This window comes from Nonomuraea sp. NPDC052116 (assembly GCF_040680035.1).
Taxonomy (GTDB): domain Bacteria; phylum Actinomycetota; class Actinomycetes; order Streptosporangiales; family Streptosporangiaceae; genus Nonomuraea; species Nonomuraea angiospora_A.
In genome coordinates, this window is sequence record NZ_JBFAWA010000036.1 from 1 (window position 1) to 57,671 (window position 57,671).

The 57,671-nt window shown below is 71.1% G+C and carries 40 protein-coding genes and 1 pseudogene (1 of these 41 running past the window's edge); 26 read left to right on the forward strand and 15 right to left on the reverse strand.

Features of this window, described 5'->3' with window-relative positions; genetic code table 11:
• Both AB0L65_RS47775 and AB0L65_RS47780 read left to right on the forward strand, forming a co-directional pair.
• Nucleotides 1-168 (forward strand): annotated as a pseudogene (locus AB0L65_RS47775) (cytochrome P450); the annotation flags it as partial.
• 422 nt (nt 169-590) lie between these two features.
• A complete protein-coding gene (locus AB0L65_RS47780; protein WP_364260699.1) occupies nt 591-2,483 on the forward strand; it encodes a CocE/NonD family hydrolase in 1,893 nt (630 codons plus the stop codon).
• 265 nt (nt 2,484-2,748) lie between these two features.
• Here AB0L65_RS47780 and lysA read toward each other — a convergent pair whose 3' ends face one another.
• Both lysA and AB0L65_RS47790 read right to left on the reverse strand, forming a co-directional pair.
• Complete coding sequence (gene lysA / locus AB0L65_RS47785; RefSeq protein ID WP_364260702.1) at nt 2,749-4,092, reverse strand: diaminopimelate decarboxylase; 1,344 nt, start codon at nt 4,090-4,092, stop codon at nt 2,749-2,751.
• Nucleotides 4,093-4,438: 346 nt separating this feature from the next.
• Entirely contained in the window at nt 4,439-4,699 is a 261-nt protein-coding gene (locus tag AB0L65_RS47790; protein ID WP_364260705.1) for an SAV_915 family protein, read from the reverse strand.
• A 361-nt stretch (nt 4,700-5,060) separates the two neighbouring features.
• Here AB0L65_RS47790 and AB0L65_RS47795 point away from each other — a divergent pair, with 361 nt between their 5' ends.
• The 3 genes from AB0L65_RS47795 to AB0L65_RS47805 are packed head-to-tail and all read left to right on the forward strand — an operon-like array spanning nt 5,061 to nt 6,693.
• Nucleotides 5,061-5,390 (forward strand): hypothetical protein, encoded by a 330-nt coding sequence (locus tag AB0L65_RS47795; protein WP_364260708.1) that lies wholly within the window; start codon nt 5,061-5,063, stop codon nt 5,388-5,390.
• Nucleotides 5,387-6,268, forward strand: coding sequence for a hypothetical protein (locus AB0L65_RS47800; RefSeq protein WP_364260711.1), 882 nt, complete (start codon nt 5,387-5,389; stop codon nt 6,266-6,268). The genes AB0L65_RS47795 and AB0L65_RS47800 overlap by 4 nt, the downstream gene beginning before the upstream one ends.
• Nucleotides 6,265-6,693: a YbaB/EbfC family nucleoid-associated protein gene (locus tag AB0L65_RS47805; protein ID WP_364260714.1), complete on the forward strand. Its 429-nt coding sequence runs from the start codon at nt 6,265-6,267 to the stop codon at nt 6,691-6,693. Before AB0L65_RS47800 ends, AB0L65_RS47805 begins: the two co-directional genes overlap by 4 nt.
• 20 nt (nt 6,694-6,713) lie before the next feature.
• Here the strand turns inward: AB0L65_RS47805 and AB0L65_RS47810 are convergent, their stop codons facing one another.
• Both AB0L65_RS47810 and AB0L65_RS47815 read right to left on the reverse strand, forming a co-directional pair.
• Nucleotides 6,714-7,187, reverse strand: a complete 474-nt coding sequence (locus AB0L65_RS47810) for a hypothetical protein (RefSeq protein ID WP_364260717.1) — start codon at nt 7,185-7,187, stop codon at nt 6,714-6,716.
• Nucleotides 7,184-8,974 carry an APC family permease gene (locus AB0L65_RS47815; RefSeq protein WP_364260720.1) on the reverse strand — a complete coding sequence of 597 codons (1,791 nt, stop codon included), beginning with the start codon at nt 8,972-8,974 and terminating at the stop codon, nt 7,184-7,186. Before AB0L65_RS47815 ends, AB0L65_RS47810 begins: the two co-directional genes overlap by 4 nt.
• A gap of 409 nt (nt 8,975-9,383) precedes the next feature.
• On the opposite strand from AB0L65_RS47815, the gene kdpF reads away from it, so the two are divergent.
• The 10 genes from kdpF to AB0L65_RS47865 all read left to right on the forward strand — a co-directional run bounded on the left by kdpF (nt 9,384) and on the right by AB0L65_RS47865 (nt 24,273).
• Nucleotides 9,384-9,473, forward strand: a complete 90-nt coding sequence (gene kdpF / locus AB0L65_RS47820; RefSeq protein ID WP_350737184.1) for a K(+)-transporting ATPase subunit F — start codon at nt 9,384-9,386, stop codon at nt 9,471-9,473.
• Complete coding sequence (gene kdpA / locus AB0L65_RS47825; RefSeq protein WP_364260723.1) at nt 9,473-11,134, forward strand: potassium-transporting ATPase subunit KdpA; 1,662 nt, start codon at nt 9,473-9,475, stop codon at nt 11,132-11,134. Before kdpF ends, kdpA begins: the two co-directional genes overlap by 1 nt.
• 1 nt (nt 11,135) lies before the next feature.
• A complete protein-coding gene (gene kdpB, locus AB0L65_RS47830) occupies nt 11,136-13,232 on the forward strand; it encodes a potassium-transporting ATPase subunit KdpB (RefSeq protein WP_364260726.1) in 2,097 nt (698 codons plus the stop codon).
• Nucleotides 13,232-14,068, forward strand: coding sequence for a potassium-transporting ATPase subunit C (locus AB0L65_RS47835; protein ID WP_364260728.1), 837 nt, complete (start codon nt 13,232-13,234; stop codon nt 14,066-14,068). Before kdpB ends, AB0L65_RS47835 begins: the two co-directional genes overlap by 1 nt.
• Nucleotides 14,065-16,605, forward strand: coding sequence for a DUF4118 domain-containing protein (locus tag AB0L65_RS47840; RefSeq protein WP_364260731.1), 2,541 nt, complete (start codon nt 14,065-14,067; stop codon nt 16,603-16,605). The genes AB0L65_RS47835 and AB0L65_RS47840 overlap by 4 nt, the downstream gene beginning before the upstream one ends.
• Complete coding sequence (locus AB0L65_RS47845; RefSeq protein ID WP_363983670.1) at nt 16,602-17,270, forward strand: response regulator; 669 nt, start codon at nt 16,602-16,604, stop codon at nt 17,268-17,270. The genes AB0L65_RS47840 and AB0L65_RS47845 overlap by 4 nt, the downstream gene beginning before the upstream one ends.
• 73 nt (nt 17,271-17,343) lie before the next feature.
• Nucleotides 17,344-17,760, forward strand: a complete 417-nt coding sequence (locus AB0L65_RS47850; protein WP_364260734.1) for a GntR family transcriptional regulator — start codon at nt 17,344-17,346, stop codon at nt 17,758-17,760.
• Nucleotides 17,757-18,614, forward strand: a complete 858-nt coding sequence (locus tag AB0L65_RS47855; RefSeq protein WP_364260736.1) for an ABC transporter ATP-binding protein — start codon at nt 17,757-17,759, stop codon at nt 18,612-18,614. The genes AB0L65_RS47850 and AB0L65_RS47855 overlap by 4 nt, the downstream gene beginning before the upstream one ends.
• Nucleotides 18,615-18,685: 71 nt before the next feature.
• The gene (locus tag AB0L65_RS47860; RefSeq protein ID WP_364260739.1) at nt 18,686-21,949 is read left to right on the forward strand and encodes a condensation domain-containing protein; all 3,264 of its coding nucleotides are present in this window, start codon (nt 18,686-18,688) and stop codon (nt 21,947-21,949) included.
• Nucleotides 21,950-21,954: 5 nt separating this feature from the next.
• Nucleotides 21,955-24,273, forward strand: coding sequence for a lantibiotic dehydratase (locus AB0L65_RS47865; protein ID WP_364260741.1), 2,319 nt, complete (start codon nt 21,955-21,957; stop codon nt 24,271-24,273).
• Here the strand turns inward: AB0L65_RS47865 and AB0L65_RS47870 are convergent.
• The 3 genes from AB0L65_RS47870 to vioC are packed head-to-tail and all read right to left on the reverse strand — an operon-like array spanning nt 24,270 to nt 33,316.
• Nucleotides 24,270-25,721: an amino acid adenylation domain-containing protein gene (locus AB0L65_RS47870; protein WP_364260744.1), complete on the reverse strand. Its 1,452-nt coding sequence runs from the start codon at nt 25,719-25,721 to the stop codon at nt 24,270-24,272. The two genes, AB0L65_RS47865 and AB0L65_RS47870, sit on opposite strands and share 4 nt — an antisense overlap.
• Complete coding sequence (locus AB0L65_RS47875) at nt 25,718-32,260, reverse strand: amino acid adenylation domain-containing protein (protein ID WP_364260746.1); 6,543 nt, start codon at nt 32,258-32,260, stop codon at nt 25,718-25,720. Before AB0L65_RS47875 ends, AB0L65_RS47870 begins: the two co-directional genes overlap by 4 nt.
• Before the next feature lie 27 nt (nt 32,261-32,287).
• Nucleotides 32,288-33,316 (reverse strand): arginine beta-hydroxylase, Fe(II)/alpha-ketoglutarate-dependent, encoded by a 1,029-nt coding sequence (vioC, locus tag AB0L65_RS47880; protein ID WP_364260748.1) that lies wholly within the window; start codon nt 33,314-33,316, stop codon nt 32,288-32,290.
• A gap of 136 nt (nt 33,317-33,452) precedes the next feature.
• On the opposite strand from vioC, the gene AB0L65_RS47885 reads away from it, so the two are divergent.
• Genes AB0L65_RS47885 through AB0L65_RS47905 form a run of 5 tightly spaced genes read left to right on the forward strand, consistent with a single transcriptional unit; the run spans nt 33,453 to nt 38,274 of the window.
• Nucleotides 33,453-33,674 (forward strand): MbtH family protein, encoded by a 222-nt coding sequence (locus AB0L65_RS47885; RefSeq protein ID WP_364260751.1) that lies wholly within the window; start codon nt 33,453-33,455, stop codon nt 33,672-33,674.
• Nucleotides 33,675-33,682: 8 nt separating this feature from the next.
• Nucleotides 33,683-35,512 carry a non-ribosomal peptide synthetase gene (locus tag AB0L65_RS47890; RefSeq protein ID WP_364260754.1) on the forward strand — a complete coding sequence of 610 codons (1,830 nt, stop codon included), beginning with the start codon at nt 33,683-33,685 and terminating at the stop codon, nt 35,510-35,512.
• Nucleotides 35,496-36,752 (forward strand): cytochrome P450, encoded by a 1,257-nt coding sequence (locus tag AB0L65_RS47895; RefSeq protein ID WP_364260757.1) that lies wholly within the window; start codon nt 35,496-35,498, stop codon nt 36,750-36,752. Before AB0L65_RS47890 ends, AB0L65_RS47895 begins: the two co-directional genes overlap by 17 nt.
• Nucleotides 36,753-36,769: 17 nt before the next feature.
• Nucleotides 36,770-37,510 carry a thioesterase domain-containing protein gene (locus tag AB0L65_RS47900; protein WP_364260760.1) on the forward strand — a complete coding sequence of 247 codons (741 nt, stop codon included), beginning with the start codon at nt 36,770-36,772 and terminating at the stop codon, nt 37,508-37,510.
• Nucleotides 37,511-37,533: 23 nt separating this feature from the next.
• The gene (locus tag AB0L65_RS47905; protein WP_355205820.1) at nt 37,534-38,274 is read left to right on the forward strand and encodes a thioesterase domain-containing protein; all 741 of its coding nucleotides are present in this window, start codon (nt 37,534-37,536) and stop codon (nt 38,272-38,274) included.
• 34 nt (nt 38,275-38,308) lie between these two features.
• Here the strand turns inward: AB0L65_RS47905 and AB0L65_RS47910 are convergent, their stop codons facing one another.
• Entirely contained in the window at nt 38,309-39,487 is a 1,179-nt protein-coding gene (locus AB0L65_RS47910; RefSeq protein ID WP_364260763.1) for a cytochrome P450, read from the reverse strand.
• Between the two features lie 121 nt (nt 39,488-39,608).
• On the opposite strand from AB0L65_RS47910, the gene AB0L65_RS47915 reads away from it, so the two are divergent.
• A complete protein-coding gene (locus AB0L65_RS47915; protein ID WP_364260766.1) occupies nt 39,609-40,148 on the forward strand; it encodes a DinB family protein in 540 nt (179 codons plus the stop codon).
• A 7-nt stretch (nt 40,149-40,155) separates the two neighbouring features.
• Here AB0L65_RS47915 and AB0L65_RS47920 read toward each other — a convergent pair whose 3' ends face one another.
• Complete coding sequence (locus tag AB0L65_RS47920; RefSeq protein ID WP_364260769.1) at nt 40,156-41,289, reverse strand: aminotransferase class I/II-fold pyridoxal phosphate-dependent enzyme; 1,134 nt, start codon at nt 41,287-41,289, stop codon at nt 40,156-40,158.
• Between the two features lie 149 nt (nt 41,290-41,438).
• Here AB0L65_RS47920 and AB0L65_RS47925 point away from each other — a divergent pair, with 149 nt between their 5' ends.
• The 5 genes from AB0L65_RS47925 (at nt 41,439) to AB0L65_RS47945 (ending at nt 47,123) form a co-directional block, all read left to right on the forward strand.
• Nucleotides 41,439-42,575, forward strand: a complete 1,137-nt coding sequence (locus AB0L65_RS47925; RefSeq protein WP_364260772.1) for a winged helix DNA-binding domain-containing protein — start codon at nt 41,439-41,441, stop codon at nt 42,573-42,575.
• Nucleotides 42,576-42,627: 52 nt separating this feature from the next.
• Nucleotides 42,628-43,842, forward strand: a complete 1,215-nt coding sequence (locus AB0L65_RS47930) for a cytochrome P450 (RefSeq protein WP_364260775.1) — start codon at nt 42,628-42,630, stop codon at nt 43,840-43,842.
• Between the two features lie 10 nt (nt 43,843-43,852).
• Complete coding sequence (locus tag AB0L65_RS47935; protein ID WP_364260778.1) at nt 43,853-44,953, forward strand: branched-chain amino acid aminotransferase; 1,101 nt, start codon at nt 43,853-43,855, stop codon at nt 44,951-44,953.
• Nucleotides 44,954-45,040: 87 nt separating this feature from the next.
• On the forward strand, nt 45,041-46,222 hold the full coding sequence (locus tag AB0L65_RS47940) for an aminotransferase (RefSeq protein WP_364260780.1): 1,182 nt from the start codon (nt 45,041-45,043) through the stop codon (nt 46,220-46,222).
• A gap of 445 nt (nt 46,223-46,667) precedes the next feature.
• Nucleotides 46,668-47,123 (forward strand): response regulator transcription factor, encoded by a 456-nt coding sequence (locus AB0L65_RS47945; protein WP_364260783.1) that lies wholly within the window; start codon nt 46,668-46,670, stop codon nt 47,121-47,123.
• 95 nt (nt 47,124-47,218) lie between these two features.
• Here AB0L65_RS47945 and AB0L65_RS47950 read toward each other — a convergent pair whose 3' ends face one another.
• The 6 genes in view from AB0L65_RS47950 to AB0L65_RS47975 are tightly spaced (at most 22 nt apart) and all read right to left on the reverse strand, a layout consistent with a single transcriptional unit that may run on beyond the window.
• A complete protein-coding gene (locus AB0L65_RS47950) occupies nt 47,219-47,878 on the reverse strand; it encodes a 4'-phosphopantetheinyl transferase superfamily protein (RefSeq protein WP_364260786.1) in 660 nt (219 codons plus the stop codon).
• Nucleotides 47,875-48,723: a metallophosphoesterase gene (locus tag AB0L65_RS47955; protein ID WP_364260789.1), complete on the reverse strand. Its 849-nt coding sequence runs from the start codon at nt 48,721-48,723 to the stop codon at nt 47,875-47,877. Before AB0L65_RS47955 ends, AB0L65_RS47950 begins: the two co-directional genes overlap by 4 nt.
• The gene (gene vioD, locus AB0L65_RS47960; protein ID WP_364260792.1) at nt 48,720-49,856 is read right to left on the reverse strand and encodes a capreomycidine synthase; all 1,137 of its coding nucleotides are present in this window, start codon (nt 49,854-49,856) and stop codon (nt 48,720-48,722) included. The genes AB0L65_RS47955 and vioD overlap by 4 nt, the downstream gene beginning before the upstream one ends.
• Before the next feature lie 6 nt (nt 49,857-49,862).
• Nucleotides 49,863-52,511 carry a penicillin acylase family protein gene (locus AB0L65_RS47965; protein ID WP_364260794.1) on the reverse strand — a complete coding sequence of 883 codons (2,649 nt, stop codon included), beginning with the start codon at nt 52,509-52,511 and terminating at the stop codon, nt 49,863-49,865.
• A gap of 22 nt (nt 52,512-52,533) precedes the next feature.
• A complete protein-coding gene (locus AB0L65_RS47970) occupies nt 52,534-53,082 on the reverse strand; it encodes a phosphopantetheine-binding protein (protein ID WP_355205791.1) in 549 nt (182 codons plus the stop codon).
• A 19-nt stretch (nt 53,083-53,101) separates the two neighbouring features.
• Nucleotides 53,102-57,671: the 3' portion of an amino acid adenylation domain-containing protein gene (locus tag AB0L65_RS47975; RefSeq protein WP_364260797.1), read on the reverse strand. Its footprint extends 974 nt past the window's final position; only the last 4,570 of its 5,544 coding nucleotides appear in the window; its start codon lies beyond the right edge, outside the window; the stop codon is at nt 53,102-53,104.

A 57,671-nucleotide genomic window follows, 5' to 3' on the forward strand; every position in this document is an offset into this window, starting at 1 on the left:
TGCCTGGGCCAGCAGCTGGCCCGCGTCGAGCTGCGCGTCGCGCTCCCCGCGCTGCTCAACCGCTTCCCCACGCTGCGCCTGGCCGTACCGGCCGATGAGGTCGCCCTGCGCCCGGAGACCGCCGACATCTACGGCGTCAAGAGCCTCCCGGTCACCTGGGACGCGTGACCGCCGGCCGATCGCTTGACGGCACTGCGCAGCTCCCCTGGCCGACGCCCGCCGCCGGGCATCGCGCCTTGAGTAAACCCGCACCGCTGTGCCGGACCCGTACCCGGCAGGTTCGACCCCTCGATGCGTTCGCCATCGACACCGCTGACAGCACCGTGACCTGCCCGACTGGGCACCAGATCCCATTGTCGGCGCCGTCAGGCTGAAACCTGTAGCGCAAGGCGTGCTGCCCGATGCGCTCGCGCCGCACCAAAGCCGGTCGCACCCTCAACACCACAGGCTCGCTGCTACGCGCCAACGCACTACGCCGCCGCCGCCGATCCCACTGACCTGGCCGGCGCACCCGCACTGACAAGCGGAAACGCTTTCACGGTTCCAACCGGCGCGCCGTGACGATCCCACCGACAGCAGTAGGAAAGCACATGTCAAACTCCCGACGGCGAGGGTTCCTCGCCGTAGTCGCACTCGCGATCCCGCTCGTGGTCGCCGGTGCTCCCGCCGCATCCGCGACGGCGGAGCCGAAGATCAAAGTCTCCGGCGGGCTCACCCAGCCGGTCTTCTCCTACGAGGACGCCATCCGTGAGCACGTCCGGGTGCAGTCGCAGGTCGACAGCGACGGCGACGGCAAGAAGGACCTGGTCCGGGTGGACATCATCCGGCCGAAGGAGTCCGGTTCAGGGCTCAAGGTTCCGGTGATCATGCAGGAAAGCCCGTATTACGACGACCCTGGCGTCGGCTACGAGATTGAGAAGAAGAAATACGACGCGGACGGGAACGTGACGAAGTTCCCGATGTATTACGACAACTACTTCGTGCCGCGTGGGTATGCGTTCGTGTCCGTCGACATGATCGGCACCAGGTTGTCCGACGGCTGCCCGGCCTCCTACGGCGCCTCCGACGTGCTCGGCGGCAAGGCGGTCGTCGACTGGCTGAACGGCCGGGCGACCGCCTACGACGAGCAGGGCGATCCGGTCAAAGCCACCTGGACCACCGGCCGTACCGGGATGATCGGCCACTCGTACGAGGGAGCGCTCGGCGTCGGCGTCGCCGGCACCGGCGTGCAGGGGCTGGCGACGATCGTGAACATCTCGGGCTACACCAGCGGCTACGAGAACTCGCACGCCAACGGCACCCTCACCTGGTTCAAGGGCGGGGCGAGGTGGCAGTCCGAGCGGGTCGACAAGGATCCGGCGGAGAAGTGTGAGGCGGTGCGCCGGCGGATGGACGCCGAATCCGACGATGAGACCGGCAACTACAACGCCTACTGGGACGAACGCAACTACCGGACCGGCCCGATCTCCAAGGCGCGCAACGTCCACGCCAGTGTCTTCTCGGTGATGGGCATGCAGGACCGCAACGTGGTGGGCAGCCAGTTCTCCGAGTGGTGGACCAAGCTGCCCCGCACGGTGCAGCGCAAGGCGTGGGTGACGCAGTACGGGCACCTCGACCCGTTCTGGGCCCGCCGCGAGGTGTGGCTCACCACCCTCAACCAGTGGTTCGACCACGAACTGATGGGCGTCGCCAACGACATCCTGCGCCGGCCGCGCGTCGACGTGCAGCTCGGCCCGGACCGCTGGATCACCCAGGCCGACTGGCCGGCACCGACCCAGACGCTGACCCTGCGTCCGCAGCAGGACGGCTCCCTGGGCCGCACGCCCTCGACCGGCACCGGCAGCTACGTCGACACCGCCCAGACCGAGATCGCGATGGCCGCCGACCCCGCCACCGCCAACCCCAACCGGCTGGCCTACCTGACCCCGCCGCTGAAGAACGCGATCAGGGTGTCCGGAACGCCGTCGGCGAGCCTGCGCCTCAAGCTGGACAAGCCGACCGCCAACCTGGGCGTCCTGCTCGTCGACTACGGCCAGGACACCCGCATCAACTACCGCGAACGCTCCGCGACGGCTGCGGAGGGCCTGAAGTTCATCGGCGGCGAGGACTGCGTCGGCGAGAGCACGGCCGATGACGACGGCTGCTACCTCAGGGGCGGCGACAACACGGCGACCTCCGGCTTCAACGTGGTCACCCGCGGAATCCTGGACGCCCAGAACCACAAGTCGCTCAGCCGCTCGACACCGCTGACGCCGGGCAAGTCGTACCAGATCACCTGGAAGACGCTGCCGCAGGACTACGAGTTCAAGGCCGGGCACCGGCTGGGCCTGGTGCTGACCGGAGCCAACGACGACTTCAACCTCGACGAGAGCGGCACCGGAACCGGCACCGACGTCGAACCCGGCACCGGGGCCAAGGTCACCGTCGACCTGGCCGGCACCTCGATCTCGCTGCCGGTGGTCAACGGCACGCCCATCGAGTAGGAGCAAGGTCGACATGAGCGCACGGTCGCGGCCGGCGTGGTCGCGACCGTACGCACGGCGCCCCCACATCTGCCCGGCTCCGCGCATAACCGACATCCGGCGCACCAAAACTCCAGCGGGTAAGCCAAGGTTCTGCGGCCCCGACCTGCAGACCGGAAGCGTGGCCGGCGGCGTCAGGCCCCAGTCCGGATCAGTGTGAGTAGCGCGAGAAGAGCCATGAGCACGAGGCCCTCTGGTCGGACTCCCTGCCGTGGCCGGACGCGCATCACAGTCCCACGTCCCGGCGCAGCAGGTCGTCGATCTCCTCCCGGCGCACGACCACCCGCGCCGCGCCCTCGGCGACCGCGATGACGGGTGGGCGGCCGGTGAGGTTGTAGGTGGAGGCCATCGAGTGATGGTAGGCGCCCGTGGCCGGGACCGCGATGACGTCGCCGGGCCTGATGTCCGAGGGCAGCGGCACGCTCTCGGCTATGACGTCGCCCGCCTCGCAGTGGTGACCGACCAGGGTGACCTCGCGGGCGGCCATGGCGGAGCGGCGGCCGATCAGGCGGGCCGTGTAGCGCGCGCCGTACAGGGACGGGCGAGGGTTGTCGCTCATCCCGCCGTCGACGGCCACGAAGGTGCGGGTGAGGGTGCGCTTGACGGCGATGACGCGGTAGAGGGTGAGCCCGGCCGGGCCGCTGATCGCCCGGCCCGGTTCGACGGTCAGCCGGGGTACGGGCAGGTTCAGCGCCGCGCTTCGCTCCACTACGGCCTTGGTGACCGTCGTGGCGTAGTCGTCGGGGGTCAGGCCGTGCTCGGACTCCAGGTAGGCGATGCCCATGCCGCCGCCCAGGTCCAGCTCGGGCAGCACGATCCCGTACGTGTCGCGGATCGCGGCCAGTTGCTCGACCATGACCCTGGCGGCCTGCTCGTACGGCTCGGTCGTGTGGATCTGGGAGCCCAGGTGGCAGTGCAGGCCCGCCAGCCGCAACTCCGGCTGGCGCAGCACTCTGGCCACGGCTGCGGCGGCGTCCCCGGAGGCTATCGACAGGCCGAACTTCTGGCTCTCGCCACCGGTGCGGATCGCCGCGCAGGCGCCCGCCTCGATGTCCGGAATGACCCGCAACAACACCTTCTGCCGATGCCCGGGCGGGACCAGCATCGCGAGCCGGACGACCTCGGCGAGGTTGTCGACGACGATGCGACCGACCCCGTAGTCGACCGCCTCGGCCAGCTCGTGCGGGGTCTTGGCGTTGCCGTGGAAGACGATCCGCTCGGCGGGGAAGCCGACGGATCGGGCGATGGCCAGCTCGCCGCCGGAACAGACGTCCAGGCCGAGCCCTTCCTCCCGGATCCAGGTGGCCATCGCCCGGCACAGGAACGCCTTGGCCGCGTACCGGATGTCGGCGTCCGGCAGGGCGGCGCGGAAGGCCCGGCAGCGCCGGCGCACGTCGGCCTCGTCCACCACGTACGCGGGGGTGCCGAAGCGCTCGACGATGTCCATGAGCGGCACGCCTCCGGCGGTGGCGACCGGCCGGAACCTGGTGGTGGCCGACCAGGGCTCCGCGGCTTCGTCGAAGCGTTCGGGCTCACACGAGCCGGGGACGAGCAATCGGGGCTCTGACATCTGGTTCCTCCTGCGAGAAATGCTTCAATCTGGACGCTAAAGGCATCGCAGGATAAATCAGCAAACTTCTACGCAATATGGACGCATATCGCGAAAACTCTGACGCGGTTTTGACGGCGCCGCCTGTAGGCCCGGCTGGTCGCGATCACGCTGGCGGACCAGGCAGGCGCTGCGATCGACACCGCCGGCACCGGCCGACCCTGACGCCGGTCCCCGCCGCTTCAACAAAGAGGACGGTCTCCCTCCGCCGCCCGAGGGGAAGCACCCGGCGCCCCCTCAGCGTCCGCGACCTGCTGGAATCCGGAGCCGGACTCCTGCCCCGCCTGATCCTGCTGCAGGAGGCACATCAGGCCACCCGCTTCGCGGGCCCGGTCATCGTGCCCGCAGGGTCGATGACGATGCCGATGACGTCCAGATCGGCGATCATGCCACGCAGCGCCGGGGCGGTGAGCGGCACCCACCGCTGGTCGGCTCCGAGCACCTTGGCCAGCTTGAGCGGCGAGGAGAACGCGACCGCCGTCCGCTTGCCCGAGGCCGTGCGGAACAACCGAAGCGTCGAGGCGCACGTTCCCACCGTGACCGGGACGCACAATCGGGGCTCTGACATCTGCTTCCTTCCAGCGAACTGTCGTACACAGAAGACGCTAGAACCGGCGCCGGCCGCAATCCCCGATCGCTACGCAATTCTGACGCTGACCGCGTAAATACTGGCGCAACGTTGACGGCCTTTACCGGCTCGGGGACGCGCACGCCGGCGTTCCGAGCTGCCCGCCGCCAGGGCATGGCCGCCGCTGTCACGACGGCCCTGACCTTCCACGCTCGGGACCACGGCGGTTGACCCGGTGAGATCGGACGTCAAGATCGCGACGTGGTGCGCCAGGTTCGCGTAGAGGTTGCGTCAGTACCGGCTGCCCCCGAGTTTCCGCAGGACAAGCTGGGAAGACCACAAGACTCATCGAAAGCGACCCATGCCGACCAATCCCAGCCCCTGGACTCCTGACGACCCGCACGAGGTGGAGATTGAGCGGGCCCGGCTCCGCGAGATCAGGTCCCGCCTGCCCGAGGCCGCCAAGCCGCTCGAGACCGCGCCGCCGCGTCTCGTCTCGCTCACCGTGGCGGCGGACTCCTTCACGTCATTTACGTACTCGCTGGCGCTGGCGTACAACGAGGTCGAGGCGTTCACCATCGCGGAGCTGCGCCACCGGGCCGAGGACACGGTACGGATCCAGGACGGCATGACCGCGTCCCTCACGAACTGGCAGGACGCGGAGTACGCGAGTTCGATCAGATGGAGATGAACCTCGCCGACCTGTCCCGGCGAAGCCTTGAGATGGGCACATGCGCGGCGTTGACGCTGTCGGCGCTGGGCGTACCGGCCGGGTGGCCGTTCGTCGGCAAGATGTACATCCACCAGTACAAGCCGCAGAGCTTCTTCGACGGGGCGCAGACCTGGCTGGCGGTGCATGACGACGTGGTGGCCGCCCGGCTCGGCGTCGATGCTCTCGTCGCCGAGGTGGCCTCGACGAGCTGGCGCAGCGAGGACGGCCGGGCCTTCCAGCGCCGCATGGACGCTTATCTGGCCGACCTGCGCGGCGTCGAGATCCGGGCGGAGGTCACGGCCCTCACCCTGTACACGGCCGGGGCCGCGCTGGCGGCGTTCATCCTCTTCCAGTTCCTGGTCGCGATGGCGATGGCCGCGGTGGCGGCGTGGGTGCTGACCGCGGCCGTCACGCCGCTCAGCCTGGCAGGAGCGAGGGTCCTGGCCACGCAGTGCCTGATCAAGCTCTTCGAGGGCTACCGCGCGGTGGAGTCACTGCTGAACGCGTTGCTGCACGGGTGCGCCGCCGCACTCGGCGCGGTCGTGACAGCGGACGTGGGCATCGAGTCCGCCCGCGGCGACCACAGCGGCCTGAATGATCTGGCGGCGGCCACTTTCGCCCAGGGCCCCATGTTCATCTGGGGCACGGCCAACCGGGTCGAACGCGACCTGACCGCCCACGGCCTCACCGGCCGTGTCCCGGGCAAGGGCCCGTGGGCGAGCCCTCCGCAGGGCCTGCCCCACCTGGCGGGCGCCAAGGCGGTCAACGACATCTCGACGGGCAGCCAGACGGTGACCGGCCGGTACGTGCCGGAGCAGGCGGCCGACGGGTCCTACACGTTCCCCTGGGAGGGATGATGGACTTCGAACGGGAGCTCGGCCTGGACCCCGAGCGGCTGGCGGCCGACGCCGACCGTTTCTTCAGCCGGCTGGGCCACCTGCCGGACAGTGCCGCGACGGCCCGCGTCGAATCGCGTGACGGCTGGGTGAGCATCGAGTACAGCAGCGCGTCAGGCGTCACGGACCTGCGGCTCGACCCCCGGGCCATGCGCATGGAGTCGGCGCGGCTGGCCGAGACCATCCTCGGCCTGATCCACCAGGCCAGGGAGCACGCCGAGGCCGAACAGCGCAAGACAACCGAGGGGTTCCTGGGCGACAACGGGCTCGTCACCGACCGGCAGGTCATCGCCGACCAGCTCCGGCACGCCACCGGCGCGCTCCGGGAGAACCTGGAGCGCGCCGCCGCGACCATCGACCGGGTACGCGCCCTGCTCCGACCATGACAAGCCCGACCGAACCGGTGCTACGGCCCTGACGAGCCGTACTCGCGCCACTCCCGATCCACCCGCAGGACGGCCCGGCGAGCGGCCCACCACGGGAGCGCCGCCCCCACGACCAGCCACCCCAACGCCCCGGCGGGGACGGCGGCGATGAAGGCGCCGAAGACGACCTCGACCGCATCGAGAGGCCGCGGCGCCAGGCGGCCACGGGCGTCCAGCCAGATCCGGGCGGTCGTGGCCGAGACCCGGTCCAACGGCCCGCGGGCCCAGCCGCTGTGCCGCCCGCCGTCCCAGACCACGTGCGACACGATGGCCCGCTCCTCGACGATCCGCGCGACGACCTGCCGGTGCGCGGCATGGTAGGCGTCGATCTCGCGCATGAGCGAGCCCGCCGCCAGCAGCCCGGCGAGACAACCGGCCAGGAGCGCGACCAGCGCCGTCAGTCCATGCGGCCGATGCCCCCCGCCCGCCCACGTCCACTCGCCCGTGGGTCTCATGAGACGCGGAACCTCATCCGGCACACCACCGCGTCAGTGCGCCGCCGCAGCGCCCTGGCCAGCACCGCGCCGCGCTGGTTCTGCAGCATCCGCTGCCAGGCGTGCTCCGGCTCGACCTCGGCGATGAGCACGAACACGTGCGGTTCGGGCACCTCGGCCAGGTAGGTGAGCAGCGGCTCGTCGAGCCGCCGATGGGCGTCGAACAGCTGCACCAGCTCCACGCCCGGATCCCAACGATCCCAGTCCTCGACGAACGCCCGCGCCTGCCGCTCGTCCTCGGGGTGGGTGACGTTGACGGCCACGACCCGGTCCCCCAGCGACAGCGCCGCCGACAGGGCGTCGCGGGTCAGCCGGGTGACCGCGTGCACCGGCACCACCACCAGCGAACGGCGTGGCCGCGGCGGCGACGGCGTCCTGCCCAGCTCCAGCCGCCCGCCGATCCGCGCGTACGAGCGGTTGACCCACTCCATGCCGGCCACCATCAGCGGCAGCGCCACCACGATCAACCAGCCGCCCTCACCGAACTTCGAGCCCGTCACCACGATCGCGGCCACGAAGGTCAGCAGCGCGCCGAACCCGTTCAGCCCGGCCCGCCACCGCCACCCGGCGGGCCGCTCGCCCACCCAGTGCCGGACCATGCCGGCCTGCGACAGCGTGAACCCGACGAACACCCCGATCGCGAACAGCGGCACCAGCAGATTCATCTCGCCGCCCGCCACGATCAGCAGCAGGGCGCTGGTGACGGTCAGGAACGCGATGCCGTAGCGGTGCACCTGGCGGTCGGCGCGCAGGGCGAAGAAGTGCGGCAGGTTGTTGTCGCGGGCCAGCAGCTCGGCCAGCACCGGCAGGCCGCCGAAGGAGGTGTTGGCGGCCAGCGCCAGCAGCACCACGGTGGCGAACTGCACCACGTAGAACAGCGGCCCGTCCCCGAGCGAGGCCCGCGTGACCTGGGCGAGCACGGTCACCCCGTCCGCCGGGGCGATGGCGAACTTCTCGATCAGCGCGGCGATGCCCAGCAACATGACCGCCAGCAGGGCGCCCAGGGCCACCTCGGCCCGCTGCGCCCGCCGTACGCGGGGCCTCCTGAAGGACGGCACGGCGTTGGCGATGGCCTCCACGCCGGTCAGCGAGGCGCAGCCGTTCGCGAACGCCTTCAGCAACAGCAGCACCCCGACCGTCTGCAGGCCGCTCACCTGGTGGGAGACGTCCACGGCGGGTTCGCGGCGGATGAGCCCGGCCACGACGACGAGCAGGATCGCGCCCACGTAGATCACGGTCGGGGCGATGAACGCGCGGGCGCTGTGCGCGATCCCGCGCAGGTTGACCGCCGTCACCAGCGCCAGCACGGCCAGGCACAGCCACACCGTGTACGGCAGCAGCTCGGGGAAGGCCGAGGTGAGCGCGGCCACCCCGGCGGCGACCGAGACGGCGACGTTGAGCACGTAGTCGATGACCAGGGAGGCCCCCGCCACCAGGGAGGCCCGGCGGCCCAGGTACGTCCTGGCCACCCCGTACGCGCCGCCGCCCTCGGGGAAGGCGGCGATGACCTGCCGGTAGGAGAGGGTGAGCACGGCCAGCAGGCCCGCGATGGTCAGCGTGACCGGGATGGTGAACCCGAGCCCGGCGCCGCCCGCCAGGGCGAGCACCAGCACGATCGCCTCGGGCCCGTACGCCACCGACGCCATCGCGTCCAGGGACAGCGCGGCCAGACCGCCGACGACGGACAGGCGATGCCGTTCGCCGGTATCGGCAGGCTCCTTGGCGGTGGGAGTTTTCACGATGGACATGGAGAACATGCTGATCCCGCTGCACTCCCAGGGGCGTCCATATATACGCATTTAAGACGCGAAACGCCCCAATACCTATGTGAAACCTACGAGGCCGGTCTGCCGCAGCACCTCCCGGGCCAGCGGCGGGACGTCACCGCAGCATGGCCGCGACCGGGGAACTCCGAGGCGTGCTCGAAGCGGCGCGTAGAGATGCCGTCAAAAATCAGGCTCCGGCCGTATGGAACCCGTCAAGAAAGGAAAAACGCCCCAAATCTCGGGGTTTGCTTGCCTTGGCGCCGCCCGAGATGGGCGCGGCCCAACCAACATGTCCAGATTGAGGAGTGGGGATGGCTGACGTCATCTTCGTCGCCCTGACGATCGCGATCTTCGTGATCTTCGGGCTCGTGGTGAAGGCGGTGGAGCGGCTGTGAGTGCCGTCAACGCCGCCGGCCTGATCGTGGTCGCCGGTTTGGTGATCTTCATGGTCGTGGCCCTGCTGTTCCCGGAGCGCTTCTGATGAGCACGACCCTCGCAGGGATGATCTTCATCGTCTCCCTGATCGCCGCTCTGGCCCTGGTGCACAAGCCGTTCGGCGACTACATGCACCGGGTCTACACCAGCGCCAAGCACAACGCCGTCGAGCGCGTGATCTACCGGCTGCTCGGGGTGCGCGCGGACGCCGAGCAGAGCTGGGGCGTCTACGCCCGCAGCCTGCTGGCGTTCTCGCTGGTCTCGATCCTGTTCGTGTACGCGATCCAGCGGCTGCAGGACAAGCTGCCGCTCAGCGTCGGGATGAAGCCGGTCACCGACCACATCGCCTGGAACACCGCGGTCAGCTTCGTCACCAACACCAACTGGCAGGCCTACTCCGGCGAGTCCACGATGGGCCACCTGACCCAGATGGCCGCGCTGGCGGTGCAGAACTTCGTGTCGGCGTCGGTCGGCATGGCCGTGGCCATCGCCCTGGTGCGCGGGTTCGCCCGCCGCACCTCCGGCACGATCGGCAACTTCTGGGTGGACCTGGTGCGCGGCTCGGTGCGGATCCTGCTGCCGATCGCCTTCGTCGGCGCTCTCGTCCTGGTCGCGGGCGGGCTGATCCAGAACTTCTCCGGCCTGCACGAGATCACCACGCTGACCGGCGGCACCCAGTCCATCACCGGCGGCCCGGTGGCCTCGCAGGAGGTGATCAAGGAGCTGGGCACCAACGGCGGCGGCTTCTACAACGCCAACTCCTCCCATCCGTTCGAGAACGCCACCACCTGGACGAACTGGTTCGAGATCTTCCTGATCCTGGTGATCCCGTTCTCGTTGACCCGCACCTTCGGCAAGGTGGTCGGGCAGGTGCGGCAGGGGTATGCGATCCTCGCGGTGATGGGCGTGATCGCGCTGGCCAGCGTGCTGCTCACCAACGTCTTCGAGCTGGGCGGGCACGCGACCGTGCCGCAGGCGGTCGGGGCGGCGATGGAGGGCAAGGAGGTCCGCTTCGGCCTGTCCAACTCCGCCACCTTCGCCGCGTCGACGACGTTGACATCGACGGGTGCGGTGAACTCGTTCCACGACTCCTTCACGCCGTTCGGCGGCATGATGACGCTGTTCAACATGATGCTGGGCGAGGTCGCGCCGGGCGGGGTCGGCTCCGGCCTGTACGGCATGCTGATCCTGGCCGTGATCACGGTGTTCGTGGCCGGGCTGATGGTCGGCCGCACCCCCGAATACCTGGGCAAGAAGATCAGCTCGCGCGAGATCAAGCTGGCCTCGATGTACTTCCTGGTCACGCCGGTGCTGGTGCTGGTCGGCACCGCAGCCGCGATGGGCTCGGCGGAGCAGCGGGCGAGCATGCTGAACTCGGGCCCGCACGGCCTGTCCGAAGTGCTGTACGCGTTCACCAGCGCCTCCAACAACAACGGCTCCGCCTTCGCCGGGATCACCGTCAACACACCCTGGTACGACGTGGCGCTCGGCCTGTGCATGGCGTTCGGCCGGTTCCTGCCGATCATCCTGGTGCTGGCGCTGGCCGGATCGCTGGCCGCGCAGTCGCCGGTCCCCGAGAGCGCCGGCACGCTGCCGACACACCGGCCGCAGTTCGTCGGCATGGTCGTCGGCGTGACGATCATCCTGGTCGCCCTCACCTTCCTCCCGGCGCTCGCGCTCGGCCCCATCGCAGAAGGACTGTCCTGACATGTCATCCCCCGCGCTCAAGACAGCGGAGCGGAACGGCCGCGTGGGCGGCGGTCTGCTCGACCCGAAACAGCTGCTGAGGTCGCTGCCGGACGCGCTGAAGAAGCTCAACCCGGCCACGCTGTGGCGCAACCCGGTGATGCTCATCGTCGAGGTCGGCGCCGTGTTCACCACCGTGCTGGCGGTCCTCGACCCGTCGTTCTTCGCCTGGGCCATCGTGGTCTGGCTCTGGCTGACCGCCGTCTTCGCCAACCTGGCCGAGGCCGTCGCCGAGGGGCGCGGCAAGGCGCAGGCGGCCACGTTGCGCAAGGCCAAGACCGACACCCAGGCCCGCCGTCTCAAGAGCCGCACGTCCACGGACTGGGAAGTGGTCGGCGCGCCCGAGCTGCGGCAGGGCGACTTCGTGATCGTCGAGGCCGGGGAGACCATCCCCGGCGACGGCGACGTGGTCGAGGGCATCGCGTCGGTGGACGAGTCGGCCATCACCGGCGAGTCCGCGCCGGTGATCCGCGAGTCCGGCGGCGACCGCTCGGCGGTCACCGGCGGCACCAAGGTGCTGTCCGACCGGATCGTCGTCCAGATCACCCAGAAGCCCGGCGAGAGCTTCATCGACCGCATGATCGCCCTGGTCGAGGGGGCGAACCGGCAGAAGACGCCGAACGAGATCGCCCTCAACATCCTGCTGGCCGCGCTGACGATCATCTTCCTGGTGGCCACCGTCACCATGCAGCCGCTGGCCATCTACTCCAAGCTCACCAACCCCGGCGTGCCGGACTCGCTCGCGCTGAACGCCGACGGCGTCACCGGCGTGGTGCTGGTCTCGCTGCTGGTGTGCCTGATCCCGACCACGATCGGCGCGCTGCTGTCGGCGATCGGCATCGCGGGCATGGACCGCCTCGTCCAGCGCAACGTGCTGGCCATGAGCGGCCGCGCGGTCGAGGCCGCCGGGGACGTGTCCACGCTGCTGCTGGACAAGACCGGCACGATCACCCTGGGCAACCGGCAGGCGTCGGAGTTCGTCCCCGTGAACGGCGTCACCGAGGCCGAGCTCGCGGAGGCGGCGCAGCTGTCCAGCCTGGCCGACGAGACCCCGGAGGGCCGCTCGATCGTCGTCTTCGCCAAGCAGCGCTACGGCCTGCGCGAGCGGGAGATCCACGGCGCCGAGTGGGTGCAGTTCACCGCCCAGACCCGCATGTCCGGGGTCAACCTGGGCGAGCGGCAGGTCCGCAAGGGCGCGGCGACCGCGGTGATGAAGTGGGTCCGCGACCGGGGCGGCCACCCCACCGACGAGGTCGGCCACATCGTGGACGGCATCTCCGGCTCCGGCGGGACTCCGCTGGTCGTCGCGGAGAAGGGCCGCGTGCTCGGGGTCATCCACCTCAAGGACGTGGTCAAGCAGGGCATGCGCGAACGCTTCGACGAGATGCGCCGCATGGGCATCCGCACCGTCATGATCACCGGTGACAACCCGCTGACCGCCAAGGCCATCGCGGACGAGGCCGGCGTGGACGACTTCCTGGCCGAGGCCACCCCCGAGGACAAGCTCGCCCTGATCAGGAAGGAGCAGCAGGGCGGACGGCTGGTCGCGATGACCGGCGACGGCACCAACGACGCCCCCGCCCTGGCCCAGTCGGACGTCGGCGTGGCGATGAACACCGGCACCTCGGCCGCCAAGGAGGCCGGGAACATGGTGGACCTCGACTCCAACCCGACCAAGCTGATCGAGATCGTCGAGATCGGCAAGCAGTTGCTCATCACCCGCGGCGCGCTGACCACGTTCTCCATCGCCAACGACATCGCGAAGTACTTCGCGATCATCCCGGCCATGTTCGCGGCGGTCTACCCGGGCCTGGACGCCCTGAACGTCATGCGCCTGGCCAGCCCGCAGTCGGCGATCCTGTCCGCGGTCGTGTTCAACGCCCTGGTCATCATCGCGCTGATCCCGCTGGCGCTGCGCGGCGTCCGGTACCGGCCCTCCAGCGCCTCCAAACTGCTCTCCCGCAACCTGTACGTCTACGGCCTGGGCGGCATCGTCGCGCCGTTCGTCGGCATCAAGATCATCGACCTGTTCATCCAGTTTCTTCCGGGGATGTCGTAATGGACCGTCTACCCAGCTGGCTGCGCCGGCATCTGGCCGCGATCAGGGCCGTGGCCGTCCTGACCGTGCTGCTCGGCCTGATCTATCCGCTGGCCACCACCGGTATCGCGCAGGCGCTGTTCAACGGCAAGGCCAACGGCTCGATCGTGCGGGCCGGCGGCAAGGACGTGGGCAGCGCCCTCATCGGCCAGTCCTTCACCGACGCCGACGGCAAGGCGGTCAAGAAGTACTTCCAGTCCCGCCCGTCGGCCGCCGGCGACGGCTACGACCCGACCTCGACCGGGGCGAGCAATCTCGGCCCCGAGGACGTCGTCGACGTGCTGCCGGTGCCGGGCGCCGAGGGCAGGCAGTCGCTGCTGACCCGGGTGTGCGCCCGGTCCAAGGCGGTCGGCGAGCTGGAGGGCGTCAGCGGCGCCCGCCCGTACTGCACCCCCGACGGAGTCGGCGCGGTGCTGAAGGTCTTCCCCGACCGGGCGGTCAGTGTCAACCAGGCCTGCCCGGCCGCCCCCTTCGTCGCCACCTACCAGGGGCTGAAGGTGGAGTGCGCCAAGCCCGGCGAGGACTACGCCGCCGGCCGGACCGTGCCCGTGCGCGGCGAGGTGAGCCGGGTGCCGGTGCCCGCGGACGCGGTGACCGCGAGCGGATCGGGCCTGGACCCGCACATCTCCGTCGCCTACGCCGAGCTCCAGGCTCCCCGCGTGGCCAGGGAACGCGGCCTGGCCCTGGACAGGGTCAAGGCGCTCATCGACGAGAACACGACCGGCCGGGTGCTCGGCTTCATGGGCGAACCCGCCGTCAACGTCCTCGAACTCAACCTGGCGCTGGATCGGTCATGAGCCGGGGCCGCCTGCGGGTCTACCTCGGGGCGGCGCCCGGGGTCGGCAAGACGTACGCGATGCTCTGCGAGGGCCGTCGCGGCATGGAGCGCGACCGGGACGTGGTCGTGGGCTTCGTCGAGACCCACGGCCGCGCCCGCACCGCGGCCCTCCTGGAGGGCATGGAGGTGATCCCGCGCAGGACGCTGGTCTATCGCGGGGCCACCTTCACCGAGCTGGACGTGGACGCCGTCATCGAGCGCAAGCCGAAGATCGCGCTGATCGACGAGCTGGCCCACACCAACGTGCCCGGCTCCAGGAACGTCAAGCGCTGGCAGGACATCGACGACATCCTGGACGCCGGGATCGACGTCATCTCGACGGTGAACATCCAGCACCTGGAGTCCGTCAACGACGTCGTCCAGGAGATCACCGGAATCCCGCAGCGCGAGACCGTCCCCGACGAGGTGGTGCGCCGCGCCGACCAGGTCGAGCTGGTCGACATGTCGCCGGAGGCGCTGCGCCGCCGCATGGCCCACGGCAACGTGTACATGCCCGAGAAGGTCGACGCCGCCCTGTCGAACTACTTCCGCGTCGGCAACCTCACGGCCCTCCGCGAGCTCGCCCTTCTCTGGGTCGCGGGAAAGGTCGACGACCAGCTCGACCGCTACCGCGCCGAGCACGGCATCGCCACCACCTGGGAGACCCGGGAACGCGTCGTGGTCGCGCTGACCGGCGGCCCGGAAGGCGACACGCTGGTACGCCGGGCGGCCCGCATCGCCGCCCGCACCAAGGGCGCCGACCTGCTGGCCGTCCACGTCACCAGCGCCGACGGGCTGGCCGGCGGCGACCCGGCCAACCTGGCCCGCCAGCGCACGCTGGTCGAGAGCATGGGCGGCACCTACCACCAGGTCGTCGGCGACGACATCCCCCAGGCGCTGCTCGACTTCGCCCGCGGCGTCAACGCCACCCAGCTCGTCCTCGGAGCGTCGAGGAGAGGCCGCTTCGCGCAGATCTTCTCCCGGGGCGTCGGAGTGGAGACCACGGCCCTGTCCGGCTCCATCGACGTCCACATGATCACCCACGAGGAGGTCAACCAGGGGCGCAGGCGTCCCGAACGCTCGCGGGCCGCGTTGACCAGGAAGCGCCGCCTGACGGGCTGGGCGCTGGCGGTGGCCGGGATGCCGCTGCTCACGGCCCTGCTCGCGCCGTTCAGGGACGTGCTGTCGCTGCCCAGCGAGATCCTGTTCTTCCTCTGCCTGACCGTCGGGGTCGCGCTGGCCGGCGGCATGTGGCCGGCCGTCACCGCGGCCGTCGGCGGATCGCTGCTGCTCAACTGGTTCTTCACGCCGCCGATCGGCGAGTTCACCATCAACGATCCGGAGAACCTGTTCGCGCTGGTCGTGTTCGTGCTGGTCGCGGCGGCGGTCAGCTCGATCGTGGACCTGGCCGCCCGCCGTACCAGACAGGCCGCCCGCGCGAGCGCGGACGCCGAGGCGCTGTCCACGCTGGCCGGGCACGTGCTGCGCGGCGAGGCGGCGCTGCCGTCGCTGCTCGGCCGCCTGCGCGAGACGTTCGGGCTGGACTCGGTCACCCTGCTCGAACGCCTCGGCGAGCCCACCCCGGACGACCAGTCCGAGCCCGCCGCCTGGCGCATCATCGCCACCACCGGCCAGTCCCCGTGCACGAACCCCGGCGCGGCCGACACCGACGTGCAGATCAACGACCGGCTCGTGCTCGCCGCCCGCGGCCGGCTGCTGGACGCCAGCGACCGGCGGGTGCTGGAGGCGTTCGCCGCCGAAGCCGCCGTCGCGCTGCGGCAGGAACGCCTTGAGGAGGAGGCCGAGCAGGCCAAGCCGCTGGCCGAGGCCGACAAGATGCGCACCGCCCTGCTGGCCGCCGTCAGCCACGACCTGCGCACCCCGCTGGCCGCCGCCAAGGCCTCCGTCGACAGCCTGCGCAGCGCCGACATCGACTGGTCTCCCCAGGACCGCGACGAACTGCTCGACACCGCCCATGAATCGCTGGGCCGCCTCGACCGGCTGGTGGAGAACCTGCTCGACATGAGCCGCCTGCAGGCCGGAGTCCTCGGCCTGGCGCTCCAGCCGGTCGCCCTGGAAGAGGTCGTGCCCCGGGCGATCGACGACCTCGGATCGCTGCGCGACCGCGTCGAGGGCGACATCTCCATCGAACTCCCCGAGATCGTCGCCGACCCCGCCCTGCTGGAGCGCGTCCTGGTCAACCTGATGACCAACGCCGTCCGCCACAGCCCCGCCGGCCGGAAGGTGCTCATCACCGCCAGCTGGCACGACGAGCAGGTGGAGATCCGCGTCATCGACCGCGGTCCCGGCATCCCGCCCGAGGCCCGCGACCGGGTCTTCCAGCCGTTCCAGCGGCTCGGCGACCGTGACAACGGCACGGGCGTCGGCCTCGGGCTCGCGCTCTCCCGCGGCCTGACCGAGGCCATGGGCGGCACGCTCATACCGGAAGAGACACCAGGGGGAGGTCTCACCATGACCGTCCAGATGCCCATCTCATCCCAGGCGGTGACAGCATGACCAAGATCCTCGTCGTCGACGACGAACCGCAGATCCTGCGGGCCCTGCGCATCAACCTGGCCGCCCGCCAGTACGAGGTCGCCGTCGCCGAGAACGGCTCCTCCGCGCTGCGCGAAGCCGCCGAATGGCATCCCGACCTCGTCGTGCTCGACCTCGGCCTGCCCGACATCGACGGCGTCGACGTCATCCACGGCCTGCGCGGCTGGACCCGGATCCCGATCGTGGTGCTGTCCGGCCGGGCCGGGAACCAGGACAAGATCGACGCGCTGGACGCCGGCGCCGACGACTACGTGACGAAACCGTTCAGCATCGAGGAGTTCCTGGCCCGCATCCGGGCCGTCTCCCGCCGCGCCGCCATCCACGAGGCCGAGCTGGCCAGCATCCAGATCGGCGACCACACGGTCGACCTCGTCGGCAAGACCATCTCCGGTGGCCAGCGGCTCACCCCCACCGAATGGCACATCCTGGAGATCCTGCTGCGCAACCCCGGCAAGCTCATCCCCCAGCGCTACCTGCTGACGGAGGTGTGGGGCAGCAAGCACGTCAAGGAGACCCACTACCTGCGCCAGTACATGGCCCAGTTGCGCAAGAAGTTCGAACGCGACCCGGCCCATCCGGTCCACCTGATCACCGAGCCGGGCATGGGCTACCGCTTCACCCCATGACGCGGCTCGGAGTTGACAACAGGTGATCTCCTGCAACACTCTTTCACTATTCGATTAGAGAAAGGGTGTTGCGGTGATCGAGTTCCACCTCGACCGCGGCTCGGGAGTGTCGACGTACCTCCAGCTCGTCCACCAGGTCAAGCAGGCTCTCAGGCTCGGCACGCTGCGGCCGGGCGACCAGCTGCCCACCGCCCGCGAGGTGGTCGAGAGCCTGGCCATCAACCCCAACACCGTGCTCAAGGCCTACCGCGAGCTGGAGCGGGACGGTCTGGTCGAAGGGCGGCCGGGCATGGGGACATTCGTGCTGCAGAGCGTCACAGGCGCGACGCTCGTCGCGCACACCCGATTGCGGCGTGACCTGGAGAGGTGGGTACGCGAGGCACGCGAGGCCGGGCTCGACCAGGAGGACCTGAGAGCGCTGGTCACCGTTGTCCTCGCGGACTCCCAGAAGGGCGGCCCAGGGAAGGGCGCGAAGGAAGGCGCGGCGTGAGGCCGGCGCTGGAGACGAACGGGCTGGGTGTGCGGTACCGCCGCTCCTGGGCGTTGCGTGACTGTTCGTTGTCGATCCCGGCCGGGCGCGTGGCCGCGCTCGTGGGACCGAACGGCGCGGGCAAGACCACGCTGATGCACGCCGCCGTCGGCATGCTCAAGCCCACGTGCGGCAGCGTCGTGGTGCACGGCGAGGTGGCGTTCGTGGCCCAGGACAGGCCGCTGACCGAGAGGTTCACCGCCGCCGAGATGCTCGCCTTCGGCCGCCGGGTGAACTCCCGATTCGACGACGGCGCCGCCCATGACCGGCTCGGCCGGCTGGGTGTGCCGCTGGATCGGAAGGTGGGCGTCCTGTCGGGCGGGCAGCGGGCGCAGGTGGCGATCACGCTGGCGATGGCCCGGCGGCCCGACCTTCTCGTGCTGGACGAGCCGCTGGCCAACCTCGACCCCCTCGCCAGGCACGATGTGATGCGCTCGATCATGGCGGAGGTGGCCGAGCGGGAGCTGACCGTGCTGCTGTCCTCGCACGTGGTCGCCGACATCGAGGAGACCTGTGACTGGCTGGTCATGCTGAACGACGGGCAGGTGCAGGTGAGCGGCGACATCGAGGAGTTACTGGCCGGCCATTACGTCCTCACCGGGCCCACCGAGTCGGCCGGGCCGATGGCGGCCGGAACCGCGATCGTGAGCGCGAGCCATGCCGGGAGGCAGGCCGAGCTCCTCGTCAGGGGCGAGCCCGCCCCCGACCCGCGCGGGCAGGCGCGGCGGGCCGGGTTGGCCGATCTCGTCATGGGATATCTGCGCAGCCCCGAGTCGGCGGCGCTGCCCGGCCCGGAGCACGTGATCCGGCGGTAGCGCCCGGACGGGCTGCGATCCCCCTTTTGTGTGACATCCGGACGCCCGGGGGCGACACGTACGGTTCGGCTATGGCACACCCTTCCTGGGCTCCGAGCCGGCGCATGGCCCCGCGTACCCCCTATGAGGAGGTTGTCGCGGACATCTGGCGCGACATCCTCGGCTCTTCGCACCTGAGCGTGTTCGACGACTTCTTCGAGCTGGGCGGGCACTCGCTGCTGGCGCCCAAGGTGGTGGCGCGGATCAGGAAGATCCTGGGTGTGCGGGTCTCGGTGAAGGAGTTCTTCGCCACCCCCACCGTGGCCGGGCTGGCGGCGGCGGTGGTGGCCGCGCGCTCGTCGTCGGAGGGTTCCGCCGTCGAGCCGCGTACGGCTGAGGCCGAGCCCGTGTTGTCGTTCGACCAGGAGCGGTTGTGGCTGGAGAACCAGCTCCGGCCGGGTACCGCCTACAACGTGCACGGGCGGCGGCGGCTGGTGGGGCCGCTCGACGTGGCGGCGATGGAGGCGAGCATCCGCGCGATCCTGGTCCGGCACGAGACGTTGCGTACCCGCTTTCCGACCGTGGACGGGCGGCCGGTCCAGGTGGTGGACGATCTCGGCGCCGGCTGGGGGCTGGAGGTCGTCGAGGGCGCCGATCTCGACGAGGCGCGCCGGCTGGCGGACGAGCAGGCGACCACTCCGTTCGACCTGGCGCGGGGGCCGTTGTTCCGGTGCCTGCTGGTCAAGCTGAGCGACACCGAGCACGTGCTGGCCGTCACGATGCACCACATCGTCTCCGACGCCTGGTCGGTCGGGCTGTTCGTGCGTGAGTTGTCGGCGTTGTACGAGGCCGGTGGCGACGTGGAGCGGGCGGAGCTGGCCGAGCTGCCGATCCAGTACCGGGACTACGCGGTGTGGCAGCGGGCGGCGCTGGCGGGCGAGGCGCTCCAGCGAGAGGTGGGCTACTGGCGCGAGCATCTGGCCGACGCGCCACCGCCGCTGGCGTTGCCGCTGGCGCGGCGATTCTCCCCGGCCAGGGGAGCGCGGGGTGAGCGGCTGCGGTTCGATCTGTCGCCGCAGGAGACCGGTGAGCTGCACGAGTTGTGCCGCAAGCACGGTGTGACGCCGTTCATGGTGCTGCTGGCGAGCCTGGCCGCCACGCTGGGCCGCTGGTCCGGGCAGCGGGACGTGGTGATCGGCGTGCCGGTCGCCGGGCGTACGGACGAAGGCACCGATCGGTTGATCGGGTTCTTCGTCAACACGCTGCCGTTCCGGGTGGACCTGTCGGGCGAGCCGACGTTCGCCGACCTGCTGACCCGGGTGCGCCAGGTCGCGCTGGACGGGTACGCGCACTCCGACGCGCCGTTCGACGTGCTGGTGAAGGAGCTGCGGGTGCCACGGGACCCGGGCCGGACGCCGCTGTTCCAGGTGCTGCTCAACGTGATCGGGAGTCCGGTGGCGGAGGAGATCACCGGCGTCGCGGTCGAGCCGATGGAGATGCCCGCGTTGGACAGCAAGTTCGATCTCATGATCAGCGCGCAGGAGGTCGGGGAGGCGCTGCAGATCCACCTCGAGTTCAACGCCGAGCGGTACCGGTCGGCGATGATGCGGGTGTTGATGGAGCAGCTGCGGGTGTTCCTGCACGCCGTGGTGGAGGATCCCGGCCGGGGGCTGCTGGACTACCCGCCGGACGCGGCCGGGAAGACGGCCGCCGGTGACTGGCCTGCCGTGGCGCCGCATCTGGCGGTGGACTGGTTCGCGCAGGGGCGGGATCGGGTCGCGGTGATCGACCGGGACGGCGAGCGGAGCTATCGGTGGATCAGCCGCGCGGCCGATCGGGTGGCTCGCGTGGTGTCGGAGCGTGCGGCGTCGCAGATGGAGCACTTCGGGGTGGTACGGCGGGACTCGGCGGCCTTCGTGGCGGCTGTCCTCGGATGCGGGAAGGCAGGCGTGACCTTCTCGGTGATCGAGGAGGCGGGGCCGGTCGCGGCACGGTATCTCGGGGTTTCCACGGTGGTGGACGTGCTCCCGGGCAGCGAGGCGGATGTCGATCTGAGCCCGATCTTCGCCGAAATATCCGGCAACGACGGCGGAAGTGTGACCGGAGACGCGGACGGGCCGGATCCGGGGCGGCCGGAGGACGGGAAGCCGGGTCAGGAGGGGCCGGGCGCACGGCCGGAGGCTGACTGGGCGGTGCGGAGGTTCGGGCTGGAGGAGGATGACCGGTTCGCGGTGTTGTCGGCCCTGCCCGGTCACCTGGTGTCGGCGATGTCCAGCGCGTTCGGCGCCGGAGGGGCGCTGCTGCTGCCGGAGCGCGGCGACCTGTCCCTGCTGAGGGAGCACGCGGCCACGGTCGCCTACCTGACCCCGGCGATCCTGCGCGGCCTGGACGCTGCCCGCGAGACGCTCCCGGCGCTCCGCCACGCGTTCGTGGAGAACTCCGGCGACCTGATCTCCCACGACCTGGTGGCGCTGCGCCGCCTGTCGCCCGGATGCCGGGGTGTCGGCGTCTACCGGGTAAGCCGCGACGGGCGGCCGGTCGCCGTCTATCCGGTCCCGGCCGACTGGCAGCCGCAGGACGCAGGCGTGCGGGTGCCGCTGAGCGGCGGTCCGGCCGACGACCGGGCCGAGCTGCGGCACGCCGGCGATCAGCTCGCCGCCGTGGGCGAGGTGGCCGAGCTCTGCTCCGGCTCCCAGCACTTCGGCGACCTGGCCCGCCGCTGGATCGACGGCACGCTGGAGTTCGTCGGCCGGGCGGACGCCGATCCCGTCGAGACGCTGGCCGCGCTGCGCGACGGTCCGGACATCCGGGACGCGCTGGTGACCGAGCATGTCGCGGCGGACGGCAGGATTGTGCTGGTCTGCTACCTCACCGGCCCCGACCCGGCGCTCGGCACCGTCAAGATCCGCCAGTACCTCCTCACGGTGCTGTCCGACGCCTTGATGCCCGAGCACCTGTTCATCCTGGATGAGCTGCCCCGCACCCGCGACGGCGACTACGACCTCGACGCGCTCCCCATCCCCGACGACGACGGCGACCCGGTCGACGACTATGCGCCGCCGAGCACGCCGATCGAACACCGTCTCGTCGCGATCTTCGAGGAGCTGCTCGGCGTGGAGCGGGTCGGCGTCCACGACACGTTCTTCGAGCTGAGCGGCTTCTCGCTGCTGGCCACCCAGCTCGCCTCGCGCATCCGTGACACGTTCGGCATCGAGCTGTCGCTGCGGGACGTCTTCGGCTCGCCGACGGTGGAGAGCCTGGCCCAGTTGATCGTCCGCGCTCAGGGAGAGCTGTACGGCGCCGACGACCTCGAAGCGCTGCTGAACGAGATCGAGTCGGCCGGACCGGGAGCTTGAGGACGATGACCCAGGAAACCGAGCACCACACGCCGCTGGGCGCGACGGGCTGGATGCTGTGGCGCGAATGCGCGCTGCGCAGCACGGGGTTCCCGGCCGCGTGGTTCGCCGAGCTGTGCGACGCCGAGCTGGCCGCCGCGGCGGACCACCTGGATGAGCGCGCTCCGGCCACCCAGCAGCAGTGGGAGAAGGTCTGGGCCGCCGCCACCGACCGGCTGACCGCCGTCATGCGCCGGGCGTCCACCGATCCCCTGTTCCGCGAGGCGGTGGCCTGGCAGAACCCGCAGGTCGTCCGGGTCTGCCTGGACAAGGTGGCCGCCGGTGAGCCGCGCTCGCACCGCGAGGGCCGCCGCCACGAGCTCACCATCACGACGTACCTGCAGCGCTACTCCCTCAAGAACGACACCGTCGGCTTCTTCGGCCCGCTGGGCTGGGCCAGGATCGGCGCGGATGACACCGGCCTGGAAATGACTCCGGGGCCCGGGTTGCTGTCCCGGCGCACCGCCTACTTCGAGGGCTGGGCGATCGACGCCGTGGCGGAGACGCTCGCGGCGCGTCCCGAGGTGTGGCCCTGGCTGCGTCCCACGACGGACGCGGCGGCGACGCTCACCGGAGGGGTGCTCCGGCTGCCGTTCCGCAAGCCGGTCCCGCTGCGGGCCGCCGAGCTGCGTGTCCTCGGACGCTGCGACGGCCGCCGCACCGTGCGCGACCTCGCGGGCGACCCGCCGGATCCGGCGATCGTCGCCGTCCTGCTACGGCTGTGCGAGCTCGGCGCGGTGCGCGTCGACCTGAACGGCAAGCTGGTCACCTGGCCCGAGCGGGAGCTGGCCGAGCGCGTCGACCTGATCGCCGACGCCGCGGTACGCGCCCGCGCCCGGTCCTCGCTGGACGAGCTGGTCGGCGCGCGTGACGCCGTGTCGGCCGCGGCGGGGGACGCGGAGCGGCTCATGGCGGCGCAGGGCGAGCTGGCCGAGACGTTCGAGCGGATCACCGGCCGGCAGGCCACCCGCCGCTCCGGTGGCGTGTACGCCGGCCGTACCCTCGTCTATGAGGACACCGTCCGCGACCTCAACGTGCGGCTGGGACGGAGGGTGACCGACGCGCTGGCCGCGCCGCTCGGACTGGTGCTGGACAGCGCGAGGTGGCTGACCGATGCCGTCGCCGAGCGCTACGAGGCCCGGGCGCGCGAGTCGTTCGACCGCGAGACGGCCCGCACGGGCTCTGCCACAATGCCGCTGCTGCAACTGCTGACCTCGGTCATGCCGGAGCTGGGCAGGCTCACGCTGACGCCGGGGTCGGAGATCGTGGACGAGGTCGTGGAGGAGTTCCGGCGGCGCTGGCGGCGGGTGATCGAGCTGCCGCCGGAAAAGTTCGGCTCGACGCGGGAGCTCCGGTTCACCGCCGGGGAGCTCGCCGGCCGGGTGGCCGCGGAGTTCGCCACGGGCGTGCCGCGCTGGAGCGCCGCGCACTGGTTCTCGCCGGACCTCATGCTCCTCACCGCCGACGAGGACGCGCTGGCCCGCGGCGACGTGGACTTCGTGCTCGGCGAGCTGCACTGCTCGGCCAACACGCTGGAGAACAAGGTATTCGTCAACCAGCACCCGGACCCGCGCCGCCTGCACGAGGCCGCCGTCGCCAGCGGCCTGGACGAGCGCGTCGTGGTCGTCCCGCGCGCCGACTCGCCGCTGGCCACCACGCGGATGTCGCGGGCCGACGAGATGATGCTGTCCGGCTACACCTACCTGTGCATCGGCGCCGAGTCGTTCGAGCCGCCACCGGAGTCTCCGCTGGTCTCCGTGCTGGACCTGGTGGTGGAGCGGCGCGGGAACGATCTCGTCGTGCGGCATCGCTCCGGACACGGCCGCGAGCACACGTTCACGGAGGCCGCGGGCGACCTGTTCAGCTCGCTGGTCGTCGACGCGTTCAAGCCGTTCGGCGGCGCGGCGCACAGCCCGCGCATCACCGTCGACCGGCTGGTCGTCAATCGCGAGGCGTGGACGTTCCCGGCCGCCGACGTGGCCTGGGCCTTCGTCAAGGACGAGCGGCGGCGTTACGTGCAGGGACGACGCTGGCGCGCTCAGTGCGGCCTGCCGGAACGTGGCTTCGTCAGGGTGCCGACCGAGCGCAAGCCGATGGCCGTGGACTTCAGGAGCCTGTCGCTGGTGAACCTGCTCGGCAAGTCCATCCGCCGTAGCGCCGAAACCGGGTCCGGTACGGTCACGATCTCGGAGATGCTGCCGGACATCGACCGCCTGTGGCTGCGCGACGCCCGCGGCGCCCGTTACACCGCCGAGCTGCGCATCGTCGCGATGAAGCGGCCTTAGGGGTACGGCAGGGCAGCCCGGTCGACCTTGCCGGTGGTGGACAGCGGAATCGCCGGCAGGGTCTCGTACCGGGCGGGCACCATGTAGGCGGGCAACACCGTCCCGCACTCGTCCCGCACCAGCTTGGCGTCATAGCCGTCGCCCGCGACCACATAGGCGATCAGGAGATCCCCGAGCGTGCGATCGGCGACCAACCGCACCACCGCGTCCCGGACCCCCGTGCACCCGCGCAACACCGTCTCGATCTCCCCGAGCTCGACGCGCAGCCCGCGCAGCTTCACCTGCCGGTCGGCCCGCCCGAGGTACTGCAACTCGCCGTCACCCGTACGCCGGGCCAGATCCCCCGACCGGTACCAGCGCACGCCGTCCGCGACGACGAACCGCTCGGCCGTCAGGTCGTCACGGCCCAGGTACCCCACGCCGACCCCGCCGCCGGACACCCACATCTCGCCGGTCTCGCCGTCCGGCACCGCCACGCCGTGCGCGTCGCGGAGCACGACGTCCAGATGCGGGAGCGGGCGGCCGATCGGCGAGCGGCCGGGGCCCCGCAACGCGGCCTGGTCGAGCTCCTTGAAGGTGACGTGCACGGTGGTCTCGGTGATCCCGTACATGTTGACCACGACCGGCCGGCCGTCCTCGGGCAGCGCGGCCAGGAAGGCGGCGGTGACGTCCAGGTCCACGGCGTCCCCGCCGAAGATCACATAGCGCAGCGGCAGCGGTGGCCGTCCCGCGTCGGCGTGCGTCTCCACCAGCACGCGGAACACCGGCGGCACCTGGTTGAGCACGCTCACCCCCTCCCGGATCAGCAGGTCCAGGAACTCCACCGGATCCACGGAGGTCTCGGCGTCCACGATCACCAGGGTCGCTCCCGTGGCCAGCGCCCCCCACAGCTCCCACACCGAGAAGTCGAAGTTGATCGAGTGGAACAGCGTCCACCGGTCGTCGGCCCCGACGTCGAACAGCGGCAGCGCGCCGTCGAGCAGGCTCAGCACGTTCGCGTGGGTGAGCACGCAGCCCTTCGGCCGCCCGGTGGAGCCGGAGGTGTAGATCACGTAGGCGAGGTCGGCGGGGGTCAGCGCGGGCAGCCCGTCCGCCGGAGCCGGCTCGTGACCCCAGACCGGCACATCGCCGCCCACCGTGTACCGAATCCCGGATTCGTCCACCATGAGCCGCAACCGCTCGGCCGGATACCCCGGATCGAGCGGCACGTACGCCGCGCCCGCCAGCATGATTCCGAGCACCGCCACCGGAACGTCGGCCGACCGGCTCACCCGCAGCCCCACCAGCTCCCCGCGCCGCACACCCCGGCGCACGAGCTCGGCGGCGAGCCCCCGGGCCGCGGCGTCCAGCTCCGCGTAGGTCAGGCGCTCCGCGCCGCAGACGATCGCGACCCGGTACGGCTGCCGCGCGCACACCTCAGCGAACAACGCGGGAAGCGAGTCGTTCACAGGAGCACCCCGTCACCCGTCACCAGCTCCGCCACCGACGTCCCCGGCCGCGCGACGACCGCCCGCAGCAGCGTGAGGTAGCGATCCAGCATCCCGCGCACGGTCGCCGCGTCGAACAGATCCGTGCTGTACTCCAGCAGCACCGTGATCGTCTCCTCACGCGGCCCGGAGCCCGCGTCCTGGAAGCGGTCCTCGGCATGCGGGATGATCACCGCGTTCAGGTCGAACTTGGCCGAGCGGTTGTGCGCGTTCAGCACCTCCAAGCGCACGTCGGGCAGCCGCAGCCGCGGCATCGGCGTGTCGAGGAAGCTGAACATCACCTGGAACAACGGCGTGTGGCTCAGGCTCCGCGCCGGTCGCAGGTGCTGGACGAGCTTCTCGAACGGCATGTCCTGGTGCGCGTACGCCTCCAGGCAGGTGTCACGGACCCGCTCCAGCAGCTCCGGGAACGCCGGGTCCCCGGACAGGTCCACCCGCAGCAGAACGGTGTTGATCATCATGCCGAGCAGGTTCTCCAGCTCGGCCCGCTGCCGGTTGGCGATACCGCTGCCGACGACGATGTCCTGCTGGCGGCTGTCGCCGTACAACAGCATCGCGAACACCGCGAACATGGTCATGAACAGGGTGGCGTCGTGGTCCCGCCCGAGCTCGCGCAGTCGCCGCGCGAGGCCGTCCTCGATGACCAGGACCTCCTCACCGCCGCGCAACGTCGACTCGGCGGGCCTGGGCCGGTCGGTGGTGAGTCGCAGCAGGGGCGGCGCGCCGTCGAGCCGGCCGCGCCAGAAGTCCAGCAGGGTCGTCAACCGCTCCCCCGCGATCGCGCGGCGCTGCCAGAGCGCGAAGTCGGCGTACTGGACGGGCAGCTCGGGCAGGCGTGGCTCGCGGCCGGTGGCGTGCGCCTCGTACAGCTCCAGGAAGTCGCGCAGGAACACCCCTTGCGCCCATCCGTCGTGGATCATGTGGTGCTCCACCATGACCAGCACGTACTCCTCGGCCGCCAGCCGGACCAGGGACACGCGCAGCAGCGGGCCCTCCGCCAGGTCGAACGGCTCCTGTCCCGCGGCCAGGATGTAGTCGCGGATCCACGCGTCGCGCTCGTGCTCGGGCAGCCCGGTCCGGTCGAGCGTGGTCACCGGGATGCCGCGTGGCTCGTGCACGTGCTGCACCGGCTCGCCGTCGAAGTCGGGGAAGGTCGTGCGGAGGATCTCGTGCCTGACCTCCAGGTCGGCCAGCGCCCGGGTGACCGTCTCCAGGTTCACCTTGCCGTACAGGCGCATGGCCCGGGGGACGTTGTAATTGGTGCTGTCCGGCTCGACCTGCTGCAGGAACCAGATACGTTCCTGGACGAACGACAGGGGCAGCGGCTGGTCCCGCGGGGCGGGCGGCACCGGCCCGGACCGGGTGGGTGCGGCGCCGGGAAGGCGGGCCGCGAGGGCGGCGAGCGTGGGCGACTCGAAGACCGCGCGCAACGGCAGGTCCAGCCCGAGGGTGTCGGCCACGCGGGCCAGCACCTTGGTGGCCTGCAGCGAGTGGCCGCCGAGCGCGAAGAAGTCGTCGTGCCGCCCCACCTCCGGCACTCCCAGCACCTCGCGCCAGATCTCCGCCAGCGCGCGCTCCTCCGGCGTCCGCGGCGGCTCGGCCGGGCGCTCCCGCACGGGGACGGGGTCGGCCATGGGCAGCCCGGCGTAGTCGATCTTGCCGTTGACGGTCCGGGGAAGCGCGGCCAGGGGGACGTAGTGGGCCGGAACCATGTACCCGGGGAGGACGGCACGCAGAGACGCGCGCAGTTCCTCGGCGGGCAGGGCAGGCGTCACGTAGGCGATCAGGTGCTCTCGCAGGATCACCGCCGCGTCGGCGACGCCGGGCAGGCGGCGCAGCGCCGACTCGATCTCGCCGAGCTCGACGCGGTAGCCGTTCAGCTTGATCTGGCGGTCGGCGCGGGCCACGAACGCCAGCGAGCCGTCCGGCAGGTGCCTGACCAGGTCTCCCGTCCGGTACAGCCGCCCGCCCGCGGGGCCGAACGGGTCGGCCACGAACCTCTCCGCCGTCAGCGCCGGCCGATCGAGATAGCCGTGGGCCAGCCCGATGCCACCCAGATACAGCTCACCCACCACTCCGGCCCGCACCGGCCGGCACGCCTCGTCGAGCACGTAGGCGCGGGTGTTCGCGATCGGACGGCCGATGGGGGCCGCGGCGCCCGTCAGCTCGCCGGACGTGGCCACGATCGTGGCCTCCGTGGGCCCGTAGGTGTTGACCAGCCGCACCCGGTCGCCGGCCCGTCCCAGCCAGGCCGCGACCCGGTCCGGCAGCGCGCGCTCGCCACCGATGATGACGAGCCTCAGGGTTTCCGGCAGTACGGCTTCGCCGTCCTCCAGCGCTCCCACCAGGTCGTGCCAGAAGGCGGTCGGCAGGTCGAGCACGGTCACCGCCTCCGCCGCGCAGGCCCGCAGGAACCCGGCCGGGTCGGCCAGCATGCGGTCCGTGCGCAGGACCAGGCAGGCTCCTTGCGCCAGGGCGGGGTAGATCTCCTCGGCGCTGGCGTCGAACCCGATCGAGGCGAACTGGAGGATCCGGTCGGCCGGGCTGATCCCGTACATCTCGGCAGCGTGCAGCGTGTGGTTGGTCAGGGCCGCGTGCGGGACCGCCACCCCCTTCGGCGTCCCCGTCGAGCCCGAGGTGTAGATCACGTAGGCCGTGTCGGAGGGCTTCACCCGGGGCGGCGTCGTCGGCTGCCGCCGGATCTCCGGCCGGTCCACGTCGAGCAGGATCACCGGGGCTTCCGGCAGCTTGTCTCTCAGGGCGCGCTCGCTCAGCACGCCCGTCACGGAGGCGTCGGCGAAGGCGGTGGCGACCCGCTCCGGGGGGTTGAGGGGATCGAGCGGGACATAGGTCGCACCTGCCTTGACGACCGCGAGCAGCGCCTCGACCATGGCCGGGCCCTTGTCCAGATATATCCCCACCCGTGCGCCCGGGGTGACCCCCCTCTCGCCGAGCAGGTGCGCGAGCTGGTTGGCGCGCTCGTCCAGCTCCCGATAGGAGACCCGCTCGCCGCCCGCCACGACGGCCGTCGCGTCCGGCGTCCGGGCGGCCTGCCGTTCGAACAGCTCCGCCACGGTCGTGCTCGTGTCCACGGCGCGATCCGTGGCGTTCCACTCCCGCAGGACCCGCACGCGCTCGGCCCCCGTCGCGGGCAGCAGCGTGCCGAGCCGGGTCTCCGGATCGCCGGCGGCGGCCTCCAGCAGCGTCAGGAAGGTCTCCGCGAACCGCTCCGCCCCCGGGCCGTCGAACACGCTGGTCCGGTATCGGAGCAGGCCGCGGACCTCGCCGTCGATCTCGGACAGCGACACCTCCACGTCGAACGCGCTCTGCCGGGGTTCGACCGGCAGCGACTCGGCCACCAGACCGCCGCCGAACGCTCTGCGCACCCCCGCGTGGCCGAGCAGCACCGCGGGGAAGCGCGCCAGGTCGGCGGCGTTCGGCTGGTTGAACACGAACATCGTCTGGAACAACCCGCGGCGCGCGTGCCGCTCGGCCAGGAGCGCGCTGGGCAGGCTCTGGTGCTCGATCGCGCCGATGACCTGGCTTCTGGTCTCCTTCAGCAGGTGCCGGAAGGTGAGCCGTCCGTCGGCGCGGCTTCTGATCGGCACCGGGTTCATGAGGTAGCCGACGATCTCCGCGAAACCCGGTCCGGTGCGGGCGGCCACCGGCGTGCCGACCACGATGTCATCCTGGCCCGTCAGCCGGTGCAGCAGTGCCTGGAAACCGGCGAGCAGCAGCACGTTCAGCGTGACGCCTTCTGCCGCCGCGCATCGCTTCAGCCTGCCGATCAGCGCGCTGTCGATCGTGAAATGCCGGGCCTGACCGCGATCCGACGCATTGTGCGCGTTCCAGGACGCGAGCTCCAGCGGAGGAGCGCCTTCGCCGATCCGCCGGCTCCAGTAGCGATCCAGCTCACGTCCGGCCGGGCCGGAGAGCAGCGCGTCCTGCCACGCGAGCACGTCCATGACGTCCGCGCCGGGCGGTGCGAGCTCGGCGGGCGGGCCGCCCGCCCGTTCCGTGTACAGCGCCGCGAGCTCACGGCCGAGGATCATCGTCGACCAGAAGTCCGTCACGATATGGTGCGCCGTCACCAGGACCACGTGCTCGTCGCTCGCACGCCGGTACAGGCGCAGTCGCACGAGCGGGCCGGAGGCGAGGTCGAACGGCCGGTGGGCGTCCTCGGCCAGCCGCGCCCGCAGCGCCTCGTCGTCGAGCCCGTCCACCTCGACGTGCTCGAAGGCTCCCGGCAGGTTCGGCAGGGTCACCCGTACGGGCTCGCCGTCCTTGCCGGCGAAGGCCGCCCGCAGCGCGTCGTGCCGGGACACGAGCGCGTCGAAGGCCGCCCGCAGCCCGAGCGGGTCGAGCGGGCCGCTCAGCCGGAACGCCGCCACCGTGGTGTGCGCGGTGCTCTCCGGTGCCAGCTGCTGCAGGAACCACAGGGTGCGCTGGCCTGGGGTGAGCCGCGTCGTCGTCCCAGGTGCCGCCGGTGCCGTGGTGTGCGGGTCCGGTACGGCCTCACCGTCCGCGGACGCGGCGATCCGGGTGGCGACCTCGGACAGCGCGGCGCCGCTGAGGATGTCGGCGAGCGGCAGGCGCAACCCCAGCTCGGTCTCGACCTCCTGCCGGAGTTGCTGCGCGCCCAGCGAGTCCAGCCCGGCGGCCAGCAGCGGCAGGTCCGGCGTCAGGTCGTCGGCGGGCACGGCGCAGAGGACGGCGAGCCGGGCACGCAGGTAGTCCTGGACGGCCCCGGCCCGCCGGTCGCCGGGCATGGCGAGCAGTTCCTCCCGGGTGACGGCGGCGGACACGTCCGTCGCGTCGGGGTCGCTTTCGCTCCTGCCGATCTCGGGCAGGTCGCCTGCCAGCAGTCGCTGACGACAGGCGTCACGCCGTACCTTGCCGCTGGTGGTCTTGGGCAGAGCGCCGGCGGGGATGGCCACGACCAGGCCGGCGTTCACCCCGTGCTCCTCCGCGACCCGGTGGCGGATCGAGCTGGAGACGGCGGCGATGTCCACGTCACCGGCGTCCCTGGCGAGCTCGTACACCAGAGCGAGCCGGTCCTCGACGAGGAAGGCGGCGACCCCGCCGGGACGCACGGCCGGGTGGGCCCGCTCGGCGGTGGCCTCGAGGTCCTGGGGGTAGTGGTTGCGGCCCCGGATGATGATCAGGTCCTTGATCCGGCCGGTGACCACGAGCTCGCCGTCGCGCAGGAAGCCGAGGTCGCCGCTCCGGAGGTAGCCCGAACCAGAGGCGAGCCGCGCCTGGAAGACCTCGCGGCTCAGGTCGGGACGGCCCCAGTAGCCTCCAGCCACGCTGGGGCCGCGTACCCAGATCTCGCCGACCTGGCCGGGCGGGCAGGGGCGGCAGGTGCCGGGGTCGACGATCTCGACGCTCTGGTCGGGTGCGCTTCGGCCGCTGCCGACCCGGTCGTCCGCGGAGTCGTCCACGGAGTCGTCCGCAGAGTCGTCCACAGAGGAGGCGAAGCCGCCGGTGACGATGAGCGTGGCCTCGGCGAGGCCGTAACAGGGGAGGAAGGACTCCTTGGAGAAGCCGGCGGGTGCGAAGGCGTCGGCGAAGCGTTCGAGGGTGGCGCGGCGGACGGGTTCGGCGCCGTTGAAGGCGACCCGCCAGGAGCTGAGGTCCAGGCGGTCCCGCTCGCTCGCCGTGGTCTTGCGCACGCACAGGTCGTAGGCGAAGTTGGGGCCGCCGCTGACCGTCACGCCCACCCGTGACAGCGTCTCCAGCCAGCTCAGCGGCCGCCGCAGGAAGTCGAGGGGAGACATGAGCCAGACGGGGAAGCCCGCGTAGAGCGGCTGGAGGAGGCCGCCGATCAGGCCCATGTCGTGGTAGGGAGGCAGCCAGCTCATGCCGCGGCTGTCCGCGGTGGTGCCGAAGAACTCGTGGATGAGCCGGGAGTTGTGCAGCAGGTTGCCGTGGGAGAGGATCACGCCTTTGGGCTCGGCGGTGGAGCCGGAGGTGTACTGCAGCACGGCGGTGGAGGAGGCGGTCGCCTCGGGCGGCCGCCATTCGGCCGCGTCCGAGGCGGGTGCGTCGGTGGCGATCCAGGCCATCCGCCCGGGCAGGCTGCCGGCCAGAGGCAGCAGCGGAGTGACCGTGAGCGCCGCGCGAGGATCGGCGTCCGTGACGGTGGCGAGCAGGCGCGGCAGCGTGCGGTCCAGCCGGAACGGGTCGGGAGGGAACGTGGGGACGGCGACCACACCGGCGTACAGGCAGCCGAAGAACGCCGCGAGGAAGTCCGCGCCGGGCGGGTAGAGCAGCAGCGCCCGATCACCCTCGGCCAGGCCCGCCCGCCGCAGCCGGACCGCGATCGCGCGGGCCCGGAGGTCCAGCTCGCCGTAGGTGAGGGGGGTTTCGGCACCGTCCTCGGCGAGGAAGACGTGACCGACCTGCTCGGGCCGGCGGGCAGCCCGCCACCGGAGCAGCCACGCCAGCGTCTCCACCTCGGCGACCGTGCGAACGTTGGGGAAGTCTCCTCTGGTCACTGGCCCTCTTACCTCCGCGGCGCGGGTTCAGTAGATGATGCGGTTGTCGGCAGCCGGCCGCCATGCGCGAGAGCCGCGAAGGTTGCGGGTGATGTTGAGGCGTTTGAGCCAGCGGTCGGACCCGTCGTAGCGAGGACGGAAGGACTTGCGGCCGTGTACGGCCCGGAAGTTGTCGATGAACACGCAGTCGCCGGGACGCAGGCTGACGTCCTTCATGTTGGCTTCGATCTGGTCGCACAACCCCTGGAAGGCGCGCAGCGACGCCTCGGACCAGCCCTCGGTCTTCATGTGGTACGGGTCGAGCGCCATGTACGGCTGAGCGCGGTCGCCGAACAGGACGGGCCGCTTGACCGGATGCTCGTTCCAGGACTGGATGAGCGCGAAGCTCCTGGCCCGCAGCCGGTCGATGGTCGGGTCGCCGGTGGACTCGGTGGCGTTCTGCGGCAGGTGCGAGTTGTCGGGCATCTGCGTGAACTCGGCGGCGAACAACGTCTCGACGTCGATGGCCGGCCAGTCGAGGTCGGCGGCGTCGCAGACCATGGTCTCGACGGCGTCGGGGTTCTTCAGGCACATGAGCGCCACGTAGTCGCCCCGGCAGGGGTGGAAGGCGTCCTCGGTGTGCCAGGACAGGTGCTGCAGGCTGTTGGAGCCGATCTCGTAGTGCTCGTGGCCCTTGATGGGGAGCACGTCGTGCATGATCCGGCCGTCCTGCTGGGTGGCCCAGCCGAACACGTCGCCGAGCACGGAGCCGCACAGGAGGAAGAACACCTCCTGGGGGAAGGCCGGGGAGTCGTACTGGCTGTCGCGCCAGTGCTCGGGGGTGTGCCCAAGCTGCGCCTCGTCGACGTCGAGCCCGGAGATCACGCACAGGGCCGAGGGTTCCCCGATCCGGTACTCCTCCAGGAACTCCAGCACGTGGACCGGCAAGGACCGGGCGAGCACCGGCGCCCGGCGGATCAGCTCGGGGTTCTCGACCGTGTCGTAGGCCTTGGCGATCTCGGCGATCATCGGGGACAGCTCCGCGTTGTCCTCCGGTGTCAGCGTCAAACGGCGCACCGCGGTTCCCTTCCATGTCGGTGACATTCCGGAGTGTAGGAGCCATCCGCGTCCCGCATGGGTCCCCGTTAGAGGGGACATCCGGGCGGGCGGCGTCCTCGTTAGCTTTGCTGGTGGAGCGTAAGGAGAGGACTTCATGAACCCGTTCGATGACCCCGATGGCAGCTTCACGGTGCTCGTCAACGACGAGGACCAGCACTCGCTGTGGCCGGCGGCGCTGGACGTCCCCGCCGGGTGGCGGGTCGTGCACGGCGAGGACACGCGGCAGGCGTGCCTGGACTACATCGAGGCCAACTGGACGGACCTGCGCCCGCGCAGCGCCCGTCGCGAGCACCTCGCGAGTACCGCTCACGACTAGGAGTGGCGATGACCGACGCAGGAGCACCGCGATGCATCCACGAGATGGTGGCCGAGCAGGTCGCACGCACGCCTGACCGGATCGCGGTCAGTTTCCGCGGCAGCACCCTGACCTTCCGCCGGCTCGACGAGGCCGCGGAGGCTCTGGCGTCGCGCCTGCGAGCGGCCGGGGTCGGCAGCGGGTCGGTGGTCGCGGTGGTCCTGGGCCGCACGCCTGAGCTCATCGTCACCTTGTACGCGATCCTCAAGGCGGGCGGCGCCTACCTCTATCTCGACCCGGCGGAGCCGTCCGGCCAGCGGGAGCAGATCGTGTGCGACGCGCGGGCCCGGTTCGCCGTCGTCGGCTCGCGCTTCGGCGAGCAGGCGCCGGACGTGGAGCACATCCTCTACGTCGAGCCCGAGATGACCGAGGCGAGCGCACCTGAGCCGGCCGGAACGGCGCGGCCGCTCCACCCCGACACCCCCGTCTACGTCTGCTACACCTCCGGCTCCACCGGCGAGCCCAAGGGCGTCGTCGTCCCCCACCGCGCGGTCTGGCGGCTGATCAACGCTCCCGGCTGGATCGACGTCCGCGACGACGACGTCTTCCTGCAGCTGACCCGGGTCGGCTTCGACGTCTCCACCTTCGAGATCTGGATGCCGCTGGTGAAGGGGTGCAGGCTGGCGCTCGCGCCGACCGGGCACGCCGACCTCGAAGAGATCGTGGCGACGCTCCGCGACGAAGGCGTCAGCGTGTTGTGGCTGACGACCGGCCTGTTCCACAAGATCGTCACCCATCACCTCGACGGGCTGTCCGGCATCCGCCACCTGCTGGCCGGAGGCGACGTGCTGTCTCCCGCGCACGTCCAGCGGGTGATGGCCGCCTACCCGGATCTGATCTTCACCAACGGCTACGGCCCGACGGAGAACACCACGTTCAGCACGTGCTGGACCACCCGCGACAGCGGCGACGCGACGCGCGTGCCGATCGGCGTGCCCATCGACGGCAGCACGGGCAGGGTCCTGGACGAACGGCTGCAGGAGGTCCCCCACGGGGACGTCGGCGAGTTGTGGGTCGGCGGCGACGGCGTCGCCACCGGCTACCTCAACCGGCCCGGCGCGACGGCCGAGCGCTTCGTCGCCGACCCCGACCCGTCCAGGCCGCCGGGCAGCCGCATGTACCGCACCGGCGACCTGTCCCGCTGGACCGAGGACGGCGTGCTGGACTTCCTCGGCCGCTCCGACCGGCAGGTCAAGATCCGCGGCTACCGGGTCGAGCTGAGCACGGTGGAGATGGAGCTGCTCAGGCAGCCGGGCGTCGAGCAGGCCGCCGTCCTCACCCGTACCAACGGGGCCGGTGACACCCGCCTGATCGCCTACGTGGCCGTGGGTGACATGGATCCGGCCGAGTGGACCTCCTTCGGTACGGCGCTGCGGGAGAAACTCATCGCGACCGTCGCCGCCCACCTGGTGCCGTGGGCGGTGATCGTGGTGCGAGACATCCCGCTCAACCCGAACGGCAAGGTGAACCGCTCGGCGCTGCCCACCGAGAAGATCCCCCGCAACGTCTGGAACGACTACGTCGAGCCGGACCGCCCGGTCGAGCGCCGCCTGGCCGAGATCTGGAGCGACGCGCTGGACGTCGAGCCGATCGGGGTGGACGACAACTTCTTCGACCTGGGCGGGCACTCGCTGCTCGCCGCCGAGCTGCTTTCCGCGCTCCAGGCCGAGTTCGACGTCAACCTGCCGGCCCGCATCCTCTACCTGCGGCCGACGATCGCCGCCCTCGCCGAGGAACTGCTCCTGAGGCAGGAGCCCGGCACGACCAGGAAGGAGAGCGCGGATGCAGGGACCCAGTAGCACCGGCGAGCAGGCCGCGCCCGGCTGCCCAGTCAGCACCGCCGCGCGAGGGCTGGCCGACCCGATGCTCTACGCCGATCTCGACTTCCGCTTCCGCGAGAAGTGGGCGGACCTGCGGAACCATGACCACCTGGACTGGGAGCAGATCGACGAGCGGAACGGGTTCTGGTCGGTGGTGAAATACCACGACGTCGACCGGGTGCTGCGCGACGCCCAGACGTTCACCTCCGAACGCGGCACGCTCCTGAACATCCTCGGCGTCGAGGACCCGGCGGGCGGCAGGCAGATCGCCGCGACCGACCCGCCCCGGCACACGATCATGCGGGCCCGCCTGCAGAAGGCGCTGGCCATCAAGTCCATCGAGGCGCAGCAGGACCTGATCCGCGACCTGGTCCTGGAGGTGATCTCCCCGCTCGCCGACGGCGGTCCGTTCGACTTCGCCCAGGCCATGCTGGCGCTGCCGGTCGCGGTGGGCGGCGAGTCCATGGGCCTCCCCCGGGCCGACTGGCCCTGGCTCGGCCGGCTGCTCAACGCCTCGATCGCCGCCGAGGATCCGGAGTACCGGGTGCCCGGCGGCGCGCAGGCCACCCTGGACCAGGCGCACCGCGAGTTGTTCGCCTATTTCCAGGACATCTACAAGGAGCGCCGCCGCAACCTCGGCAACGACCTCATCAGCATCCTGATCACCACCGAGGTCGACGGGCGCACCATGTCGCCCGGCGAGGTCATGTCCAACTGCTACAGCGTGCTGCTGGGCGCCGTGGTCACCACCCCGCACTCGCCGAACTACATGATGACCGAGCACATCGGCGACGGCCTGCTGGACCGGTGGGCGGCCGATCTGAGCGTCACCCCCACCGCGGTCGAGGAGGGTTTGCGCCTGGGCTCCCCGGTCAGCCACTTCATGAGGTACGCCGTCCAGGACACCGAGGTGCGCGGCACCAGGATCAAGGCCGGTCAGGCGGTGGTCTCCTGGCTCGGCGCGGCCAACCGCGACCCGGAGGTCTTCCCGGACGCCGAGACGTTCGACCTGCGCCGCAAGCCCAACAAGCACCTCGCCTTCGGGATCGGCCCGCATTACTGCGTCGGCCACACCGTCGCCCGGGTCACCCTGCGCATCCTGTTCAACCAGCTGCTGTCGCGCTTCACCGCCTTCGAGCCGGCCGGCGAGCCCGTCCGCCTGCACTCCAACTTCATCTCCGGCTTCAAGCACCTGCCGATCACCGCTAAGACGCTCTGACTCCCGGAGGGCCGCTCATGGCAAACCGCCCGAAGCGCCGCAATCCATGGCTGCCGCACGAGCCGTCGGCCACGGCGACCGGCCGGGTCTTCCTGATCCCGTACTCGGGCTGTGGCGCCAGCATGTACCGCCAGTGGCCGCGGCGGCGCGACGGTGTCGAGTTCCTGCCCGTCGAACTGCCCGGCCACGAGACCCGCTTCGCCGAGCCGAACTTCGAGACCTACCAGGAGCTCGCCAAGAGCATGGTGATCGGGCTCGAGGACCATCTCGACGTGCCGTTCGGCTTCTTCGGCCACTGCGGGTCCGCTCTGGCGGCCTACGAGGTGTCGGCCGAGCTGATCAGGAGCGGCATGCCCGCGCCCGCCCGGGTCTACGTCTCCTCGGAGGTGGCCCCGCAGGACGGGCCCGCCGGGCGGTTCCTGTCCATGGACGACGCCGGGCTCGGCGCCGAGCTGGCGAAGTTGATCAGCCAGCTCGGGGGGAAGCCCAGCGCGGAGCTCATCGAGCTCTACCTGGAGGTGTTACGGGCCGACGTCGAGACCAACAAGCGGTACGTGATGCCGGAGCCGTACCGGCTGTCGTGCCCGATCACGGCGATCGGCTGGACCGAGGACGACGAGATCCCGTTCTCCACCATGGGCGGATGGGGGGAGTGCGGCGAGACGACCTCCGTGCTCCTCGACGGCCGCCACCACCGCTTCATCGAGGCGCCCGAGGATCTGCTGGACGTGATGTGCTCAGGGTTGAGCGCGGCGTAAGGACGGTTAGGAAGGACGGGCAGGTGCGGCACGGCGACCCCCGCTGGCTCAAGCGTTTCGGGCGTGGCACGCCCGCCGAGGTCCAGTTGCTCTGTTTCCACCACGCCGGCGGCAGCGCGGCGATGTACCGGCACTGGCCGCAGCTCGTGCCGAGCTACGTCGAGCCGATCGCGGTGCAGCTTCCCGGCCGGGCCGACCGGTTCGCCGAGCCGCCGTTCGATCGGATGGCGCCGCTCGTGGACGAGCTGATCGCGGTGATCAAGCCCTTGCTCGACCGTCCGTTCGCCTGCTACGGCGTCAGCATGGGCGCGCGGGTGGCCTGGGCGCTCGCGCACGAGCTGCGGGAACGCGCGCTGCCGCTGCCGCGCGTGTTGTTCGTGGCGGCCAGCATCGCCCCCTGCCTGGACGACGGCACCTGGGCGTGGGAAGACCGCGAGGACGGCCTGGAGGGCTACGTGCGCGAGATGGGCGGCACGCCGGCGGAGGTGCTGGCCGAGCCCGAGCTGCTCGCGGGCCTGCTGCCCACGCTGGGTGCCGACCTCACCGTGCTCAGCACGCACGGCTTCCACCCGGACAAGCCGCTGGAGGTGCCGATCCGCGCCTTCGCCGGCACCGAGGACATCGAGTCGCCGCCGCCGCGGATGGACGGCTGGCGCGTGGAGACCGCGGCGCGTTTCGACCTCGACCCGGTGCCCGGCGGGCACTTCTTCGACTCCGCCGGCGAGCAGCAGGTGATCAGGACCATCAGCCACGACCTCGCCTGAGCGGTACGGCCCGGGCCGGGCCGTACCGCTCGGCTCAGGTACGAGGGGTCACCACGCAGGGCAGCGAGGTGAACCCGCACTGGTGCGGCGAGTGTGAGCGCCGGGCGTTGGCCAGGTCGATCTCGTACGAGGAGATCAGCGCCCCGATCTCCTCCAGCGCGATCCGCATCTCCAGCCTGGCCAGCGCGGCCCCGAGGCAGTGGTGCGGCCCGTGCCCGAAGCTGATCATCCGTTTGGTCTCGCGGTCCAGGTCGAAGGTGTCCGGGTCGGGGAACACCCGCCGGTCCCGGTTGGCCGAGGCGGGCAGCAGCGCGATCCGGGCGCCCTTGGGCATCCGGACGCCGTGCATGACGGTGTCCTCGGTCAGCACGCGCGCCACCATCTGGCTGGAGGAGTCGTAGCGCAGCGTCTCGGCGGCCCAGTCGTCGGCCCGCCCGTTGAGCCCCGCCCGCTGCACGTCGGGCCGGAGCCAGCCGTGGTACCACGCGTTGCCGAGCGTCTTGCCGGTGGACTCGTTGCCCGCGCCGATCATCACGAACAGGAAGGCGACGATCTGCGCGTCGGTGAGCCTGGCGCCGTTGACCTCCGCCGCGATCATGGCCGAGGTCAGGTCGTCGCCGGGCCGGCGGCGCAGCGAGGTCACCAGGACGACGAAGCGGTTCGCCAGGCGCAGGGCGGCCATGGCCGAGTCCGGGCTGCGTCCGTCCGAGCCGTCCACGTGGTGGTTGAGCAGGTCGGTGTCGGTGCGGACCGCGTCCCACTCGTCGGCCGGGAAGCCGAGCATCTCGCAGAGGACGTCGTTCGGCAGCGCCGCGGCGTAGTCGGCGCAGAAGTCGAACGTCGGCCCGTCCCACAGCCGCTCCAGCCGGGCGCGGGCCAGCTCGCGGATGCGGGGTTCGAGCGCGGCCATGCGGCGGGGGGTGAAGGCCGAGGCCACCAGTCCTCGATAGAGGCCGTGCTCGGGAGGGTCCATGGACAGGAACAGGCTCGTCTTCTTCGCCTGCGGCCCCCACAGCTCCGGCTCCAGCGAGATGCCGTGGCTGTTGGAGAAGAGGTGCGGCTCGCGCAGCGCGGCGTGGACGTCGGCGTGGCGGGACAGCGCCCAGAAGTCGCGCTCCTCGTTGCGATAGACCGGCGCGTGCTCGCGCATCCACGCGTAGACGGGATGCGGATCCTCCTGCACCTTGAAGTCGAACGGATCGTAATGCGGCATCAACACTCCACTGCTGCTCACGGCGACTGTACGGCGGGGCCACGCGCTCGTCGCGTCCCCGGAACCTGGGGCCTGGCGAGTCGTGACCGGTGGAGGGCCCCAGTGGCTACACTCGCTGCCCATGACAGACATGGACGAGCACGACCGGCCCTGGCCGCCCGTCGCAGGCGACGAGACCGCGACCCTCCTGGGTTTCCTCGACTACCAGCGCGCGACGCTGGCCTGGAAGTGCCGGGGCCTGGACACCGCGGGCCTGACGGCGACGGTCGGCGCCTCGTCGATGACGCTGGGCGGGCTGCTCAAGCACCTGGCCTACGTGGAGGACGACTGGTTCTCCCGAGCGCTGCACGGCCGGGACCGCTCCGCTCCGTGGAACACCGTGGACTGGCGCGCCGACCAGGACTGGGAGTGGCACTCCGCCGCCGGCGACACCCCGGACGAGCTGTTCGCGCTGTGGCAGAAGGCCGTGGACCACTCCCGCGAGGCGGTCGCCGAGGCGCTGGAGGACGGCGGGCTGGACCACCCGGCCCAGCGCGCCTGGCCCAACGGCCAGGCGCCGAGCCTGCGCTGGATCGTGGTCCACATGATCGAGGAGTACGCACGCCACAACGGACACGCCGACCTCCTCCGGGAGTCGGTGGACGGGGAGACGGGAGAGTAACCGGGGTTCACGGCCTTCGCGCGGACATCTCCGTGTACGACTGGACCAGTGTCCGCGCCGCCGACTCCACCGTGTCGTACGGGCGCGCCAGGGACACCCGGATGAACCGGAGACCACTGTCCGAGTCGGCCCAGTGGAACGGCGCGCACGGCAGCACGTGCACCCCGCGCCCGACCATGTCCTTGTACAACAGCGACGAGTCCGGCCCGTGGGAAGGCAGCTCGATCCGCGCGACGCTGATCTGCGAGGCGGGGTCGGCCAGCCGCAGATCGACCTCGCCGATCGTCTCCCTGAGCACCGTCCGGTTGCGCGTCACCAGGTCGCGGGCGCGCTCGTAGCCGCCGTTCACCCAGTCGCCGGCGAGGTTCGCGATGAGCAGCAGGACCACCGGCGAGGCGGACAGCAGCGACTCGGAGAACGCCCGGTCGATGGGCAGCTTCGTCCGCGCGCTGTAGGCCAGCAGCCCGATCTTGAGTTCGTGCGTCGGCCACAACTTGCCGGTGTCCTCGATCACGATCCAGTCGGCGCCCGCCTCGTCGAGGACGGCGTAGGTGTCGTACTGCGCGTCGCGCACCTGCCCGCGGAAGCTGGCGTCCACGATGATGATCTGGCCGTGCCGTACGGCGTGCTCGGCGAGCGAGCGCAGATGGCCTTCGGGGGTGACCAGCCCCGTCGGGTTGTTCGGGTGCGTCACCACGATGGCGCCGACCGGCGGCCCCGGCCAGCTCATGTCGAGCAGCTCCTCCTCCGCCAGCGGCACCAGCTTCAGCCCGCGGGTGACGAGCAGGTCGGCGATGTTGTCGAAGGTGGGGTGCAGCACGGCGACGGTCGACCCGGCGGGCAGCGCCCGCGCCACGATGTCGGTGGCGAGCGTCGAGGAGTAGCAGCTCAGGATGCGACCGGTGCCGACCGGGGCGCTGTGCTGCCCGATCGCCTTCAGGAACGTGGCGTGCGCCTCGCGTTCGATGTCGGGGAATGGACGGCGGGACGCTTCGGCGAACATCTCCGGGATCCGGGCGACGATGGCCGCCTGCTGCTCGGAGAGGACCAGCCTCGCGTGACCGTCGGTTAGGTTGAGGCCGCCATCGACGTCGGTCAGCGCGTCGACTTCCATCGTGGTGAGGTTGCCAACCTCGATCATCTGTGGCCCTCCCAGCGGCATGACATGGGGCTTCGCGGCATATGCCGCCGCAGCGGCAGCCTAGGTCGAGCCACGGTCGCGCACCTGTCCCCTCTACTGGGGACCTCCGGGGGATCTGCCCGGGAGGCGGGGGCTGAGAGAATCCCGGCATGAAGCTCACCGCGCGGGCACTCAACCGGGCCACACTCGATCGGCAGCTCCTGCTGCGGAGGGAGCCGCTGGAGGTGGCCGAGGCGGTGCGCCGCGTGATGGCGTTGCAGGCGCAGCAGGCGGCCTCGCCGTATGTCGCGCTGTGGAACCGCGTCGCCGACCTGGACCTCGCCGACCTCGACGCCGCCTTCTCGAGCTACACGGTCGTGCGGGGGACGATGATGCGGATGACGCTGCACGCCGTGCACGTCGACGACTATCCGGCCTTCCGCGACGCCATCGAGCCGACCATGTACGCCACCCATCTGAACGGCCGCTTCACGCCGCGCGGCCTCACCGTCGAGGCGGGGCGGATCCTGGTCAGGGACCTGCTGGAGTTCGCCGCTGAGCCGCGGACCGTGGAGGAGATGAAGGACTGGCTGGAGCCGCGCCTCGGCGAGCTGTCGGCGGCGGGGGTGTGGGCGATCCTGCGCTCGTACACGCCGCTGCTGCGGGTGCCGACCGGCGGGTCGTGGTCGTTCACCACACGGGTGTCGTGCGTGGCCTCCTCACCTCGGCCCACGCTCGACCTGGACGCCTCGGCCGAGGCCCTGCGGGTGCTGACGCGGCGTTACCTGGAGGCGTTCGGACCGGCGTCGGTGGCGGACGTCGCGCAGTTCGCGCTCGTCCAGCAGGCCCGGGTCAAGGGTGCGCTGCGTGCCATGGACGGCGAGGTCGAGCAGTTCGAAGGCCCCGGCGGCAAGGTGATGTGGGACCTGCGGGGCGCGTCCCGCCCGCCCGAGGACGTCCCGGCGCCGCCCCGGCTGATGGCCATGTGGGACAACACGCTGCTCGCGCACGTGGAGCGTGACCGCCTGCTCCCGCCGGCCTACCGCAAGCTCGTCATCCGCGCCAACGGCGACGTGCTGCCCACGCTGCTCGTCGACGGCTACGTCGCCGGGGTGTGGCGGCCGGCCGAAGGAGGGATCGAGGCGGCGGCGTTCCACCCGTTGCCGGACGAGGCGTGGGACGGGCTCGCGGCCGAGGCGAAGGCCCTGGTGGCGCTGCTGGCCGGGCGCGAGCCGCATCCCTATCGCCGCTACGACCGCTGGTGGGAGAAGCTTCCCGACCTGGAGACCACGCTGCTTCCGGGGTAGCCCCTGGTTCGCGTGACAGGCGACACGGGCGACATGTCCGTACGTTCCGAATATGCGCAACCTGGCACCGGGTGAGCTCGTCTACGACCCGTTCTCCTACCGGATCCACGAGGACCCGTATCCGGTGTTCGCCTGGATGCGCGAGCACGCGCCGCTCTACCACAACGCCGAGCGGGACTTCTGGGCGCTGTCCCGCTACGAGGACGTCCTGCCCGCGCTGCGGAACCCGGGGCTGTTCTCCAGCCGTAACGGCATCTCCCTGGAGCCGGATCTGTGGGGGCAGGCCGCGGTCAAGACCAGCTTCTTCCTCGCCATGGACCCTCCCGACCACGGCACGATGCGCCGCCTGCTGGGCAACGCGTTCAAGCCCCGGTGGGTGGCGGCGCTGGAGCCCCGGATACGGGAGCTGACGCGGGCCAGGCTGGCGCCCGTACGGGACGGCGGGGTCTTCGACTTCGCGGACTTCGCGGCAGCCGTACCGAACGATGTCATGTGTGAGGTCGTCGGCATACCGGCGGCGGACCGGGACCGGATCCGCGCCGACAACGACCTGCTCAACCACTGCGAGGACGGCACCGACGAGAGGTCGGGCGAGACCATCGGCGCGGGGCTGCGCCTCGCCGTCTACTACGTGAACCTGATCGGGCAGCGGCGCAGGCGGCCGGGCGACGACCTCACCTCGATGATGATCGAGGCGCGGGTCGGCGGGCGGCCTCTGACCGACTCGCAGCTCGTGGCCTTCCTCTTCCTGCTCGTCAGCGCGGGCAACGACTCGACCGGCAAGCTGATCGGCAACGCCTGGTATCACGGGTGGCGCCTTCCCGACGTCGGCCGCGCGGGCCTGAACGGGCGGGCCCCGGACTGGGGGGCGGAGACGCTCCGCTACGACTCGCCCAGCCAGATGACGGGCAGGACGCTCACCGAGGACAGCGTCATCCACGGCGTCCGGCTGGCCGAAGGCGCCAGGATCGCGCTGCTGCCCGCCTCCGCCAACCGCGACGGGCGGGTCTTCCCCGACCCGGACACCTTCGACCTGGATCGCGACACGAGCCGGCACATCGCCTTCGGCCACGGCCCGCACTTCTGCCTCGGCGCGGCGCTGGCCCAGCTCGAGATCGCGGTCGTGCTGCAGGAGGTCGGCGCGGTGGTGTCGGACTACGACCTCGACCTGTCCGCCGCCCGGCGCGTCCACTCGCCGCACCAGCGCGGGTTCGCCTCGCTGCCCTCCGAGCTCACCCTCCGCCCCAAACCGTCGCCCGCCGCCTGAGGAGCACCCCATGTCGATCTCTTTCGAGATCCGTCCCAGCGACCACCCCGTGCCGGCCGCGGAACGGCAGGCCGTGCTGGCCGCGCCGGGGTTCGGCGAGCATTTCACCGACCACATGGCCACGCTGCGCTGGACGACCGAGCAGGGCTGGCATGACGCCCGCGTGGAGCCGTACGCGCCGCTGAGCCTCGATCCGGCGACCGTGGTCTTCCACTACGCGCAGGAGTACTTCGAGGGGATGAAGGCGTACAGGCAGGACGGCGGGGCGATCGTGATGTTCCGGCCGAGGCGGAACGCCGCCCGGTTCAACCGGACGGCGCGCCGGCTGGCGGCGCCCGAGCTGCCCGAGGACGTCTTCATCAGGATGCTGGAGCTGCTGGTCACCCAGGAGCGGGACTGGGTGCCGTCGGGCGACGGCAACAGCCTCTACCTGCGCCCATTCGTGATCGCCACCCAGCGCGGTCTCGGCTTCACGCTGCCCTCGCGCAGTTATCTGCTGTGCGCCATCGCCTCGCCGGCGAGCTATCTCGGCGGAGGCACGCCGAGGCCGCTCACGGTGTGGTTGTCGGAGGACTACACGCGCGCCGCCCCCGGTGGCACCGGCGACGTCAAGGCGGCCTGCAATTACGCTCCCGCGCTCGCCGCCCAGCAATCGGCCGTGGCGCGGGGCTGCGACCAGGTGGTCTGGCTGGACGCCGCCGAGCACGTCTGGGTCGAGGAGATGGGCGGGATGAACCTGTTCTTCGTCTACGCCACCGAGGACGGCCGGCACCGGATCATGACGCCCGCGCTGACCGGGACGCTGCTGCCGGGGGTGACCCGCGACTCGCTGCTCCACCTCGCGCCCACGCTCGGCATCGACGTCGAGGAGGGCCGGATCTCGGTCGACCAGTGGCGCGCGCAGTGCGCGTCCGGCGAGCTCGTCGAGGTGTTCGCCTGCGGCACGGCGGCCACCGTGATCCCGGTCGGCGCGGTCAGGAGCACCTCGGGTGACTGGCTCGTCGGCGACGGCGGAGTGGGGCCGGTCACGCTCATGTTGCGCCAGAGCCTCATGGACATCCAGTACGGCCGCACCCCCGACCCTTTCGCCTGGATTCACAAGGTTTGTTGATATACGGGATCAATGTCCCCTGAAGGAGGGAATGGTGTTGTTACGCGGTGCTCGGGATGCTCAGTGCCATACGAAGGGAGCATTCACTTGCGACTGAGTCCGAGGACGGTGCGCCAGATCGACTCGCCGTTCGGCGAGGCACGCGAGTTGGAAAATCAGCGCCGCAGGGAACGTGACCTGCTCGACCTCTCCCAGGCGGCGCCGTGTTATCCGGCCGCTCCGGCCGTGGTCGAGCACATCGCCGCCATCGCGCGAGACCCCCACGGCGGGGACTACACCGACATCGCCGGGTTGCCGCACCTGCGCGAGGCATTCGCCGCCGACCTCTCCCGAAGTTATCTGAGCCACGTGCGCGCGGAGCAGATCGTCATCACGGCGGGCTGCAACCAGGCCTTCTGCCTCGTGGTGTCCGCGCTGGCGGAGGCGGGCGACGAGGTGGTGCTGGCGGTGCCGTACTACCCGAACCACGACATGTGGCTGCGCCTGAACGGCATACACCCGGTCTACCTGGAGCCCGGCCCGGATCTCCTGCCGAGCCCGGAGACGGCCGAGGCGCTGATCACCCCGCGGACCCGGGCGATCGTCCTGGTGACTCCGGGCAACCCCAGCGGGGTCACGGCCGGCCCCGAGGCGATCGAGCGCCTGGCGGAGGTGGCCAGGCGGCATGACCTGGCGCTGATCCTCGACGAGACCTACCGCTCCTTCCGCGACACCGCCGAACCGGCGCACCGGCTCCTGTCCGACCCCCAATGGGAGCAGACGGTGGTGAGCCTGCACAGTTTCTCGAAGGACTACGCCATTCCCGGCTACCGGGTGGGGGCGGTGGTCGCCTCGCCGCTGCTCAACCGCGAGGTGATGAAGCTGCTCGACTGCGTGGCGATCTGCGCGCCGCGCATCGGGCAGGAGGCCGCCTGGGCGGGCCTGACGCTGGCCCAGGAGTGGAAGCTCGCGCGGGCGCGCGAGATGGAGGAGAAGCGGCGGCGCTTCGCCGCCGTGATGGCGGAGCGGCCGGGCGGCTTCGAGCTGGTCTCCGCCGGAGGCTTTTACGGGTGGATACGCCATCCGTTCGCCGGGCGCCCCACCGAGGAGGTCGTCCGGGACCTGGCGATCACGTATGACACGCTCGTCATTCCCGGTACGGCATTTCTCCCTGAAGATGGTCGGATGCTGCGGGCAAGTTTTAGCAATGTGGATCAGGAATCGTTCACTGATTTCGCCGGTCGCCTGACTGCCGCGGGAATGTCGTACATGACCATACCTGCGAATTGATCACATTTACCTAGATCCCGAATTCATCCAGAAGCGCAGGCCGCGCGGGACCTTATCATCTCCCCCGCGGCGCTGCCTATAGGCCTTGTCGGGCCGGCTATAGGTCAACTCGGAGAATTACCGACCGGCGTGGAATCATCACTCGATGTGAAATTCGATAGGCACGCCGAGAGGTTGACATCGACGAGAAAACGGCTTAGAAAAGGCTGGTAAGGTGAAAAGCGAGTCAGAAGTATATTTCCTCGCTTGTAATGGAAAGCCATGATGATGCCCGGCCGGCGGGATGTACGGGGGCCCCGTGATCAGAATAGACGTCCTTATCAGTTCGCCAATCTTCCTCGCTGGGCTCGTCCAGGCTCTGACAAGTGCCGGTATTCAGGTGGTCGCGGAGAGGTCCTCTCCCGACGAAGAACCCTCCTGGATAGCGGACGCCGCGTTAATCGACGTGGACGCGCTGCCGCTCTCCGACAATCTCGCCTACATCAGGGAAGTCGCCAAGCGCACCGAAGTACTGGTTCTGAACGACGGGGACGACACCGACAGCTACCTGCACGCGGGAGCGTCGGGTGTCATCGGCAAGCGGGCGACGGCCGAGCGCGTGGTCTCGGCGGTGCGGGCCGTGGCGTCCGGCTCCCGCTTCGTTCCCGTCGAGTGTGAAGTACGGCCCATGCTCGAACGCCAGGAGGCGCCCGGTTACCACCTCTCCGAGCGGGAGGAACAGGTGCTCCGCCAGATCTCCAGGGGTCTGACGCACGGGCAGATCGCCACGCGCCTCGGCATCAGCCCCCACACGGTCGACACCTACGTCAAACGGATCAGGACCAAGCTCGGCGTGGGCAACAAGGCCGAGCTCACCCGCGCGGCCCTGCTGGGCCGTCTGGTCGGCAGCGAGAACGGATGAGCCGAGAACGGCCACGTGAAGAACCTCGCGGCGGCCCACGACAGCTCGGCGCTCCGGAAGTGAGCACCCCACACGGCCTGACGGGGAATCCCCCGTCAGGCCGCGTCAATGGTGACCGTGGTGACCACCAGCCCGCCCTGCACGGCGAAGCGCCCCGTGAGCTCCCGCAGCCGTTCACCGGCCACGAAAGGCCCCGGCACCAGCAGGCGAGCCGCGAAGGACGCCGTGGCCTCCTCGAGCACCACCTCCACGGCGTCGAAGTCGAGGAACGACCCGGCCAGCGGATACCACGCCTTGTACACCGACTCCTTCGCGCTGAACAGCACCCGGTCCCAGGCGATCCGCGGGTTGTCGCCGGCCAGCCTTTCGAGCCTGGCGCCCTCCGCCGGCGTGGCCACGAGCTTCAGCACCTCGGAAGGCAGCGGCCCATGCGGCTCGGCGTCGATGCCGAGCGCGAGCAGGTCGTCCGTTCGCGCCACCGCGGCGGCCCGGTAGCCGGCGCAGTGCGTGATGCTGCCCACCACCCCCTCCGGCCAGCGCGGCGCGCCACGCTCACCCTTGGGGATGCCGACCGGCGGCAACCCGAGCCGGACGAGGCCGGACCGGGCCAGGTGGCGCCCGGTCGCGAACTCCTGGCGGCGGCCGCGCAGCGCCCGCGTCACGCAGACCACCTCCTCCGGGTGCAGCGGCACCCCCGGCGCGTCGCCGTACGCCTCGGCCGCCGCCACGGCGGGCGGGAGCAGCCGCTCGATCACGACGGCTCGACGGGAAGGGGCAGCACCTGGCGCGGCCCGGTGCCGTCGGCCCCGCCCCGCCTGGACCACTCCCGCGGATAGCCCACGGAGACCTCGATGTGCGGCACGCCGTCGTGCCAGGTGGTCCTGCGGATGTGCAGGTGGCCGTAGACGACCGCGGCGGCGTTGAAGCGCAGGTGCCAGTCCGCGGTACGCCGCGTGCCGCACCACTGCGCGAACAGCGGGTGACGCAGGACCCGCGTGGGCTCGCGCACCAGCGGGAAGTGGTTCACCAGCACCGTGCGGACCCCGGGTCCGAGCTCGGCCAGGCGCTCCTCCATCTCCTTGACGCGCGCCTCGCACCAGGCTTCGCGGCTCACGTACGGGTCGGGGTGCAGCAGCAGCTCGTCCGTGCAGACGACACCGGACTCGTACGCCCGCGCGAGCGCCTCCTCCTTGGTCGTCGTCCCCTCGGGCAGGAAGCTGTAGTCGTACAGCAGGAACATGGGCACCACCGTCACCGGCCCGCCGGGCCCCGTCCAGACCGGGTAGGGATCCTCGGGGGTGACGACGCCCAGCCGGCGGCACATCTCGACCAGGCTCCGGTAACGGTCCTCGCCACGCGGGCCGTACACGTCGCCGGGCAGCGTCCACAGCTCGTGGTTGCCCGGCGTCCAGATCACCTTGGCGAACCTCTCGGTGAGCAGCCGAAGCGCCCACTCGATCTCGCCGGGCCGCTCCGCGACGTCCCCGGCCACGATCAGCCAGTCGCCCGGGGACCCGGGCTCCAGGTCGAGGAGCAGCCTGCGGTTGTCCCTGTGGCCGACGTGGAGGTCGCTGACCGCCAGGAGCCTGGGGCCGCTCACCGCGCCTCCGAGACCGGCACGCCTTCGAGCAGCGCCCGCCGTACGCTCGACAGCCCGGCCGTCAGCTCCGCGGTGGTGCCGCCGAAGCCCAGCCGCGCGTAGCCGGTGAAGGCGTCGCCGAAGCACTCGCCGGGCACCAGCAGCACCCTGTCCCGCTCGGCGAGCCGGCGGCACACGGCGGTGGCGTCGGGGTGGCCGGGGAACTCCACGAACGCGGTCACGCCGCCGTCGGGCGGGTTCACCCGCACCAGGTCCGGGAGCTCCGCCGCCCAGTCGCGCAGCAACCGCAGATTGCCGTGCGCGTGCTCGCGCTGCATCGCGACGATCCGGTCGGCGTTCCTGACCGCCTTCTCGGCGAAGAACTCCAGGACCGGTGAGACGTACAGCGCGATGTAGTCGCGCAGCACCGCCATCCGGGACAGCAGCTCGGGCGGCGCTAGGCACCAGCCGACCCGGAGTCCGGCCAGCCCGTAGCTCTTGGAGAACGTGCCGAACGTGATGCACCTGTCGTAGCGGCCGAAGGGCAGCGGGAGTGGGCCGGCCGTGTACGTCAGCTCGCCGAAGGCGTGGTCCCACACCAGCCAGGCGCCGGCCTCGGCGGCGATGTCGATCAGCTCCTGCTGTTGCTCGCGCGTGATGGAGACGCCGGTCGGGTTGTGCGGGAAGTTGACCACGATCATCTTCGGCCCGTTGGAAGCCAGCTTCCGCAGCAGCGGCAGGTCGGCGGAGAAGCCCTCCTGCGCGCGCAGCGGCCACGGGGTGATCCGGCAGCCCATCCCGGCGGCGATGTCGTACAACTGCTGGTAGGCGGGATCGACCACGATCACCTCGTCACCCGGCTCCAGCAGCGTGTGCATGACGATGTAGATCGCCTCGCTGGAGCCGTGGGTGACCATCACGCCGTCCACGTCGCCACCCGTCCACCGGTCGGCCAGCGCCGCCCGCAACGCGCCGCCGCCGAAGCATTCGCTGTCATGAAAGATCATCGAGCCGAGCTCGGACAGGTCGAACCCGCAGATCGTCCTCAGCTCGTCGATGGTCAGGTCACGCACGCCGCTGCTGCCGATGTCGTGGTCGACGTTGTGGTAGTAGAGGCGCATCCACTCTTCGAGTTTCGCGATCGCGAGCTTCATGAACGGTCATCCTTTACCGGTCGGTGCGAAGGTGAGGACGTGCTCTGCCGCCGCCTCGATGCTCTTCCTCCTCCAGCGCATGGGGGTGTCCTGTCCCGTACGCCAGAGCTCCAGCTGGTCGTCGAAGTGGGGATGGAAGGCGTGCCCGGAGGTGCCGGCCAGCAGAACCCAGCGCGACCCATCCGGATCGGACAGGTCGACGATCATTCGCATCGTGGGCACGAAGACGACGTCGTCGTACCCACCGGCGGCCGACCAGCTCGTGGAGTTGACCGCGTCGCCGCCGCCCGCGATCGGCACCGGGCCGCGGTTGAACAGCCACTCCACCGGCGCGATGCCGGACTGGCCCGGCCCGTAGCCCCGTAACGTCAGCGTGTGCAGGTCGCCCCAGCGCCAGGCGGCCGGGTCGGGGCCGAGCCGCGCGGTGAGCTCGGCGGTGGCCTCGTCCATGGCGGCGGCGAGGATGTCGGCCATCGACTCCCTCTTGCCGGTGCGCCGGTCGTCCCACCACGGCGACTCGGGCGACTTCAGCAGCCCGGCCACGACCTCCCACCAACGGTCGCCGTTGCCGGCCTTGCGGTCCTGCGGGAGTTCGTCGAAGGTCCGCGCGAGCAGGCTCCGCCAGGTCGCGTTGTAGAAGGCCGCCGCGGCCGAGTCGGCGCTCTGCTGGAAGTCCCAGCCCTTCAGCAGGTTCCGCGCCTTGGCGGTGGCGCCGTCGTTCAGGGGAACGGCCAGCAGCGCGGGCACCACGGCGGCGGCGCCGCCGTTGAGGTTGTCGGACTGCATCCGCCGCATGTCCGCCACGCCGATCTTCCCGCGCGCCGTGCGTTCGGCGATCAGGTCGAGGATGCGGCGGCCGCGGTACCCGTACGTCCAGTCGGTGGTGATGACGTGCTGGTAGGACGGCCCGGCCACCGCCTGGTTGGCGGTCACGATGACGCCGCCGGGCGGGTCGGACAGCGTCGGCAACTCGGCGAACGGGATGAAGCCCGTCCAGTCGTACGCGGGGTCCCAGCCCGGGACCGGCCAGGATCCGTCACCCTTGCCACGGACCGGGATGCGGCCCGGCGCCTGGTAGCCGATGTGGCCGTCCACGTCGGCGTAGACCAGGTTCTGCGCGGGCTCGTCGAAGAGCGCCGCCGCCGCCCGGAACTCCGTCCAGTTCGCCGCCTTGTTGATGCCGAAGAGCGCGTCCATCGTCCGGCCGGGCTCGGACGCCGTCCAGCGCAGCGCCACCGCGTACGGCTCCGCCGCCGCCGGCGCGGGCACCCCGGGCTCGCCGGTGTCCAGGCTGGGCAGCGGCCCCGGCGTCAAGCTCGGCAGCGGTCTGCCCGACGGGTCCAGAGGAGGCCGGGCCGCCACCCCGAGCATGTCCGCCCGCCGGTCCGACAGCAGGGGACCGTGCCGCGTGGCGCGCACGGTGATCGTCACCGGCTCGCCGCCCGCGACCTTGATGACCTCCTGCCGCGAGTCGAGCGCGCGCCACGCCTTGCCGTCGAAGTACCGCTCGCCTTCGACTTTCTCCAGGTACAGGTCGGACACGTCGGCGGGCAGGTTGGTCAGCCCCCAGGCGATCCGCTCGTTGCGTCCCGTGACCACGCCGGGCAGGCCGGGCATCGTGAAGCCCTGCACGTTGTACGCGCAGGAGCACCGGAGCCCGATCTGGTACCACGTCCCCGGCAACGACGCCGCCAGATGCGGGTCGTTGGCCAGCAGCGGCTTGCCCGACGCCGTCAGCGCGCCGCTCACCACCCAGGAGTTCGAGCCGATGCCCGCAGTGTCTCCGCCCGCGCGGAGCGGGAGCGAACGCAGCGCGTCGAGCGCGGGGGCCGCCTCCCGCCACACGCGAGCGGGGACCGGCCGGGACGGGGTGCCCGGCGTGTCCACGATGGGGCGATTTTTCGCGTACGGGTAGGGCGGGTAGAGCTGCTCGATCTGGCGCCTGCTCAGGCCCTGGGCCAGCAGCAGCGAGCGGTCGATCTCGGCGTCCATGTTGCCCAGCAGTTCCCACGCCAGCGCCTTCAGCCAGGCCAGGGAGTCCACCGGGTCCCACGGCTCCACCGTGTAGCCGGGGTTCTGCAGGCCGAGGACGGTGTACTCCAGGCTTTTCGCTCCGGAGGCCGCGGCGGCGCCGTTCGCGGCGATCCAGGCGTTGACGCCGTCGGCGTAGGCGCGCAGGTAGCTTCTCGCCTCGGGTGAGATCCGCTGCCATTCCCGCTCCGCGGTCCGCCGCCAGCCGAGCGTGCGCAGGAAGGCGTCGGTGCGCACGAGCGGAGGGCCCAGCAACTCCGCCAGGCGGCCCGAGGTCAGATGCCGCCGGTAGTCCATCTCCCAGAAGCGGTCCTGCGCGGTGACGTAGCCCTGGGCCTGGAAAAGGTCCGTGGCCGAGTCCGCATAGATCTGGGCGACGCCGTACGAGTCCCGGAAGACCTTCACCGGCGCGGTCAGGCCGGGCAAGGACAACGTTCCGTCGTACTGGGGGAAGCCACGCCGCACCGACCACACCGCCAGCCCGGACGCCACCAGCGCGAGCACCACGACCACGGCGCCCGCCCACCGCACCACCCTCCACAGCCGGCGGCGACGGCGCGGGACGGGGCGGCCGGGTTCCGGCAGATCGGGACGGGCGTCCGGCCGGGTCTCATCGGGGATCATACGCACCTGCCCGGAGAGCTCGTCATGCCTCGTCCACGAGCCGCGCCAGCTCGTCGACGGTCGAGGCCGCGAGCACGTCCACCAGCGACACCTCCACCGCGAACACCTCGCGGACCTGGGCGGCCAGCCGGGTCGCCACGATGGAGGAGCCGCCGAGCGCGAAGAAGTCGTCGTGGACTCCGACGTCGCCGACGCCGAGGAGCTCCTGGAAGATCTCCGCCAGGCGCCGCTCCACCGGCGTGCGCGGCGCCACGTGCGCGTCGGCCGGGCCGAGGTCCGCCTCCGGCGTCGGCAGCGCGCTCAGGTCGTAGTCGCCCTCCGGCGTCAGCGGCAGCGCGTCCAGCACGAACAGGTGGTCCGGGATCAAATAGCCGGGCAGCCTGCTGCTGAGGTGCTGCCGGATCCGGATCGTGCCGACCGCCGGGTCCGGGCCGGTGACGTAGCCGAGCAGCATCGTCCGGCCGTCCACGCCGACGTATCCGGTCACCACCGCGCCGCGCACGTCAGGAACGCGGCGCAGGGCGGCCAGGGTCTCGACGGTGTCCACCTGCGGGTCGGTGTGGTTCACCACGGTGTTTCCGGTCCCTTCCTCAGCGGAGCTTGCCGACGAACTCCAGCGTCCCGTCCGCCCAGCGGCGGCCCAGGTCGCTGGTGTGGTAGTCGCCGAAGCAGATCTCGGCGACCTCGCCGGTCGCGGCCGGCTGTCCCGACGGGTGCAGCAACCGCGCGGGCAGGTCGTCCAGCGGCACGCCGAGCGGCACCCGCAGCGGCGCCGCGTCGAGCTGCCAGTCGTGCGGCACCGCGTACGCGGCCAGCGGTCGCCCGTCGAGGCCCATCCGGTAGACCGCCACGTACTGACAGTCCGGCTGACAGTCCGGCGACAGCCCCCGCAGCGCGTCCAGGTCGTGGGAGATGAGCTCGCCCGAGTTGTCCACGAACACGCACCGCAGCCCCGGCAGCTCCGTCAGGTTCCCGCCGGCGGCGATGGTGCGCAGGAGCGGCGCGTCGATGTAGGCGACGCTGATGGAGTTCTCCTTCAGCCATGCCACGAGGCCGTCGAGGTCCCCGGTGAACGAGCGGTCCGGCACGACCAGCGTCGCTCCGGCGTGGAACGCGCTCGTCATCGCCGACACCAGATGGGCGGGGCTGCTCGACACCGCCGCGAACCGGTCGTCACCGCGGAGCCCGAACCGCTCGACCGCCCAGTCCCGCCGGTCCGCCGCGGCAAGGTCGCCAAGACCCTCGGCAGCGCCGCCGAGGTCGAGCGGGCCTTCACCCACGTCGAGCACCGCCGGACCCTGCGCGCCGGCCCCGTCCACGCTGAACGCCGCGCCCGCCCGCACGCAGGCGAGGACCGCCGCCACGAACGCCGCCGTGGGCCGCCTGACGATGCTGATCCGCTCCGCGTCGGGAAGCGCCCGCGCGATGTGCTCGGCCGCCGCGGCGAGCCATCCGTAGCTCCACTCGCCGTCCCGGTCCGCCACCGCGACCTGGTCAGAGGTACGGCCCTGCCGTGCCACTGCCAGGTGCGGCGCGGGAATCACCCGCTCGCCGGGCGTGACCTCGGCCGTCTCCTCCAGCGGATAGTCGAGGATCCCCTTGCCCGAATCGCGTACCACCGCGTTGAGCATCGTGCGCAGGTGCTCCAGCAGCGCGTCCATCATCGGCGCCTGGTACCGTTCGGCGTCGTACTCCAGCCGGAGCTGGAAGGCCCCGAACGCCTCCAGCGCGGTGAAGACCAGGTCGAAGCTGCTCAACAGCTCCGGCAGCGGCATCACCTCGAGGCCGACGTCGCCGATGCGCCGGATCGGCGGCAGGTCGAACACGTTCAGGACCACCTGGAAGATCGGCGTCCTGCGCGGGTCGCGGGGCACCTGCAGTTCCTTCACCAGCACGTCGAACGGCGTGTCCGAGTGCGTGTAGCCGTCCACCGACACCTGGCGGGCCCGCCGCAGCAGCTCGGTGAAGTCCGGGTCGCCCGACAGATCGAGGTGCAGCGGCATGGTGTTGATGAAGCAGCCGATCAGGTTCTCCAGCGCGACGTCGGTCCGCCCGCTCACGGAGGTCCCGATCACGATGTCGGACTGGCCGGACCAGCGCCGCAGCACCGTCGCCAGGCAGGCCAGCACCAGCATGAACGGCGTGACGCCGAGGCGGCGGCACAGCTCGTGCAGCGCGACCGTCTGCTCGTCGGTCATCTTCAGCATGCTGCGCCCGCCGCCGGCTCCGAGGTTCAGCGGCGCGTTCGGCATGGTGATCGCGGGCGGCGCTCCGGCCAGGTGGCCGCGCCAGTACTCGACCTTTTCCGCGAGCGCGTCCCCGGTCAGGCGTTCGCGCTGCCAGACGGCGAAGTCGCGGTACTGGACGGGGAGCTCGGGCAGGCCCGCCCGCGCCAGGTCCCCGCCCGACTCGTACAGTGCCAGCAGCTCCCGCCCGAACAGGCCGATCGACCAGTTGTCCGAGACGACGTGGTGCGAGGTGATGTTGAGCAGGTGCTCGGTGTCGCTCAGCCGGACCAGCGTGCACTTGAACAGCGGGCCCTCGGCCAGGTCGAAGGCGGCGCTGAACTGCTCGTCCAGCATGCGCTTGCCGAGCTCGAAGCCGTCCTCGGCGGCCGAGAGGTCCACCACGTCGAGCCGCCAGTCGCCCACCTCGCCGACCACGGGCACCGGCCGGCCGGCCACGACGGGGAACGTGGTGCGCAGCACCTCGTGACGCGCCACGATCGCGCGGATGCTGGCCTCCAGCACGTCCACCCGGAGCGGGCCGGCGAGACGGTAGCGGCCGCCGACGTGGTAGGCGGTCTTGGGCCGAAGCTGGTGTTCCAGCCACAGGCGTTCCTGGTCGAAGGAGAGCACCGGCTCGGCGTCCGGCGGCCGTGGCCGGACGATCCGGTCCGGGCTGGCGTCCGTGGCCGCCTGTGCCAGCAGCGCGATCGTCGGCTGCTCGAAGAAGTCGAGCGGCGACAGCCCGATCCCGTCCTCCTGGGCTCTGGCCACGACCTGGATGGCCTGGATGGAGTCGCCGCCGAGCTCGAAGAAGTTGTCGTAGATGCCGACCTTGTCCACGCCGACGACCGTGGCCACGATGTCGGCCAGCCTCCGCTGCAGCGGCGTGCTCGGCGCGACGTAGTCCTCGATCAGTTCGGGCCTGCCGCCGTCCGGCGCGGGCAGGCGCTTGCGGTCGAGCTTGCCGTTGGCGCTGAGGGGAAGCGCGTCGAGCTCCACGAGCGTCGAGGGCACCATGTAGGCGGGCAGTCCGCGTTCGAGGTAGCGGCGCAGCTCGGTGAGGGTCGGCGCGGCCTCCGCGCGTGCCGGGACGAAGTAGGCGATCAGGCGGCGGTCGCCGGGCACGGGCTCGTGGAGGGCCACGACGGACTCGCCGACCTGCGGATGCGCGCTGAGCACCGACTCGATCTCCGCGGGCTCCACCCGGAAGCCGCGGATCTTGATCTGCGTGTCGACGCGGGAGACGAACTCGAGGTTCCCGTCGGGGCGCCGGCGGACCAGGTCGCCGGTGCGGTAGAGGCGCTCGCCGGGATGCGCGGGGTCGGCGACGAAACGCTGCGCGGTCAGGCCGGGGCGGCCGAGGTAACCGCGGGCCAGGCTGACCCCGCCGATGTACAGCTCGCCGACGCCGCCCGTCGGCACCGGCGCGAGTCTGCTGTTGAGGATGCGCAGGTCGGCCGACGGGATCGGGGTGCCGATCGGCAGGTTCGGCCAGGCGAAGCTCTCGCCCGGGTCAAGGCGGAAGAAGGTCGAGCTGACCGTGGTCTCCGTCAGCCCGTAGACGTGCATCAGCGGCACGCCGAGCCGCGGCCACATGGCCAGCCGTTCGGGCAGGACCCGCTCCCCGCCGATGATCACCAGGCGCAGGCAACTCGGGAGCATCCGGCCCAGCCGGTCGAGTTCGCGTACCCACTCGTGCCAGTACGCGGTCGGCAGCTCCATCACGGTGAGCCGTTCGCGTTCGACGAGATCCACCAGGTCGGCCTCGCCGCTGATCAGGTGCTGGGTCGGGATGACCACCGCGCCGCCGGCCAGCCAGATCGGGAACAGCTCCTCCACCAGCACGTCGAAGCTCGGCGAGGCGAACTGCAGGAACCTGTCGCCGGCGCCGAGCCCGAGGCGCTCCATGATGTCGCGGGCGAACGTCACCAGCGAGCCGTGGTCGATCATGGCGCCCTTGGGCCGCCCGGTCGAGCCCGAGGTGTAGACGACGTAGGCCAGCGAGGCGAGGTCCGGCGGGTCATCCAGGTCGTGGTCGGCGTGTTCGCCGGTCGCGGGGCCGTCGAGGAGGACGGTTGCGGCGGGCGGGTCGGTCACGAGCGGCGCGAGCCGTACCTGTGTGATCAGGACCTTCGCACCCGCGTCGGCGAGCATGAAGGAGATGCGCTCGGGCGGGTACGACGGGTCGACGGGGACATAGACGCCACCGGCCTTGAGCACGCCGAGGATCGCCACGGCCAGCTCGGGGGAACGCTCCACCAGGATGGCGACGGGAGTCTCCCGGCCCACTCCCCTGGCCCGCAACTCCCGCGCCAGCCGGTTGGCGGCCCGGTTGAGGTCGCCGTAGCTGGTCGCGGCCCCGTCGCAGACGACGGCGGGCGCGTTCGGCGCGAGCGTGACCCGGCGCTGGAACAACTCGACGAAGCCGGCGTCCGAGGTCTGCGGCCGGACGGGTGCCACCGGGGCGGCGATCAGCGTCAGCTGCCGCACCGCCGCGTCGGGCACGGCGACGAGCTGCCGCAGGATCTCCTCGAACTGCCCGGCCAGCAGGACGATGGTCTCCCTGTCGAACAGCTCGGTCATGTAGTGCCACTGGAGCTGCAGCGACTCGGGACTCGGGATGGCCGACAGGGTGAGGTCGACCGACACCAGCCCGAGGTCGATCGGCTCCGGCTTGATCCGCAGGTCGGGAACCTCCAGGGTCTCGCCGGGCACGGTGAGGACGTTGATCCACAACCGGCTCAGCGAGGTCTGCGACGCCTCCCGGCCCAGGTCCAGCAGCTCGATCACGCGCTCGAAAGGCACGTCCTGGTGGTCCATGGCGACGGCCATGGACTCGCGTGCCCTCCGGACGACCTCGCGCAGCGTGAGCTCGCCGGTCAGCCGCACGCGCAGCGGGAGCGGGTTGGCGAAGCAGCCGATGACCTGCTCG

Bases quoted from the DNA above. Each gene is read 5' to 3' on its own strand.
- AB0L65_RS47895 (WP_364260757.1), top strand. From the start codon at position 35,496: ATGCAGGGACCCAGTAGCACCGGCGAGCAGGCCGCGCCCGGCTGCCCA.
- AB0L65_RS47780 (WP_364260699.1), top strand. From the start codon at position 591: ATGTCAAACTCCCGACGGCGAGGGTTCCTCGCCGTAGTCGCACTCGCG.
- AB0L65_RS47800 (WP_364260711.1), top strand. From the start codon at position 5,387: ATGAACCTCGCCGACCTGTCCCGGCGAAGCCTTGAGATGGGCACATGC.
- AB0L65_RS47965 (WP_364260794.1), bottom strand. From the start codon at position 52,511: ATGATCCCCGATGAGACCCGGCCGGACGCCCGTCCCGATCTGCCGGAA.
- AB0L65_RS47860 (WP_364260739.1), top strand. From the start codon at position 18,686: ATGGCACACCCTTCCTGGGCTCCGAGCCGGCGCATGGCCCCGCGTACC.
- AB0L65_RS47795 (WP_364260708.1), top strand. From the start codon at position 5,061: ATGCCGACCAATCCCAGCCCCTGGACTCCTGACGACCCGCACGAGGTG.
- AB0L65_RS47930 (WP_364260775.1), top strand. From the start codon at position 42,628: ATGCGCAACCTGGCACCGGGTGAGCTCGTCTACGACCCGTTCTCCTAC.
- AB0L65_RS47935 (WP_364260778.1), top strand. From the start codon at position 43,853: ATGTCGATCTCTTTCGAGATCCGTCCCAGCGACCACCCCGTGCCGGCC.
- kdpA (WP_364260723.1), top strand. From the start codon at position 9,473: ATGAGCACGACCCTCGCAGGGATGATCTTCATCGTCTCCCTGATCGCC.
- AB0L65_RS47900 (WP_364260760.1), top strand. From the start codon at position 36,770: ATGGCAAACCGCCCGAAGCGCCGCAATCCATGGCTGCCGCACGAGCCG.
- AB0L65_RS47915 (WP_364260766.1), top strand. From the start codon at position 39,609: ATGACAGACATGGACGAGCACGACCGGCCCTGGCCGCCCGTCGCAGGC.
- AB0L65_RS47790 (WP_364260705.1), bottom strand. From the start codon at position 4,699: ATGTCAGAGCCCCGATTGTGCGTCCCGGTCACGGTGGGAACGTGCGCC.
- AB0L65_RS47845 (WP_363983670.1), top strand. From the start codon at position 16,602: ATGACCAAGATCCTCGTCGTCGACGACGAACCGCAGATCCTGCGGGCC.
- AB0L65_RS47840 (WP_364260731.1), top strand. From the start codon at position 14,065: ATGAGCCGGGGCCGCCTGCGGGTCTACCTCGGGGCGGCGCCCGGGGTC.
- AB0L65_RS47805 (WP_364260714.1), top strand. From the start codon at position 6,265: ATGATGGACTTCGAACGGGAGCTCGGCCTGGACCCCGAGCGGCTGGCG.
- AB0L65_RS47920 (WP_364260769.1), bottom strand. From the start codon at position 41,289: ATGATCGAGGTTGGCAACCTCACCACGATGGAAGTCGACGCGCTGACC.
- AB0L65_RS47865 (WP_364260741.1), top strand. From the start codon at position 21,955: ATGACCCAGGAAACCGAGCACCACACGCCGCTGGGCGCGACGGGCTGG.
- AB0L65_RS47885 (WP_364260751.1), top strand. From the start codon at position 33,453: ATGAACCCGTTCGATGACCCCGATGGCAGCTTCACGGTGCTCGTCAAC.
- kdpB (WP_364260726.1), top strand. From the start codon at position 11,136: ATGTCATCCCCCGCGCTCAAGACAGCGGAGCGGAACGGCCGCGTGGGC.
- AB0L65_RS47910 (WP_364260763.1), bottom strand. From the start codon at position 39,487: ATGCCGCATTACGATCCGTTCGACTTCAAGGTGCAGGAGGATCCGCAT.
- AB0L65_RS47925 (WP_364260772.1), top strand. From the start codon at position 41,439: ATGAAGCTCACCGCGCGGGCACTCAACCGGGCCACACTCGATCGGCAG.
- AB0L65_RS47835 (WP_364260728.1), top strand. From the start codon at position 13,232: ATGGACCGTCTACCCAGCTGGCTGCGCCGGCATCTGGCCGCGATCAGG.
- lysA (WP_364260702.1), bottom strand. From the start codon at position 4,092: ATGTCAGAGCCCCGATTGCTCGTCCCCGGCTCGTGTGAGCCCGAACGC.
- vioD (WP_364260792.1), bottom strand. From the start codon at position 49,856: ATGAAGCTCGCGATCGCGAAACTCGAAGAGTGGATGCGCCTCTACTAC.
- AB0L65_RS47890 (WP_364260754.1), top strand. From the start codon at position 33,683: ATGACCGACGCAGGAGCACCGCGATGCATCCACGAGATGGTGGCCGAG.
- AB0L65_RS47810 (WP_364260717.1), bottom strand. From the start codon at position 7,187: ATGAGACCCACGGGCGAGTGGACGTGGGCGGGCGGGGGGCATCGGCCG.
- AB0L65_RS47815 (WP_364260720.1), bottom strand. From the start codon at position 8,974: ATGTCCATCGTGAAAACTCCCACCGCCAAGGAGCCTGCCGATACCGGC.